This is a genomic window from Bacillus sp. JZ34 (genome assembly GCF_053903205.1).
In genome coordinates this window covers 461,371-518,291 of the sequence record NZ_CP096403.1, presented here as the reverse complement: position 1 = coordinate 518,291, position 56,921 = coordinate 461,371, and the positions used below count along the sequence as shown (strand labels likewise).

General features: G+C 46.8%; 58 protein-coding genes (2 of these 58 only partly in view). 18 read left to right on the top strand and 40 right to left on the bottom strand.

Annotated features, from left to right (window positions below):
* Both budA and alsS read right to left on the bottom strand, forming a co-directional pair.
* Window positions 1-227: the 5' portion of an acetolactate decarboxylase gene (gene budA, locus M1D90_RS02525; protein WP_023857150.1), read on the bottom strand. 535 nt of this gene lie to the left of the window's left edge; only the first 227 of its 762 coding nucleotides appear in the window; the start codon lies at window positions 225-227; its stop codon lies beyond the left edge, outside the window.
* A gap of 52 nt (window positions 228-279) precedes the next feature.
* Window positions 280-1,998, bottom strand: coding sequence for an acetolactate synthase AlsS (gene alsS, locus M1D90_RS02520; protein WP_456283115.1), 1,719 nt, complete (start codon window positions 1,996-1,998; stop codon window positions 280-282).
* A 160-nt stretch (window positions 1,999-2,158) separates the two neighbouring features.
* On the opposite strand from alsS, the gene alsR reads away from it, so the two are divergent.
* Window positions 2,159-3,037, top strand: a complete 879-nt coding sequence (gene alsR, locus M1D90_RS02515) for an acetoin biosynthesis transcriptional regulator AlsR (RefSeq protein ID WP_023857148.1) — start codon at window positions 2,159-2,161, stop codon at window positions 3,035-3,037.
* An 85-nt stretch (window positions 3,038-3,122) separates the two neighbouring features.
* On the opposite strand, the gene ggt is transcribed toward alsR, so the two are convergent.
* Complete coding sequence (ggt, locus tag M1D90_RS02510; protein WP_075212731.1) at window positions 3,123-4,700, bottom strand: gamma-glutamyltransferase; 1,578 nt, start codon at window positions 4,698-4,700, stop codon at window positions 3,123-3,125.
* 254 nt (window positions 4,701-4,954) lie between these two features.
* On the opposite strand from ggt, the gene M1D90_RS02505 reads away from it, so the two are divergent.
* Genes M1D90_RS02505 through M1D90_RS02495 form a run of 3 tightly spaced genes read left to right on the top strand, consistent with a single transcriptional unit; the run spans window position 4,955 to window position 6,552 of the window.
* Window positions 4,955-5,413: an Lrp/AsnC family transcriptional regulator gene (locus tag M1D90_RS02505; RefSeq protein WP_206761243.1), complete on the top strand. Its 459-nt coding sequence runs from the start codon at window positions 4,955-4,957 to the stop codon at window positions 5,411-5,413.
* A gap of 21 nt (window positions 5,414-5,434) precedes the next feature.
* Window positions 5,435-6,019 carry a chromate transporter gene (locus tag M1D90_RS02500; RefSeq protein WP_023857146.1) on the top strand — a complete coding sequence of 195 codons (585 nt, stop codon included), beginning with the start codon at window positions 5,435-5,437 and terminating at the stop codon, window positions 6,017-6,019.
* Window positions 6,016-6,552 carry a chromate transporter gene (locus M1D90_RS02495; protein WP_020453185.1) on the top strand — a complete coding sequence of 179 codons (537 nt, stop codon included), beginning with the start codon at window positions 6,016-6,018 and terminating at the stop codon, window positions 6,550-6,552. The genes M1D90_RS02500 and M1D90_RS02495 overlap by 4 nt, the downstream gene beginning before the upstream one ends.
* 98 nt (window positions 6,553-6,650) lie before the next feature.
* Here M1D90_RS02495 and M1D90_RS02490 read toward each other — a convergent pair whose 3' ends face one another.
* The 3 genes from M1D90_RS02490 to M1D90_RS02480 form a co-directional block, all read right to left on the bottom strand.
* Entirely contained in the window at window positions 6,651-7,403 is a 753-nt protein-coding gene (locus tag M1D90_RS02490; protein ID WP_023857145.1) for a tyrosine-protein phosphatase, read from the bottom strand.
* 26 nt (window positions 7,404-7,429) lie between these two features.
* Window positions 7,430-8,152 (bottom strand): YveK family protein, encoded by a 723-nt coding sequence (locus tag M1D90_RS02485; protein ID WP_020453187.1) that lies wholly within the window; start codon window positions 8,150-8,152, stop codon window positions 7,430-7,432.
* A 225-nt stretch (window positions 8,153-8,377) separates the two neighbouring features.
* Window positions 8,378-8,521: a hypothetical protein gene (locus M1D90_RS02480; protein ID WP_020453188.1), complete on the bottom strand. Its 144-nt coding sequence runs from the start codon at window positions 8,519-8,521 to the stop codon at window positions 8,378-8,380.
* Window positions 8,522-8,736: 215 nt separating this feature from the next.
* On the opposite strand from M1D90_RS02480, the gene M1D90_RS02475 reads away from it, so the two are divergent.
* Window positions 8,737-10,335 carry an SWIM zinc finger family protein gene (locus tag M1D90_RS02475; RefSeq protein ID WP_096748361.1) on the top strand — a complete coding sequence of 533 codons (1,599 nt, stop codon included), beginning with the start codon at window positions 8,737-8,739 and terminating at the stop codon, window positions 10,333-10,335.
* The gene (locus M1D90_RS02470) at window positions 10,322-13,087 is read left to right on the top strand and encodes a DEAD/DEAH box helicase (protein WP_456283114.1); all 2,766 of its coding nucleotides are present in this window, start codon (window positions 10,322-10,324) and stop codon (window positions 13,085-13,087) included. Before M1D90_RS02475 ends, M1D90_RS02470 begins: the two co-directional genes overlap by 14 nt.
* A gap of 38 nt (window positions 13,088-13,125) precedes the next feature.
* On the opposite strand, the gene M1D90_RS02465 is transcribed toward M1D90_RS02470, so the two are convergent.
* From M1D90_RS02465 to M1D90_RS02395, 15 genes are all read right to left on the bottom strand, one after another.
* Complete coding sequence (locus M1D90_RS02465; protein ID WP_096748362.1) at window positions 13,126-13,929, bottom strand: YwqG family protein; 804 nt, start codon at window positions 13,927-13,929, stop codon at window positions 13,126-13,128.
* A gap of 48 nt (window positions 13,930-13,977) precedes the next feature.
* Window positions 13,978-14,925 (bottom strand): ATP-binding protein, encoded by a 948-nt coding sequence (locus M1D90_RS02460; protein WP_025810669.1) that lies wholly within the window; start codon window positions 14,923-14,925, stop codon window positions 13,978-13,980.
* Between the two features lie 11 nt (window positions 14,926-14,936).
* Window positions 14,937-15,602, bottom strand: a complete 666-nt coding sequence (locus M1D90_RS02455) for a hypothetical protein (protein ID WP_035337847.1) — start codon at window positions 15,600-15,602, stop codon at window positions 14,937-14,939.
* Between the two features lie 21 nt (window positions 15,603-15,623).
* Window positions 15,624-16,613: a tetratricopeptide repeat protein gene (locus tag M1D90_RS02450; protein ID WP_142300497.1), complete on the bottom strand. Its 990-nt coding sequence runs from the start codon at window positions 16,611-16,613 to the stop codon at window positions 15,624-15,626.
* A gap of 321 nt (window positions 16,614-16,934) precedes the next feature.
* Window positions 16,935-17,813 (bottom strand): Cof-type HAD-IIB family hydrolase, encoded by an 879-nt coding sequence (locus M1D90_RS02445; RefSeq protein WP_095291475.1) that lies wholly within the window; start codon window positions 17,811-17,813, stop codon window positions 16,935-16,937.
* A 15-nt stretch (window positions 17,814-17,828) separates the two neighbouring features.
* The gene (locus M1D90_RS02440) at window positions 17,829-18,599 is read right to left on the bottom strand and encodes a DeoR/GlpR family DNA-binding transcription regulator (RefSeq protein ID WP_023857137.1); all 771 of its coding nucleotides are present in this window, start codon (window positions 18,597-18,599) and stop codon (window positions 17,829-17,831) included.
* Between the two features lie 142 nt (window positions 18,600-18,741).
* Window positions 18,742-19,407 (bottom strand): transaldolase family protein, encoded by a 666-nt coding sequence (locus M1D90_RS02435; protein WP_456283113.1) that lies wholly within the window; start codon window positions 19,405-19,407, stop codon window positions 18,742-18,744.
* Window positions 19,408-19,427: 20 nt separating this feature from the next.
* Window positions 19,428-20,213, bottom strand: a complete 786-nt coding sequence (gene srlD, locus M1D90_RS02430) for a sorbitol-6-phosphate dehydrogenase (RefSeq protein WP_020453198.1) — start codon at window positions 20,211-20,213, stop codon at window positions 19,428-19,430.
* A gap of 14 nt (window positions 20,214-20,227) precedes the next feature.
* Window positions 20,228-20,599: a PTS glucitol/sorbitol transporter subunit IIA gene (locus M1D90_RS02425; protein WP_020453199.1), complete on the bottom strand. Its 372-nt coding sequence runs from the start codon at window positions 20,597-20,599 to the stop codon at window positions 20,228-20,230.
* A 23-nt stretch (window positions 20,600-20,622) separates the two neighbouring features.
* Entirely contained in the window at window positions 20,623-21,630 is a 1,008-nt protein-coding gene (gene srlE, locus M1D90_RS02420) for a PTS glucitol/sorbitol transporter subunit IIB (RefSeq protein WP_020453200.1), read from the bottom strand.
* 16 nt (window positions 21,631-21,646) lie between these two features.
* A complete protein-coding gene (gene srlA, locus M1D90_RS02415; protein ID WP_020453201.1) occupies window positions 21,647-22,195 on the bottom strand; it encodes a PTS glucitol/sorbitol transporter subunit IIC in 549 nt (182 codons plus the stop codon).
* Window positions 22,192-22,635 carry a transcriptional regulator GutM gene (locus M1D90_RS02410; RefSeq protein ID WP_020453202.1) on the bottom strand — a complete coding sequence of 148 codons (444 nt, stop codon included), beginning with the start codon at window positions 22,633-22,635 and terminating at the stop codon, window positions 22,192-22,194. The genes srlA and M1D90_RS02410 overlap by 4 nt, the downstream gene beginning before the upstream one ends.
* Window positions 22,632-23,594 (bottom strand): sugar-binding transcriptional regulator, encoded by a 963-nt coding sequence (locus M1D90_RS02405; RefSeq protein ID WP_020453203.1) that lies wholly within the window; start codon window positions 23,592-23,594, stop codon window positions 22,632-22,634. Before M1D90_RS02405 ends, M1D90_RS02410 begins: the two co-directional genes overlap by 4 nt.
* A 219-nt stretch (window positions 23,595-23,813) precedes the next feature.
* Window positions 23,814-24,161, bottom strand: coding sequence for a single-stranded DNA-binding protein (gene ssb / locus M1D90_RS02400; protein WP_020453204.1), 348 nt, complete (start codon window positions 24,159-24,161; stop codon window positions 23,814-23,816).
* Between the two features lie 104 nt (window positions 24,162-24,265).
* Complete coding sequence (locus tag M1D90_RS02395; protein WP_023857133.1) at window positions 24,266-24,637, bottom strand: hypothetical protein; 372 nt, start codon at window positions 24,635-24,637, stop codon at window positions 24,266-24,268.
* 181 nt (window positions 24,638-24,818) lie between these two features.
* Between M1D90_RS02395 and M1D90_RS02390 the strand changes: the two genes are divergently transcribed.
* Window positions 24,819-25,232: a YwpF-like family protein gene (locus tag M1D90_RS02390; protein WP_020453206.1), complete on the top strand. Its 414-nt coding sequence runs from the start codon at window positions 24,819-24,821 to the stop codon at window positions 25,230-25,232.
* Between the two features lie 39 nt (window positions 25,233-25,271).
* Here the strand turns inward: M1D90_RS02390 and mscL are convergent, their stop codons facing one another.
* From mscL to spoIIID, 6 genes are all read right to left on the bottom strand, one after another.
* Window positions 25,272-25,652: a large conductance mechanosensitive channel protein MscL gene (mscL, locus tag M1D90_RS02385; RefSeq protein ID WP_023857132.1), complete on the bottom strand. Its 381-nt coding sequence runs from the start codon at window positions 25,650-25,652 to the stop codon at window positions 25,272-25,274.
* Between the two features lie 70 nt (window positions 25,653-25,722).
* Window positions 25,723-26,157, bottom strand: coding sequence for a 3-hydroxyacyl-ACP dehydratase FabZ (gene fabZ / locus M1D90_RS02380; protein ID WP_003185902.1), 435 nt, complete (start codon window positions 26,155-26,157; stop codon window positions 25,723-25,725).
* A 181-nt stretch (window positions 26,158-26,338) separates the two neighbouring features.
* The gene (locus M1D90_RS02375; RefSeq protein WP_023857130.1) at window positions 26,339-27,166 is read right to left on the bottom strand and encodes a flagellar hook-basal body protein; all 828 of its coding nucleotides are present in this window, start codon (window positions 27,164-27,166) and stop codon (window positions 26,339-26,341) included.
* Window positions 27,167-27,209: 43 nt separating this feature from the next.
* A complete protein-coding gene (locus M1D90_RS02370) occupies window positions 27,210-28,049 on the bottom strand; it encodes a flagellar hook-basal body protein (protein WP_095291470.1) in 840 nt (279 codons plus the stop codon).
* A 206-nt stretch (window positions 28,050-28,255) separates the two neighbouring features.
* Window positions 28,256-29,257 carry a cell shape-determining protein Mbl gene (gene mbl, locus M1D90_RS02365; RefSeq protein WP_003185909.1) on the bottom strand — a complete coding sequence of 334 codons (1,002 nt, stop codon included), beginning with the start codon at window positions 29,255-29,257 and terminating at the stop codon, window positions 28,256-28,258.
* A gap of 185 nt (window positions 29,258-29,442) precedes the next feature.
* On the bottom strand, window positions 29,443-29,718 hold the full coding sequence (gene spoIIID / locus M1D90_RS02360) for a sporulation transcriptional regulator SpoIIID (RefSeq protein WP_003185911.1): 276 nt from the start codon (window positions 29,716-29,718) through the stop codon (window positions 29,443-29,445).
* Between the two features lie 336 nt (window positions 29,719-30,054).
* Here spoIIID and M1D90_RS02355 point away from each other — a divergent pair, with 336 nt between their 5' ends.
* The 3 genes from M1D90_RS02355 to M1D90_RS02345 all read left to right on the top strand — a co-directional run bounded on the left by M1D90_RS02355 (window position 30,055) and on the right by M1D90_RS02345 (window position 32,408).
* Entirely contained in the window at window positions 30,055-30,483 is a 429-nt protein-coding gene (locus M1D90_RS02355; RefSeq protein ID WP_023857128.1) for a MarR family winged helix-turn-helix transcriptional regulator, read from the top strand.
* A gap of 3 nt (window positions 30,484-30,486) precedes the next feature.
* Window positions 30,487-31,680, top strand: coding sequence for an MFS transporter (locus tag M1D90_RS02350; protein ID WP_025810665.1), 1,194 nt, complete (start codon window positions 30,487-30,489; stop codon window positions 31,678-31,680).
* Window positions 31,681-31,829: 149 nt separating this feature from the next.
* Window positions 31,830-32,408 (top strand): undecaprenyl-diphosphatase, encoded by a 579-nt coding sequence (locus M1D90_RS02345; RefSeq protein WP_023857126.1) that lies wholly within the window; start codon window positions 31,830-31,832, stop codon window positions 32,406-32,408.
* Window positions 32,409-32,454: 46 nt separating this feature from the next.
* Here the strand turns inward: M1D90_RS02345 and M1D90_RS02340 are convergent, their stop codons facing one another.
* Window positions 32,455-33,384 (bottom strand): manganese-dependent inorganic pyrophosphatase, encoded by a 930-nt coding sequence (locus M1D90_RS02340; RefSeq protein ID WP_025810664.1) that lies wholly within the window; start codon window positions 33,382-33,384, stop codon window positions 32,455-32,457.
* 130 nt (window positions 33,385-33,514) lie between these two features.
* Complete coding sequence (locus tag M1D90_RS02335) at window positions 33,515-34,336, bottom strand: manganese catalase family protein (protein ID WP_212110846.1); 822 nt, start codon at window positions 34,334-34,336, stop codon at window positions 33,515-33,517.
* Window positions 34,337-34,465: 129 nt separating this feature from the next.
* On the opposite strand from M1D90_RS02335, the gene M1D90_RS02330 reads away from it, so the two are divergent.
* The 3 genes from M1D90_RS02330 to M1D90_RS02320 all read left to right on the top strand — a co-directional run bounded on the left by M1D90_RS02330 (window position 34,466) and on the right by M1D90_RS02320 (window position 36,854).
* Entirely contained in the window at window positions 34,466-35,194 is a 729-nt protein-coding gene (locus tag M1D90_RS02330) for a YqjF family protein (protein WP_145608058.1), read from the top strand.
* Window positions 35,195-35,312: 118 nt separating this feature from the next.
* Entirely contained in the window at window positions 35,313-35,828 is a 516-nt protein-coding gene (locus M1D90_RS02325; protein ID WP_035400336.1) for a TetR/AcrR family transcriptional regulator, read from the top strand.
* 78 nt (window positions 35,829-35,906) lie between these two features.
* A complete protein-coding gene (locus M1D90_RS02320; protein WP_328038127.1) occupies window positions 35,907-36,854 on the top strand; it encodes an NAD(P)H-binding protein in 948 nt (315 codons plus the stop codon).
* An 81-nt stretch (window positions 36,855-36,935) separates the two neighbouring features.
* On the opposite strand, the gene M1D90_RS02315 is transcribed toward M1D90_RS02320, so the two are convergent.
* Both M1D90_RS02315 and M1D90_RS02310 read right to left on the bottom strand, forming a co-directional pair.
* Window positions 36,936-37,343, bottom strand: coding sequence for a CBS domain-containing protein (locus tag M1D90_RS02315; protein WP_095323623.1), 408 nt, complete (start codon window positions 37,341-37,343; stop codon window positions 36,936-36,938).
* A 60-nt stretch (window positions 37,344-37,403) separates the two neighbouring features.
* Window positions 37,404-38,360, bottom strand: a complete 957-nt coding sequence (locus tag M1D90_RS02310; RefSeq protein ID WP_023857119.1) for a magnesium transporter CorA family protein — start codon at window positions 38,358-38,360, stop codon at window positions 37,404-37,406.
* Between the two features lie 160 nt (window positions 38,361-38,520).
* Here M1D90_RS02310 and M1D90_RS02305 point away from each other — a divergent pair, with 160 nt between their 5' ends.
* The 3 genes from M1D90_RS02305 to M1D90_RS02295 all read left to right on the top strand — a co-directional run bounded on the left by M1D90_RS02305 (window position 38,521) and on the right by M1D90_RS02295 (window position 41,548).
* Window positions 38,521-39,819 (top strand): hemolysin family protein, encoded by a 1,299-nt coding sequence (locus M1D90_RS02305; protein WP_456283112.1) that lies wholly within the window; start codon window positions 38,521-38,523, stop codon window positions 39,817-39,819.
* Between the two features lie 148 nt (window positions 39,820-39,967).
* On the top strand, window positions 39,968-41,179 hold the full coding sequence (locus M1D90_RS02300) for an ammonium transporter (RefSeq protein WP_023857117.1): 1,212 nt from the start codon (window positions 39,968-39,970) through the stop codon (window positions 41,177-41,179).
* Window positions 41,180-41,197: 18 nt separating this feature from the next.
* Window positions 41,198-41,548, top strand: coding sequence for a P-II family nitrogen regulator (locus M1D90_RS02295; RefSeq protein ID WP_003185936.1), 351 nt, complete (start codon window positions 41,198-41,200; stop codon window positions 41,546-41,548).
* Between the two features lie 47 nt (window positions 41,549-41,595).
* On the opposite strand, the gene M1D90_RS02290 is transcribed toward M1D90_RS02295, so the two are convergent.
* The 3 genes from M1D90_RS02290 to M1D90_RS02280 all read right to left on the bottom strand — a co-directional run bounded on the left by M1D90_RS02290 (window position 41,596) and on the right by M1D90_RS02280 (window position 43,798).
* Complete coding sequence (locus M1D90_RS02290; protein ID WP_025810658.1) at window positions 41,596-42,168, bottom strand: ATP-dependent Clp protease proteolytic subunit; 573 nt, start codon at window positions 42,166-42,168, stop codon at window positions 41,596-41,598.
* Between the two features lie 13 nt (window positions 42,169-42,181).
* Window positions 42,182-42,787: an RNA polymerase sigma factor gene (locus M1D90_RS02285; RefSeq protein WP_020453224.1), complete on the bottom strand. Its 606-nt coding sequence runs from the start codon at window positions 42,785-42,787 to the stop codon at window positions 42,182-42,184.
* Between the two features lie 135 nt (window positions 42,788-42,922).
* A complete protein-coding gene (locus tag M1D90_RS02280) occupies window positions 42,923-43,798 on the bottom strand; it encodes a M23 family metallopeptidase (RefSeq protein ID WP_023857113.1) in 876 nt (291 codons plus the stop codon).
* 193 nt (window positions 43,799-43,991) lie between these two features.
* On the opposite strand from M1D90_RS02280, the gene M1D90_RS02275 reads away from it, so the two are divergent.
* Complete coding sequence (locus M1D90_RS02275; protein WP_023857112.1) at window positions 43,992-44,489, top strand: GNAT family N-acetyltransferase; 498 nt, start codon at window positions 43,992-43,994, stop codon at window positions 44,487-44,489.
* A gap of 50 nt (window positions 44,490-44,539) precedes the next feature.
* Here the strand turns inward: M1D90_RS02275 and M1D90_RS02270 are convergent, their stop codons facing one another.
* Window positions 44,540-44,983 (bottom strand): YwnF family protein, encoded by a 444-nt coding sequence (locus tag M1D90_RS02270; protein WP_095291465.1) that lies wholly within the window; start codon window positions 44,981-44,983, stop codon window positions 44,540-44,542.
* Between the two features lie 247 nt (window positions 44,984-45,230).
* On the opposite strand from M1D90_RS02270, the gene cls reads away from it, so the two are divergent.
* A complete protein-coding gene (cls, locus tag M1D90_RS02265; protein WP_025810656.1) occupies window positions 45,231-46,679 on the top strand; it encodes a cardiolipin synthase in 1,449 nt (482 codons plus the stop codon).
* Between the two features lie 52 nt (window positions 46,680-46,731).
* Here cls and M1D90_RS02260 read toward each other — a convergent pair whose 3' ends face one another.
* The 5 genes in view from M1D90_RS02260 to M1D90_RS02240 are tightly spaced (at most 25 nt apart) and all read right to left on the bottom strand, a layout consistent with a single transcriptional unit that may run on beyond the window.
* Complete coding sequence (locus M1D90_RS02260; protein WP_105979568.1) at window positions 46,732-48,165, bottom strand: MDR family MFS transporter; 1,434 nt, start codon at window positions 48,163-48,165, stop codon at window positions 46,732-46,734.
* A complete protein-coding gene (locus tag M1D90_RS02255; protein ID WP_023857108.1) occupies window positions 48,162-48,386 on the bottom strand; it encodes an MbtH family protein in 225 nt (74 codons plus the stop codon). The genes M1D90_RS02260 and M1D90_RS02255 overlap by 4 nt, the downstream gene beginning before the upstream one ends.
* Before the next feature lie 2 nt (window positions 48,387-48,388).
* Window positions 48,389-55,555: an amino acid adenylation domain-containing protein gene (locus tag M1D90_RS02250; protein ID WP_456283111.1), complete on the bottom strand. Its 7,167-nt coding sequence runs from the start codon at window positions 55,553-55,555 to the stop codon at window positions 48,389-48,391.
* A 14-nt stretch (window positions 55,556-55,569) separates the two neighbouring features.
* On the bottom strand, window positions 55,570-56,496 hold the full coding sequence (locus M1D90_RS02245) for an isochorismatase family protein (RefSeq protein ID WP_023857106.1): 927 nt from the start codon (window positions 56,494-56,496) through the stop codon (window positions 55,570-55,572).
* 25 nt (window positions 56,497-56,521) lie between these two features.
* Window positions 56,522-56,921, bottom strand: the 3' end of a protein-coding gene (locus M1D90_RS02240) for a (2,3-dihydroxybenzoyl)adenylate synthase (RefSeq protein ID WP_456283110.1). It continues 1,223 nt past the right edge of the window; 400 of the gene's 1,623 nt are visible here — the last part of the coding sequence; its start codon lies beyond the right edge, outside the window; the stop codon is at window positions 56,522-56,524.

Below are 56,921 nucleotides of genomic sequence, written 5' to 3'. Positions count from 1 at the left end.
TTGCCATCGGAACGAAGACGGTAAAACTCACCGTCAAAACCGATCAGCTCACCGTCGAGCCGATTGAACGTTCCGATTCCGAAGTCTCCGTGATCCTTTGCTTCAGACATGTAAAAATCCCCGTCATAAATTCCGTCCAATAACGATATCATCGTTGAGACCTGAAAGACCTGGTCAAGGTTCTTGTCAACGGGCTGAACCACTTTTTGTTTGCTTGCACTTTTCATTTTCCTCGTTTCACTCCCTTGATTTTGTTTGTTATGACTGGACTTGCTGTGATCAAGATTGCTTAGAGGCTTGTTTACTAAAATGTTCCTCAAAGTTTTTTGGAAAACGCTGATCAGCCAAATGAACGTTGTCGCTGTAATCAACCGGAATATCAATGACAACCGGACCCTCTGCATCAAGACCAGCTTTAAGCACCTCTGCCAATTCGTCAGGCGAATTGACCCTTAAACCTTTTGCTCCAAAGCTTTCAGCATATTTTACAATATCGATTCCGCCGAAGTCGACTCCGGACGTCCGCTTGTATTTCATCTCCTGCTGGAACGCAACCATATCGTATGTGCTGTCATTCCAGACAATGTGAACGATCGGCGCTTTCAATCTGACCGCTGTCTCAAGCTCCATCGCGGAGAACAGGAAGCCTCCGTCCCCGGAAACAGACACGACTTTCTGTCCCGGATTGACCAGTGTTGCTGCGATCGCCCACGGCAAAGCAACGCCCAGCGTCTGCATGCCGTTTGAAGTCAGCAGTCCATACGGACGGTATGTGCGGAAATATCTCGACATCCAAATCGCATGGGAGCCGATGTCGCAAGTCACTGTTATGTCATCACTCAGCAAATCACGCAAATCGCGAACGATTTGCAACGGATGAACAAGATCCGTTTTTGTTTCTTTAGGGGGCTCGCTTTGCTCCTCCAGCGCTTTCTTCAAATAATCAAGCACAGGTGCAAATGATTCATCGATGGAAACCGGCAAAGAATCATGTTCAATATGGTTTAATGTCTCTGCGATATCACCGATCAGCTCAATTTCAGGCTGATAGTCATGATCGATATCGGCTTGTATTTCATCAAGATGAATCACACTGCGCACGCCTTTTCCGTTCCAAAAGACGGGGTCGTATTCAATCGGATCATAGCCGACTGTCAAAACGAGATCCGCTTTTTCCAACAAAATATCTCCGGGCTGATTGCGGAATAATCCGATCCGGCCGAAGTACTGGTCTTCCAAATCGTGAGACAGCGTACCCGCTGCTTGGTATGTTTCAACGAACGGCAGTTTCACTTTTCTCAGCAGACGGCGGACCGCTTCAATCGCTTCAGGTCTTCCGCCTTTCATCCCTACAAGCACGACGGGAAGGTTCGCATTGTGTATTTTGGCGATAGCCGCGCTGATTAGTTCATCCGGAGCCGCGCCGAGCTTCGGCGCCGGCATGGTTTTCACCGGCTTGGCAGTTGCCGGACCGGCCGTAACGTCCTGCGGAAAGCTGAGAAACGCTGCCCCGGCCTGTCCGGAAGCTGCCGCTCTGAATGCATTGGTTACCGCCTCAGGGATGTTGTTCGCATCTTCCACTTCTGCGCTATATTTTGTAATCGGCTGAAACAACGCCGCATTATCCATCGATTGATGAGTTCTTTTGAGACGATCCGCTCTTTTTACAGCACCCGCCAGGGCAACAACCGGATCTCCTTCTGTATTGGCTGTTACAAGACCGGTCGCTAAATTAGACGCTCCCGGACCCGAAGTCACCAGGCAAACACCGGGCTTTCCAGTCAATCGTCCGACTGCCGCCGCCATAAATGCTGCATTCTGCTCGTGACGACAAACAATCAGTTCAGGCCCCTTGTCTTTCAATACGTCATACACCGCATCGATTTTCGCTCCCGGAATACCGAAAACATGAGTGACACCTTGCTGAATGAGACTATCCACCACAAGCTCTGCTCCTCTTACAGTAAGAGTTTCATTTTTAGCGGCTACATTTTTCAAAGCCCTCACTCCTCCATTTTCATTCGTTTACAATGAATTTTTAATAAAATTATTGTATTATTAAATATACATCTTGTGGAAATTGTTTTCCAATACTTCTTTGTCTTACAATTAATATGTAAAACGACTGAAATCGCATTCAGAAAGGAATGAGTGAATAATGGAGCTGCGCCATCTTCGTTATTTTATGGTTGTTGCCGAAGAACTGCATTTCGGAAAAGCAGCTCTTCGGCTGAACATGACTCAGCCTCCGCTCAGCCAGCAGATTAAACAGCTAGAAAGTGAAATAGGCGTCACCTTGCTGAAGAGGTCAAAAAGAGCCGTCAGGCTGACGGCGGCAGGCGGGGTCTTTTTAAAACAAATCAAGGAAGGACTTTCCCAGATTGATCAAGCCGTCGACATGGCTCAGCGGACGGCCCGCGGGGAGCTGGGCAGACTCGTGATCGGCTTTGTCGGCTCCGCCACATACGAGATCATGCCTCCCATCATCAGGGAATACCGAAACCGGTACCCGTCCGTCCAGATTGATCTTCGGGAGCTTTCAACCCCCAATCAGGTCAATGCACTGCTAAACGGACACATTGACATCGGAGTGCTGCATCCTCCGTTGGGAAACGACGAGCTAAAGTCATACACAGTGAAGAAAAGCCACTGTGTCCTTGCACTTCCGAAACACCACCCGCTGTCAGAAAAACCCCGGGTACATTTGAAAGATCTTGAAGACGAATCGCTGATCGTCATTGCCAAAGAAGCGTGGCCCTCTTTATACACGGAATTTAATTTCTTGTGTGAAAAAGCCGGGTTTATCCCCAACATCGCCCAGGAAGCTACAGAATACCAAATGGTGATCGGCCTCGTGACAGCCGGAATGGGAATCGCCGTTGTGCCTACAGCGGCTAAACGATTATTTAACCTCGATGTTGTATACAAAGAAATCGAAGACTTTCCCCTTCGCGCAGAATGGATTACCGCACATCGAAAAGACAACCGCAATCCGGCGCTTAAGCATTTCATCGAAATCTCGGATCAATACTCATAGCCGGATAGAGAAAAACCCGCGGACAAATCCTCCTTGTTCACGGGTTTTTTTCTCATGTTGACGTTTGCGCGTTTTGAAAACGGAGTTAACTGCCGATTGCCGCTCCATCGCTTCTCGGATCGCTTCCTCCTCTCAGGAAACCTCGATCATCAATCTCGATAATGCCGGCATGACCCATCACACCGTCAAAGTCGCCGACAACGGTTACATGATGCCCATGCTTACGCAGTTTTTCAATCACTTCGGGCGCCACTCTGCTTTCTATTCTTACACCTTCCACCCGTTCTCCCCATGTTCTGCCCCACAGCCATCTCGGTTCATGAACGGCTGTTTGCGGATCCATCCCGTAATCTATCATTCTCGTGATAAGAGCCGTCTGTGTCTGCGGCTGTCCTTCTCCCCCCTGCGTTCCGTAAAGAAATTTCGGCTTGCCGCCTTTGAACGCCATGGCGGGCATCAGCGTATGAAAAGTTCTTTTTCCCGGCTCCAGTGTATTGACATGGTCAGGATCAAGCGAGAAAAACGACCCTCTGTTCTGCAAAATGACGCCGGTATCTCCAGCTGTCACACCTGAGCCGAATTCGAAATACAAACTTTGGATAAACGAAACAGCATTCCCGTCTTCATCTACTGCTGCAGCATAAGCCGTATCACTGCCGAGCGGCCGGCTCTCCGCCTGAAGAGCCGACAGTCCGATTTTTGCGGCCAGCTCCCGCGCATACCCTTTGTCAAGCAGGCGCTCCAGCGGTATTTGGGAAAATGCCGGGTCAGTCAATACTTTATTGCTGTCGGAAATACTTAATTTCAATGCTTCGATGAGCAGGTGATAATATTCGAAAGAGCCGTGCTCGATCATGCCAAAGTCGTAGTTTTCCAAAATATTCAATGCCATAAGACCGGTAAATCCTTGTGAATTCGGAGGCATTTGATAGATCGCATATCCTCTGTATGTAGAGGAAAGCGGAGATACCCATTCCCCTTGATGCCGCTCGAAATCTTCCAGGGTCAAGATGCCTCCGTTGTTTTGCAGATAGGCTGCTGAAGCTTGGGCAATTTCCCCTTTATAAAAGGCGTCTCTTCCTTTCTCAGCGATCATCTCCAAAGTGCGCGCGAGCTCTTTTTGCACAAAGCGCTCACCTGGAGTGGGCGGGTTTCCTCCCGGAAGATAAATATCTGCAGTGATCGGCATACCGGAAAGCCACTCAGCGTTTTTCACCGTGTTTTGACATTGATCCGGCGAGACCGGGAAACCCTTTTCTGCATACATGATCGCCGGCTTCAGCACCTCCCGAAGCGATAAACGGCCGTATGCCGCCAGTATTTCGGCCCAGCTGTCCGCCATCCCCGGCACGGTAATCGCACTGCTCATGCCCCTGACCGGAATGGCACGCTCTCCTTTATACTGATTCCGGTCCGCTTTCCGCCCCGACCGCCCGCTGCCATTGTATCCTTTGATCTCACCGCTTCCTTTGTGATACATCAGCCAAAAAGCATCCCCTCCGAGTCCTGTCATATGCGGATAGACAACAGCAAGGCACGCGCTTACTGCCACAGCCGCGTCAAACGCGTTTCCTCCCTTCTCCATGATGCTGTTCCCTGCAAGCGAAGCGAGATAATGAGGACTGACAACCATTTGTTTCGAACCGATCTTCAGTTTCTCCATAGCTCTCTTCCTTTCTTTCAAGCATCCATTTGTCTTTGAAGTATAGTGGCCCGTTTAAGGAGGCGCTACTTTCAGGGAAGAAAAACTAACAACCCTTTTTCAATAAGTATTAAAAAAACGTTAAAATGATTCATATCGAAATCCGTATTATGATACAATTTACAAAATGTTCATTTATAACGCGATTGACAAGCAATTTCGTATGATCATGACCAAACAGAAAGGAAGGGACATTTGTGAGCCTCGACTACCATATGCCAAATTTAATTCTTGATGAAACGGATAAAAAAATCCTTTCGATCTTGCATGAGGAAGGAAGAATCTCTTATACGGATTTAGGAAAGCGCGTGGGACTTTCAAGAGTTGCCGTACAAACGCGGATCAACAACTTGATTGAAGAAGGCATCATTGAAAAATTCACAGCCGTCATCAATCCAGTCAAAGTTGGAATTCATGTATCGGTGTTTTTCAATGTTGAAGTCGAACCCCAATATTTAGAGGCTGTTGCCGTTGCTTTAGAAAGAGAGCCCGCCGTGACAAGCCTCTATCATATGACAGGGCCGAGCAAACTGCATATGCACGGCATTTTCGCAAATGATCAGGAGATGGAGGAATTTTTGACAAAGCGCCTGTACCCTCTGAAAGGCGTCGTGAGTGTCGACTGCCAGATGCTGATTAAACGATATAAGAGCCGAATGGGAATGAAGCTTTAACGGAATAGGAGGAAACGCGAAATGAAGCACCCTTACCGGGAACTGATCATCGCAATGACAAGAACGGGGATATTGGGATTTGGCGGCGGACCGTCCGTTATCCCGCTGATCCGTCATGAAGCCGTTTCAAAGTTCAAATGGATCGATGATGATGAATTCGGGGAAATTTTGGCGATTGCCAATGCGCTGCCCGGACCGATCGCTACAAAAATGTCGGCATATTTAGGTCATAAAGTCAAAGGCGTTCCGGGCGCTGTCGTGGCTACAGCGGCCCATATCTTGCCGACGTGCGTTGCGATGGCCGCCTTGTTCGCAGCCGTTAATGTGCTCAGCCACTCCAAAATCGTAAGCGGCATGATCGGCGCTGTTACCCCTGTCATCGCCGTCATGCTCGGCATCATGGCTTACGAATTTGGGCAAAAAGCATTGAAAGGCTTCGGCTTGCTTGCCGGCGTGCTTTTCTTTATTCTTGCATTTTTGGGTCTTCAGGTGTTTTCCATCCATCCCGGCATCATTGTCATCCTGTTTTTAACGTATGGCGCGTTCCACTTTAAATTAAAAAGAAAAGCGGCCCGGGAAAAGGATAAGGGAGTGTCCGCTTCATGATCATCTTTTATTTATTTTGGGCTTTCTTTATTGCAAATTTATTGGGCTACGGGGGCGGTCCGGCTTCAATTCCGCTTAATTTTGAAGAAGTTGTTCAGCATTTTCACTGGCTGTCAAAAGAAGAATTTTCAAACATGCTTGCGCTCGCAAACGCACTGCCGGGTCCAATCGCGACAAAAATCGCCGCTTATGTCGGCTACAGCGTGCTCGGATGGCCCGGTGTCTTCATTGCTCTTATCGCAACTGTGCTGCCTTCGGCCATCGCGCTCGTTTTGCTGCTCAAGCTGATCGGCCGCTACCGCCAGTCGCCGGTCGTCAAAGGAATGACTTTGGCGGTTCAGCCGGTTATCGCCGTGATGATGCTTATTTTGACATGGGAAATCGGCGGAGACGCGATCCGGTCGATCGGCATGGTTCAATCACTTGTCATTGCGCTGATCTCTTTGGCGGCCTTGACGAAGTTCCGCGTCCATCCGGCTTTCCTGATCGTGGCCGCCTTCGCTTACGGCGGGCTTGTCATTCCGCTGTTGTAGAGAGGGATGTCCGGTCGCTTTCTAACGGATGATATAAAAAATCAGCGCCGCATAACCGGCGCTGATATTCTGGCTGACGGGCTTTTGTGAACAACCTTTCACAGCAGGCCCATCAGCTTTTTCTTTTTGACGGGACGGGGTGTTTCTTTATGAATCTCCCGGTTTTCCAGGAGAAGGCCCGCGTTTTTTGTAAACACGTATAAGAAATCGCTGCCGTAATCGCTTTCCACTGCATCAAAAAAGAAAGATCGGCTCGTGAGGTTGTGGGCGTCTGATGCGATAAAGTGGACGAGGTTCGCTTCAAGAAAGCGGCGGGCGAGCCGTTTCACGCTTCTGCCAAAGCGGCCTGTAAGACTTGAACATGTCAGCTGGGCGCACGCGCCGTTTTTGACGAGGCGGTACAGCAGATCAGGATTCTCCATCAATTCAAGGTTCCGCTCGGGGTGTGCGATAATCGGAATGTAACCATTTAACTGTAGATCGAACAACAGCTTTTCGGCATATCGCGGAACATGGTGGTAAGGAAGTTCAATCAGCAAATACTTTGTGCCGGCGAGGCTGAGCAGTCTGCCGCGCTCAAGATCACGCTTCAATTCGCCGTACAGGCGGATTTCCTGTCCGGGAGCAATAAGCACCGGGATGTTTTCCTTTTGCACCCGCGTCTTTAAACTCGAAACAGCTGCCAGAATGGCCTCTTTTTGGTGTTCGTATACACCGTTTCGGTGGTGAGGTGTGGCGATAATCGTATGAATCCCTTGACGGGCGGCTTGTTTAGCCATTTCTATACTGTCATACATACATGCTGCCCCATCATCAATGTCCGCTAGAATATGGCAATGAATATCGATCATAGGCGGCCTCCCCGTGTTTTCCCGTTTTAGATCGTATGGTCTTTACCGATAAAGCTTTCCAGCTTCCGGGCTTGTCCTTTTTTCGGTTTTACATACAGAATATTTCCCAACACGTGAACGTTCAGCTCTTTTTCGATGTCTTCTTCATTTCGAACGGTATTTTTCAAAAGCTCGAGTAAAAATGCAAGCCCTGCACCAAACAGCAGGCCGAATCCTGTAGAAACAGCGATGTTGAACTTCTTGTTCGGGCTGACGGGAGCAGGCGAATGTTCGGGGTTTGCTTTCGCAACAAGGCTGACTTCGGTATTTTCACCCATAATGCCGTCAATGTCCCTTTGGAATACGGCGACGACCGTGTTCGCGATGTCCGCCGCCTTGGAATAATCCTTGTCAGTCGCGGAGATACTGACAATCTGTGATTCATTTTCGCTGATAACCGTAATTTTTTGCTTCAGGTCTTCAGCCGTTTCCGGCAGGTTTAGTTCGTCTTTAACCTTATTTAAGATGAGCGGGCTTTTCATAATGACGTTATAAGTGTTGATTAGCTCAAGGTTGGTCTGAATATCGGTGAAGTTCGACGTTTGACGGCCGTTGATGAGGATTTGGGCGGATGCCTGGTAGACGGGTGTGAGCCAATAAAAGTTGACGGCAGCGCTGGACAGAGCGGCCGCAATGGTGATCAGTGCGATCAGAACGAATCTTTTTTTCAAAATGATGAACACATCTTTAAAGCCGATATGATCTCTCATAAAAGCCTCCCTCTAGGATTCGCGTATTTATTTAAATTTTCAGCAAATTAAACACCTCCCTTTGATTATACATGGTTCTTTCGTTTCCGAAAGAAATGAATCCTGACAAATAACGGGAGATACCGGGGAAATCGCGTCTTTATATGGTATTAAATATCGACTTTTGCAGGACCTGCGCGCTTTTTGCTGAACGAAAAAGTGTGCAAACCGAAGTTTGCACACCTTTTACGTCGTATATCCATTTTTGATATGAAGAATGAGATCTTCAAGAAGTTCTTTCGTCGTTATGTCTTTTGATTTTTCACCAATGTCATACGCATGCATAAGAATTCTCAAAAATTCTTCCTGATTCAATTCCTTGTCATCCATATCCTTTTCCTTTCAGATTCCATAAATTAAAACATTTCTGATTATATTTCAAATTATATGATGTAAAGAATCAATTTGCCATAGTCTATTACATTATTCGACAGCCATCCGTTTTTATGTCCTTTTCCTGAGAAAATCTTTTTTGGACGGATTGATTAAGCTATAATAGAGAGATTGGAAACTTTTTAAAAGCCATTCGGTTAGGAGCGATAGACATGCTTCAAGACATGATTTCAAAAACGGTTGTGATGGATGCAGCTGAACAGTTTAAGCATGTACTGCCGTGCACAGAAGCTAACATTCAGCTCATGAAAAAAGCCCTTATTTTATACAGACAGGATTCCGTCTATCGGGTCAAGCCGATGAGCGGGCATACGGTCAGTGCTTACGTTCAGGATGTGGTCCCGGTGAAGGTCTTCATCGACCTCGCCGACGTTAAAAAAAGCAGCTGTTCCTGCCCTGCTCAAAACATCTGCCGGCATGTGCTTGCCGTTTATTTATATCTGTATGCACAATATGATCGATTGGGAACGTTTACGGAGTTTTGGAAAGAAGCGCAAAAACGCCGCGAAAACAGGGATATTCTCGGACAGCTTCAGCGTGGAATGAAACCCCGCAGCCACACGCTCGATCAATGGACATCGTTTTTCAAAACGGAGTTCAGACGATGGGAAGAGCATACGCCTAAAAACCAGCAAACGATGCAATACCTTTACTACGGGTATTTTTCAGCTTTAAAAAAGCGGACGCCTGCGGAGCCGGAGCTGAAAAAAATGTACCAAATCCACGCGGCTCTTGCGACATGGCTTGCCATGCATTCGCTCGTCGAGAAAGGGCGCATTGATCCTGAAAAAGATTTTTACTCGCTGAATCCTTATATCGAACAGCTGATGGACACGATCTACAGCTCAATCGATGAACTGAAAACATATGCGCTATCGTTCTCCCTTGATCCGTTTTTAGAAAAAACCCCCGGCGCGATTCGGGAACTGCTGCTCAAGAAAGACATTTTTCAGTATGAAAGGCTGCGGATTTTCGGGGAAATCTGGAGTGCGCTTCTGTCCCGGCCAAACTGGCTGAAGCGGGAGCTCGATGTGCTGAACGATCTGGAGCCGTCGCCTGAAATACAATTCGGCAGGCTGCATCTTGAATTTCTGCTGAAAAACGACGATGTGATTCTTGATCAAGCCGGATCGTTTTCACCTGAGATTCTTCCTTATACATTTCAATGGCTCAGCGTCATGACCGCCAAAAAAGACTGGAAGCGCCTTAAAAAATGGTACGAACACCTTGAACAGCTTGCATCCGGCTTCTGCAGACTGGATAAACCGTACCGGGAAATACGCGATGTTTTAAGCGAATTCTTCCTGTTTCTGAGCGATTACAGCAAAAACGCAAAAGAAGAGCATGTATATGAACGGTACTGCAAAAAGTGCCTTCCTTATACGTTTACTGAATACAGCCATTTTTTATATAACAAAAACCGCTTTACGGAGTGGATGGAGATCCACAGCCTTGTCGGTTTTTCTATCTCTGAGATCGGACAGAACGCCTTGAAAGATATCGCAGCAGCAGCCCCTGAAGCTTTGATTCCTTCCTATCACAGAGAAATTTCCGGGCTGGTTGAACAAAAAAACCGCTCAAGCTACAAAGAAGCCGTCAAACAATTAAAAAAGCTGCGCACCCTCTATAAGAAATCGAAAAAACAGGATGTCTGGAACCGGTTTATGGAGCAGTTTTCAGCTCGCTATAAACGGCTGAGAGCCTTCCAGGAGGAACTTAAGAAAGGAAAGTTGATCGATGGCGAGTCTTAAGGAAATCGTGATACATGTCGAACAATCAGAAGACTATACATTCATTTTATCTTGTCATGACGAGGATCATCAGTTTCTTACGCGGAATGAAATGGAAAGGTATTTGTTTCAGTGGCACGAATCGTCTTTTTACGGAACGTTTCTCGAAGATGCCGGTTTAGAGACTCCAGCGGTTCTGCTGTCTCCGTGGATGGCGGTCGAATTTCTCGGCAAAAACTCATTTAATTCGTACAGCGACATCAATCTCACCGAGGAAACCGAACCTTTGATGAAAACGGCTTCCACCATTTATGAGTTTATCGCAGATGAAGATTTTCTTCCCGACTATGAAGCATGGAAGCAAGAGGTGCTGCGTTGGAAAGATAAAGAAGGGATTTTGGAAGGCTATACAGCTGAATGGTTTTCACACGCTGTCGAAGACTACATCAACTACAATGACGAGTTAAAAGCAAAATGGGAATCGATTGTCGCACATTCTCCCGCCGTCACCACATTTCAGGGCCACTTTCTTGATGAAGACGATTTTCTTGAAACGATCGGCTGGCATGAAAACCCTATGCCGTTTACTGTCGGACTCCGCTTAAATGAACCTGACTTTGACGGAGACGATTGGAAAATCGAACTGTTTTTGCGCGACAAAAAAAGCGGAGCCATTCAGTTCTTTGAAGGCTTGAACAGGCTGAAAAAATCGTGGCAGGCATACGCTGATAAAATCGCCCGGGAACAAGACAGATTCCGCCAAATCGTGCCGTGGCTAACGATCGACTCGGGAACGACGCTTTTAACGGAAGAGGAAGCATGGATCTTCCTATCCGAAGCAAGCGAAACTCTTGTCAGCATGGGGATTGAAATTTTGCTGCCGTCATGGTGGCAAATCGTCAGAGACAGCAACATGCTGCTGAAAGCGAAAGTGTCATCGGCTCCCCGCGGCGAGTCCTTTGTCGGAATGAATGCATTGATGGACTTCAACTGGCGTTTTGCTACGAACGGAATCGAACTCACAGAAGAAGAATTCGAGCAGCTTGTCGCCAATAAAAGACGGCTTGTCAACATACGCGGGCAGTGGATTAAAATCGATCCGAATTTTATCAAACAAATGAAAAAGCTGATGGAGCGAGCAGAAACAGAGGGGCTTCATATGTCTGACATCCTGGCGCGCGAGCTGACGGAGCGGAGCGAAACCCGCGAGGATGATGATCTGTTCGATGCTTCCGCATTCAGCGAGGTGCGGTTTGAACTGTCCTATCAGCTGAAAAACATGATCAGAAAGCTGAGCCAGCGCGATGATCTCCCGTCATACCCGGTCAGCAAATTTTTTGACGGAACGCTCAGGGCTTATCAGGAAGACGGTTTGAACTGGCTGATCTTTCTCAGAAACTGCGGCTTCGGCGCCTGCCTGGCAGACGATATGGGTCTTGGAAAAACAATCCAGATGATCGCCTATTTCGCCTATTTAAAAGAACAGGGACAACAAACGCCATCTCTCATCATTGCGCCGACTTCCGTCCTCGGGAACTGGCAGCGCGAACTTGAGACCTTCGCGCCCGACCTGACGGCGGCGCTCCATTACGGGCCAAAACGCCCTAAAGGTGAAGCGTTTCAGGAATGTTACAAAGATGCAGATATCGTCTTGACGTCATACGGCCTCGCCCAATCCGACTTTGACGATCTCAGCAGCGTCGCCTGGAACTGCATCTGCCTTGACGAAGCCCAGAATATTAAAAATGCGCACACGAAGCAATCCCGCTCAATCAGAAAGCTGAAAGGCATGCATCATATCGCGCTCAGCGGGACTCCGATGGAAAATCGCCTGACGGAGCTGTGGTCGATCTACGATTTCATGAACAAAGGCTATCTCGGAAGCCTTGGCAGCTTCCATAAGCGATTTGTCCTGCCGATTGAAAAAGACCGCGACGAAAAACGGATCGAACAGCTCCAGCAGCTGATCAAACCGTTTTTATTAAGGCGGACAAAGCAGGACAAGGAAGTCGCGCTCAACCTGCCTGAAAAACAGGAAGAAAAAGAGTTCATCCCGCTCTCGGCAGAACAGGCCTCACTATATGAACAGCTTGTCAAAGATACGTTTGAACATATGTCAAGCCTCGTCGGAATGCAGCGTAAAGCTCTCATCTTAAGCATGCTCGGCAAGCTCAAACAAATCTGCGGTCATCCTGCCCTTTACTTAAAAGAGACCGGGAGCGAGCTCCTTAACGGAAGGTCAGTCAAGCTCGAAAAACTGTTGGAACTGACGAAGACGATTCGCGAAAGCGATGAAAGCTGCCTGATTTTCACCCAATATCTCGGGATGGGAGATATGATGAAACGCCTGCTCGAGAAATCATTCGGCGAACCGGTCAAGTTTCTGAACGGCAGTTTATCCAAGCTAGAACGGGACAAAATGGTGGAGCAGTTTCAGAACAAGGAATTTCCGATTCTGATCTTATCATTAAAAGCTGGCGGCACAGGCCTCAATTTGACGGCCGCCAATCACGTCATCCATTATGACAGATGGTGGAATCCCGCGGTTGAAAATCAGGCGACAGACCGCGCCTACAGAATCGGACAGAAACGGTTCGTCCACGTTCATAAACTGATCACCACCGGCACAATTGAAGAAAAAATCGACCACATGCTCGAATCGAAGCAATCGCTGAACGATCAAATCATCCAAAGCGAAAATTGGATCACCGAGCTTTCCGAACATGAACTAGAGGAGTTATTTACCCTGAACGCTTCGGCTATTACAGGTTAAACAAAACAGCTGTCTGAAATAGACAGCTGTTTTTTGTGTTAATGACAGTCCCAATTATATAATACGTTTGAAAAGTCCTTATTCTTTAAATCATCAGGCCTTATAAAAAAATTGGCAATCCCGACATCTCCCCACATCGCGTCAATGTTCTCATCAGAATCAATTTGCAATAGCAGAACGGTATGATCCGGATAATCGCCTTCCCGCGGATCATCTTGCGTAAAGGCTGCGTAGCCCCCGATCTTATGGGAGAAGCCGCCGTACATTTCACTGTATTCTTCGAACACCGTTTCCTCTTGATCGCCGAATTGCTCAAAGAACGTCCAAGCACCCTTTCCCGCGTATCGCTCAAATTGAAAGTCGGACGCAGAGACAAGTTCAGACCCTGTGTCAGGTGTGAGTGAGGATTCGCATTCAATCGGAAAGGCCAGCTCATCCTCAAGCTTCACAAACGAAAAATCGTCGACAAGCTCGTCTTCATTTTCGATGACATTCTCAAAATACTTGATGCAAAAACTCGACTGTTCACACGGATCATCAAAATTCAATCCGTAAACATCATCACTGACAGAGATAAAAAAAAGCAGAATACCGGATTCCGGGAAATTCTCAAGGCGGGGCATGTCTGAAAAATTAATTTGCGCAAGCAGTTTCATCGGCTTTCCCTGTGAATCGACAGGATACTGTTCAGACTTTGGAAAATAAGGATCTCCGGCCAGTTTGCTTTCATATCGGCCTGTTTTTCCTTTTCTCGTGTCCAGCTTCAAAAAATCCCGCGCTGATTGTTCAAATTGCCCGCGGTATCGGGCCATTTTTTCGGGTAATTGAAACGGCTTTTTCATACTTATCATTCTCCTTGACCGGGTGACACTTTAAAATGCGGAGGTCACCTATTTGAGCTTATTTCTCTTCATATAATCAAGAACGGATTGATATGCTTTATTCGCATCACTAAACATGGCATAGTTTTTCGCTGTTGAAAACCATTCAAGCGTTGAAGGCACTCTCCCTTGAAGGCTGCTTTCAAGATCTGTCTGATGGACAGGCGACAGCTTTCCTTGCTGAAGCGACCGTTCGATCGCCTGATCTAAAGCATCGCTGACCAATTGTTCTAAATCAGCCCCCGAAAAATGGCAAGTCTTTTTGGCAATTTTCAGTACATCAATCTGATCATGCGGCTTGCCGGACAGCTTTAAATTTAAAATGTCGACACGTTCTTCTTCAGATGGAGGCGGCATAAATACCATCTTATTAAATCTGCCGGGACGGCGTAAGGCAGGATCTAAATACCACGGTGTATTCGTTGCACCGATCACATACACACCGTCATTAAACGTCCCTAAACCATCTAATTCTATCAGCAACTGATTGACCAGCACCCTGTCATGATGCTGGCTCATTCCCTGCCGATTCCCCCCGATCGAATCAAGCTCATCAATAAAAAGAACGCAAGGACTGTTATCACGCGCTTTTTCAAAAATATCATGCAGATTATGTTCACTCTGCCCAACATACATGGACAATATCGCTTGAAGCTCCAAGTGTATAAAGTTTGCTTTGATCTCGCCGGCAATCGCTTTCGCGATAAATGTTTTGCCGCATCCCGGCGGGCCAAACAGAAGAAGACTTCCCCCCGTCGCTTTTCCAAACGCTTTAAAATACTCAGGATTTTGCAAAGGCAAAATAAAGTCCATGTTGATTTTCTTTTTAATATCTTCTAATCCGCCGACATCAGCAAAAGTTTCACAGTGTTGTTCTAATTCGGTTAAAGCATGTTGATGTTGATCAAACTGAATGACTTTCACCTTTGCGCGTTTTTCCGTATCATCCCTCTTCATATTTATCCTTCCTATCTATGATTTGTACCGGTTAAGATCCTTTTCACCACTTTATAGTTCGCCTTGGAACCCGCATGTTTTTCTAGCTGGGCCTGATCTTTCTTTTTGATTCCGCTTCTTTCAATATGTATTCCTTGCCGCTGCAGGAGCTTATCAAGTTCATCAGCTTTATTGTAAAACTCGTCGGACAAGGCGGCATCGATTTTTTTTCCGTCATTTAACGTCAGATCATACTTCAGGTAAAGTGCCCCTTTAAACCCTTTTTGATAATAGGCATGGACAGAAGTGACATCTTCCATATCGTAATGTTTGGTGCTGGAAATTAGCCCTTCTCTCATGACAATGCTGTTTTTCCCGATATTTTGATATTGAAAAAAAGCATTGCATAGCAGCGTCAGCCCTACCACTAGAAGAATCAAGGATAAAGGCAGCTGCAAGCGCCCCTGATAGCCTTTGGAAGTTATCACTTTTCTAACGGTGTAAGGTATACAAATGAAGGTCAGCAACAGGCTGTAAAATATGCTTACATCAGAGCAAAAAAGCAAGTTGTCGGAAGCCGCCAGCATTTTCATTTGAAGATTCCCAAATCGGTCATACAAAGACATCGTGCCGACAAAACTGAGCAGTCCGAAAAAAACAAAAAATAGAGTTCCCGGTTTATCTTTATGTATTTCCATTATTTCCACTCTTTCACTCATTTAAAATATCAATCTGTATAAGAATGATATGATCCCTATCACAATAATCAGCAATACAAAAAGGATCCAAATCGGTGTGTACTTCAAAAATGTGAGGACCGAACTACCTCGCATTTGTTCGGGCAATTTTCGCTGCATGAAGGCTCCCGCCAGCCCGTTCATCATATAAGGTGTACTGTAGACGACAAACAGGTATGGAATCGTAAGCCACTTGAAGACCAATGTCACGATGACTAGAAGCGGCCAAAACAACACCGGTTTTTTAACACGCAGCTTCTCATGGAAGCGCCTGACTTTCAACGGGTATTTCATAAACCAAAAATTACACATGTTGTATAACGCTAAATTGGGTACAATCCCTGGATTGTTCGGATTGATTTGTAGAGCTGTTTTATTTAAAGTCAAGGCTTGTGCATAATCTCCTCTTCTATACGCCGCAGAAGCAGCCATTCCCGTGATCATGGCATCATCGGCATTTTGGGCAAGCGCTCTGTCTGAACACGCCCTTGATAATCCATCCTCAAAAAACACCGCCAAAATTTCACTGTATACGACAAGAGAAAAAGGATCGTCAGGTTCTAATTCCACTGCCTTTTCTATATAAAAACGCGATTTTTCATACTCATTTTTATCATGGAAAAGAAATTGAGCGTGCATTGCATAAGTGTAGTGATAATCAGGGTACTCTGAAATCATTAATTCATTTATTTCCTCATGCTCTTCGTACAATCCCAATTCATAGTATGCAAGAGTTAAGACAGCCAAAATTTCAAAGTTCATCGGATCTAAATTTAAAGCCTCTTTTGCAAACTGTACCGCTTTTTCATATTCTTTCGCATTAAAATATATATTTGAAAGCAATTGATAGCCTTCGTGTGAGTCGGGGTAGTTGGATAAAAACTGCTCTGCTTCCTTCAAGGCTTCCTTTGTTTTCCCCCACTTTGAAAGCCGCTCTGCTTTCTCATACATTATGCTCATTTGATTATCCAAATCGATCACCTGTTATTTACTCTTTTTCAATGAGTTCTAGTATCTTTTTCTAAATTCGAGGATTTAAACTAATGATAAAGTCACCTTCCATTCTTGGAATTTGAAATAATAGTTAAATAGTAACAAACATCACCATATCAAACAATGAATAAAAAGTAACGAAAATAATACTTCATAGTTCACGAGTCAGCGTTAAAATAAATAAAGGCCGCCGACATTGTCGGCGGCCCGCGGATCAATAACATCCGCTGCTTAACCGCACTCCTTCAATCGTTACGCTGCCATGTACCGGCATCACGCCGAATTGAAAGGATGTACGAATTAAACCGGTTTGACTTGTTGTTCAATCAGCTGATTCAGGATGTGAGCGACGCCATTTTCATCATTAGTGAGCGTCACCTCATCAGCCATCTCTTTAATGTCTTCGCGCGCATTGCCCATGGCAAAGCTTTTCCCCGCGATCTTCAGCATCGAAAAATCATTGAGACTGTCTCCGACGGCAGCTGTTTCCTGAAGGGAAATGCCGAGCTTGCGTGAAAGCTTTTCCAACGCCAGCCCTTTTGACGCCTGAAGATGCTCAATTTCAAAGTTATGCTCGGCTGAAGTGACAAGCGTAATATCTTGCGCATCGTTAAATCGCTGCCATCCCGTTTCCAGTTTTTCTTTATGAAAAGAAAAAGCTAATATGTTATATACATTGACATCTTTTCCCGCTAAAAACAGGTCGGTATAGGAGCTGATGTACGCGTATCCGTTTTGACTGAGCTGCTGTTCAGCAGCGAGTTCCAGTCTTGAAAGATCGGCCCCGGGATTTGCGCTTTTCAAGCGGTCCAGCTCAATGTCAAGCAGCTCGCGGCCGTTTTGCGGCGTGAAGATCGCTTCATCGCTGAATACCTCATAATAGTAATTCTTTTCTTCAAGCCATTGAAGAATTCCTTCCGCCCGTTTCCTGTCAAGCGGCACCGAGTGGTAAAGGCGGCCTTCAGGATCATGAATCACCGCTCCGTTGGCACTAATAATCCATGTTTTAATACTTGTCGGCTCAAAAATCGTTTGAACATCGAAGGATGCTCTCCCTGTGGCAACTACTACTTCAATCCCGTGTTCCCGCGCTTTTTTAATCGCATCGATGTTTTCTTTTGAGATCTTGCTTTCACTGTTTAACAGCGTCCCGTCTAAATCGACCGCAATCATTTTCATCTGCTGTTTTCCCCCTTAAATATCGTGATGTTCAGCCACGAGCAGCTCCACATCATGTTCATCAAGCAGTTTCTGAAACGGTTTCGGCGGCAGCCGGTCTGTAATGAGAAGGTCGATGTCACTGAGTTCAGCATACCGGTAAAAATCCGTTCTCCCAATTTTCGAATGGTCGGCAAGCGCTATGACTTGTTTCGCTTGGGAAATAATTTTCCGCTTCACCATTCCATCCTCCTCATGGGCAATTGTAAGCCCGTGTTCGGAAACCCCCACCACGCCGATCAGCGCTTTATCAACATGATAGCATGACAGCTTTTCAATGACGGAGGCGCCGTACAAAAAGCGGTGCTCTTTTTGAAGCTTCCCTCCAAGCAGGTGGATATCAGCACCTTTTCTTGAGGAAAGAACCTCCGCAAGGTTAATCGAATTGGTGATGATCGTGCAATTGACATCCGGCAAATGCTCGGCGCACGATTGGACTGTCGTGGAAGCATCCAAAATCATACGGTCGCCTTCTCTGATTAAAGAAGCGGCTGCTTTTCCGATCATGCTTTTCTCTTCGGAAACCATGCCCAGCCTGCCCGAATAGTCTTTGACCTCATCATGAACGGTAGGCAGAATCGCCCCTCCCCTTGTTCTGATAATAGCGCCTTGCTCCTGCAGTTTGACCAGATCCCGCCTTGCCGTATCTCTTGAAACTCCGAATAAAGAACAAATTTGTTCAACGGAAATCCGTTTACGCTCTTTTAAATAGTCGATGATGGAAATTAACCTTTCCTCTTGATACACTCGATCATTCCTTCTTTACACAAGTAAAATTCATTATTTATAAGTGATTATAAGTTATTACACAGAATAAATCAAGAACACATAAGTAATTATAAGTAAAAATAAAGCCTGAGTCCGGTTTCCCGGTCCTCAGGCTCGCATGCTAAAATGAAAATGATCCATATTGAGAGTGCCAAATTTCACGAAACGCATGGATATCACGGTCTACAGCCGGATGATCAGCCAAATGGCTTAAAAGCTCAGGGCTGATTGTCGCCTCGTGGCTCCCCGCTTCCATGACGGCAAGAATTTGACGGTTATGTTTAAAGCTTGCCGCAAGCACTTTGCAATTTAAATGGTATGTGTTAAATAAGTCGACAATTGTTTTGACAACGCCCGCCCCATGACCATACTCTTGATCAATACGATTGACATACGGCGCGACATAGGAGGCGCCGGCTTTTGCGGCCAGAACAGCCTGTGCAGCGGTATAAACCGTTGTCCCGGTGGTCTGGATGTTTTCAGCCGCGAGCTCTCTGATCGCGTAAAGTCCTTGAGCCGTCACCGGAATCTTCACCGACACGTTTCCATCCATCCAGTTATAGAGCGCCTTCGCCTGATCGGCTATATCCCGCCAATGGTCGGCGATCACTTGGGCATGGAGAGGCAGATGCTCGGGAAGGAGCCGCCGAATATCTTGAATCTGCTGTTTAAAGGGCTGCTTTTCCCTTGCGATCAGCGCCGAGTTTGTCGTGACGCCGCCAGCGGGAAATGAATCCAGCAATCTTTCAATCTCCGGTATATGCGCTGAATCAATCAGCATGTTCATCATCGCTTCCCCCTCGTGTTTTAATGCATGACCTGCCCTCCGGTTACATTAATCGACTGACCCGTCATATAGGATGCTTGATCAGAAGCGTAAAATAAGATGGCATTGGCGATGTCATCATACGTACAGCCCCGTCCGAGCGGCACTTTTTCGGTGTACACGCGCTCTACTTCGCTCTCTGGAATGCCGAGCTTTTTCGCGTATTGCGGAATCAAGCTTTGGAACATCGGCGATTTCAACAAATTTCCCGGCATAATGCTGTTCACGCGAATGTTGTGTTCGGCAAGATCGAGCGCGAGGCTTTGAGTGAGACCGACACCTCCAAATTTGGAAGCTGAATAAGCTGTATTATGTTTGCTGCCGACCTTTCCCGATTTGGAGTTAATTTGAATGATTGACCCGCTTCCCTGCTCAATCATGACCTTCGACGTTTCCCTCGCGCAAAGAAAATACCCGGTCAAATTGACTTCGATGGTCCGTTCCCAGTCTTCAAGCTCAAAATCTGTGATCTTATTGCTTTTGGCGATTCCCGCACTGTACACCATCACATCGATTTTATTGAATTCCTCCGTGATCCTGCCGATCATTTTTTCCACATCGGCTTCTTTTGTAAAATCTGCTTGAATCCACAGCGATTTGACCCCGTATTGACCGGCTGCATGTTCAGCCGTCCTTTCGGCGTTCTCGCCGTTGATGTCTGCGACCGCGATGTTATATCCCGCCTCTGCCATGCGGTAGGACAGCGCTTCTCCGAGACTTTGGCCGCCGCCGCATATCAATGCCACTTTTCCTTTATTCATCTCCATATTGCACCCGCTCCTTATGAGAATCTTTTAACTTGAATACAGTCTCCTGCTGAAACCTCCGGCAGTTGTTCCTTTCGTTCAAGGTACAGCGTTCCCGGCAGCTCGGCTGAAGCCGATCCGTCAAATTTCAGCGTAATATGCCCGAGATTCGCCAGGTTCTGGCGAACGGCTCCCCCAACGGCTGTGATTTTGTAGGACTCGCCGCCCAGTATGAGCTTATCGCCTTCATTGAAGTCGCCTTCTACAGGCTTTATATCAATTGATAAACAATAATCTTTCAATTCATCCGGAGCGCCTTCGCCGAATAATATAAGCATCTTTTCATCTGAAAATGCCGTTGCTTGATCTCCGATTCTGTTTATTTTTGTTTCATACAGCATGACCATAATTCTCCCTCCTTAAGAAAACCTCAGCTGTCATACATGCCAAAGCTGGCCAGCCAAGCAATGAAAACGGTTGGCGCCCCAGTCAAAAAACGCGAATACAGCACCGACGGCACCCCGACTTCAACCGTTTCGACTTCCGCTTCCGCAAGACCCAGGCCGACCGGAACAAAGTCGGCAGCTGCTTGCGAATTGATCGCAAATAACGCCGGCAGCGCCAAATTCGGCGGAATGTTTCCTTTGCCGATCTCAACGCCGATCAGCGAACCGACAACTTGTGCAATCACCGCCCCGGGTCCAAGAAACGGGGAAAGCAGCGGAAATGAACAAACAAGCGAGATTAATAGCAATCCGGGCAGTGACCCTGCAAATGGTGATAAATATTTGGCAAAAATGTCTCCGATGCCTGACTCTTTAATGATGCCGATCAATAGAGCCACAAAAGCCATGAACGGAAGAATTGTTTTGATAACGGTTTCAATCGCTTCCCGTCCAGCTTGATAAAACGTGCTGACGACCGATCCCATGGCCATCCCGATTGTCGCCATCATCCCTTTCGGCGACTGCTGTTCACTAATTTTTTTCTCTGTGCTATAATGGTTTTGTTTATTTTGCATTTGTTTTTCTTCTGGAATATTAGACTGTTCAGGCTCCTCCACAGCTCCCAGCAGTTTAATATTCTCTTTTTTTACTCCGGAAACATATATATCTTCTGTAATATGGGCGGCAAGCGGCCCGCTTTTTCCGGTCGCCATCACATTGATCGTCGGAATTCGCTTTTGCGGGTAAAGTCCGCAGCGCAGCGTCCCTCCGCAGTCGATGATCACAGCGGCCATTTCGTTTTCGGGTACTGTCGTTTTAAAGCCGTCGACCAGGGTGCACCCCGTCAGCTCAGCTAAATGATCCGCAAAATCGGGTTTGTTTCCGCCGGTGACGTACACGATTTTATTTCTCTCTTCATCAGGCGTGATCACCAGAGGCCCGCCAAACCCTCCCGGCCCTTTTGAAACTTCAACCGAACGATAGGAACTCATCTGTAAACCGCCTTTCTTATTTAAGATCAATCGAATCTTTCAAGGCAATGCCCTGCTGTTTCGCGACATAAGCCGTTGTCATATCCGTTACCCAGCCCCTGAGAAAGTTTGTTACAATCCCGACCAGAAGATAGCGGAGAGCGAGCTCGGTCGTTTCATGCCCCAGCGTCGTAATTCCTGCGGAAATCCCGAGGAAAACAAACAGCTCGCCCGGATTCACGTGCGGGAAAAGTCCGTTATGCGTGTGACAAGAATAGGATGCAGCCGCATAATAGCTCGGTTTGTATTTTTCAGGCAAGAACCTGCCAAGCGACAGCGTCATTGGATTTGCAAGCATGAACGTACCAATGACAGGCAAAACCATGTATCTCGTTAATGGATTTTTTCCCGACTTCCTCGCGAGCGCTTCGACGCGCTTTTCTCCTATCAGGCGTATCAGGGCATTCATGGCGACAAGAAGCATAATCAATAAAGGAACGATGTCTGTAAGCATACTGACAAACACTTCTCCGCCATGTCTGAATAAGTCCATAAACTTCTCCGCAAGCCATGTTACGTTTTTCATAATTCACCTCTTTTTTTGATTTGAAAGCTCATCAGTTTTTGAAGCCGCGTTTTCTTCTGCGGGACATCACCCCCTTTCGTGATGATGTCGAATGTTTTCAAGGCATCTTCAATTGCGAGCCGTGTGAGGCGGTCGTGCCGGACAAGCTCCGCTTGTCCGATCTTCAACAAATACTTTCCTTCAAACCCTTTTAAAGGCTTGATTCTTGAAAAGACAGTGACACCTTGCATTTTTGACGCCTTCAAAATTTTATTGCGCTTGTCAATGACAAACAGGACGACCGTTCCGGCTCTGAATAAGCCGGTCTTCCTTCCGACCGCGACTCTTCCCATACATCTGTATGCGGCGAATGTTCGGTTGAAATGCCTGATTTGCAAAAAACCAAAAATACTTTGGAGAAGCCATGCAGCTCCAAGGGCGATGATAAAGTAAATGATCATAATTGGTTTCTTACCTCCTCGGCAATTTCTCTGGCTGTTTCGGCAGTTGTCACCAAAATATTAATATAACGGCCTTTTGCAGCCCCGATAATAGAAGGGACTTTTTCATGGGATTCAGCAAGACCGATGGAATACTCCAAATTCTTTAACCTCTTGATGTCTATCGCGATGGTTCTGTCATGAATCTCTGTTTCTACCAACGCTCCCGACCGATCAAAGAAACGCGAGCATATATCTCCGACCGCCTGCTTTTCTTCAAGGCGCTCGATATCCTGATCGCCGTAAAATCCGGTCCAGATCATATTTGAAGAACTAAGCGGCGCTCCGATCCCGACGGCTGCCACGGTAAGGCCGTTCCACAGACTTTCTATTTTTTTAAAATAGTGGGACTTGACGATTTCCTCTTTCGTTTCTTTTTTTTCGACAACGGCTGCCGCGTCTATAAAGTAAGGCGTTCCTCCAAAGTCACCGGCAATGCTGTATACGATGCTGTTCACGTGATATTTCGTATCCATGGCGCCCGGACCGCCGACAAGCGGCACAAATGAAGCGCTCCGTTTTTTTACGCCGTGAAACTCCCCGATCATTCCCGCCATCGTCGTCCCCCATGCAAAGCCTACCGTATCTCCGTCTTTCACGACGCGTTTTAAGATTTCGGCACCGGCTTTGCCGACGAGTTTCTTCTTGTCTTCAGATGTTTGTTCCGGTTTTGCGTCGCATATGTACACTTCTTTAAGCCCAAGCAGCTGTTCGAGCTCCCGTTCCAAATCGTAGTGTGTCCCGACATGGTCATCGATCGTGATTTTAACGATTCCTTCCTCGCGCGCTTTTTTCAGCATACGTCCGACAGTTGTTCTGTATATCCCTGTTGCATTTGCAATCTGGCTCTGTGTCATATCCTCTTCGTAGTACATTTTGCAGACTTTGATCAGAAGGCGTTTATCATCCTTTATTTCCATAAGATCACCCTTCTTTTGCACATTTGTGCAAGCATTTGTCATTTGTCGTTGTATTCGCTTACATTATACATACGGAATTTTTGGGCGTCAATTTAAATTTGTCTATTTTTTGTCTAAAATAAAAAAACCGGTCATTAAAAACCGGTCATAAGGGGGATAAAATTGGGGATAGTAATTGATTTTTTTTAAGAAAGGCGTTTGCAGAAGGAATTTTACGGTTTAAGCTTCCGACGGCTCATGGGCTTTTCGGCTTTCTCCCAAAAATCTGACTGATCGGGCGACAACTTCTGTAATAAAGACGCGTTCGCCTTCTGAATTGACGTATTGGCGAGTCTGGATTCTTCCGCTCAGCCCGATGATGGAGCCTTTTTCGCAATATTCGGCTGTATTCACGGCAGTTTTGCGCCACAGGGTGCAATTGACAAAGTCCGCTTCAATTTCGCCTGCTGCATTTTTGAAAGGCCTGCTGACAGCCAGCGTCACATTTGCAACAGGGACACCGTCAGATGTGTACCGAAGTTCGGGATCTTTTGTCAAACGCCCGACCAGCATGATCTCATTAAACATTTCGTCCCTCCCTTCCTGTTCGGGTATCCCCAGTTTATAAGAGATCGGTATTTAAGGAAAATCATCATAAAAGAAAAATAACCCGGAAAAAACCCGGGTTCGCGTCATAATTTTTGTTTCTTTCTGCCATTAATTAAAAAAATCATCTCATTGTTATTTGAGAAATACGTATTTTTCAGAAACTGAAAAAAAACAGGAGATGCCAGCCACCGCTCTGAGTATACGCGGACATATGAGCCCCCGTCCCAAGCATACAAACGGAATGACAACTCTTTCTGTTTAATCGTTACTTGAAATTCGTATATTTCCATTCTGTCTTTTGTTTCATAGCGAAACACGATGCCTTCATTGGCATACGTGCTGATCTCGTGCTTTTTGTTTCCGGCTGAAAAGCAAATCATAGGCATATATTGACGGCAGTCAGCAGCTGGATTGCTTGCGATCACAAATACTTCTTTTAAGAAAAAATGGTTCATAAGTCACCTCCTGCTCAATATCACCTAAAGTATAAATAAAAATAAAGCATTATAAAATACTTTTTGCAAAATTTAAAATACGAATATGCTCCTATTGCATAAACAAACCAGGGTCAAGAGTTCTTCCAAGCGAATGTGCTATAATGGTTATACAACTATGGAAGCTTGTGAGGTGATACTAGTGAAAACCTTTAGGCTTATTGATTTAAAAATTGTCCGCCAGGATGAAACTTCAAAGCGGCTCGAGGAGTTCCCGCTGATCGACGGCCTTATCATTAATAAAGAAGACGGAGAAAACCACTGGATGGTTGAGGGGCTGGTTTCGAAAGAATACCGGTATTTTTTCGAATACCTCCTTCAGGAAGGCAAAGAAGTGAAAACATATGTAACGATCACGAAAAAAAGCAACCGCCCCGCACAGCTGTTAGCGAAGGTCAAAAAGATCACGGTACTAGGCGAGCATGTTTCCGTCTTATTGGACGGCAAAATGGTCAGCTCAAAGCTGAGGAAAGGCTCCGACAAGATCTTGGAAGATTTAATGAAAGAAGGATATTCCGGAGACCGGCTTCTTGAAGCATTTAAACAAAATATATAGAAAAGGCTGTCTTCGCCGGACAGCCTTTTCGCTATAGCTCTAAGAGCGTTTCGTCTGCTCTTTTAACAAATCCCGTATTTCCTTAAGCAATTCTTCCTGCGGATCAGGAGCAGCTTTTTCTTCTTCGGCATCCTTCTTCTTCAGCTTAGAGATATAACGGATAAATAGAAAAATGGAAAACGAAATAATAAAGAAATTGACGATCGACTGAATGAACAGCCCGTATTTAATGTCGGCATCAACAAATGTGAACGACAGCGCTGAAAAATCCAGGCCTCCTAGCAGAAGACCGAGGAGCGGCATCATTAAATCATTGACAAGCGAAGTTACGATTTTTCCAAAGGCGCCTCCTATGATAACCCCGATTGCAAGATCGATTACATTTCCACGAATCGCAAAGCTTTTAAATTCTTTCCACATGAATGATCACCTTTTCTCTTTTATGATAAAAAAACAAAATGGGCTTTTACGGAAACCCATTCTGTTTGCGTTATTCCTGTTTTTCGCCAAGAGAAAACATCAATTCGGCTTCACACACCACTTCTCCATCCACTTTCGCGACTCCTTTTCCTTTGCCGATGGAACCGCGGAAACGAAGCACTTCAAGCTCAAGATGGAGCTGATCGCCCGGTTTGACCTGCTTTTTGAAGCGGCAGCTGTCGATTCCCGCAAAAAACGCGAGCCTTCCGCGGTTTTCTTCCTTCATCAAAAGCGCCACGGCACCCACTTGCGCAAGCGCTTCAACAATCAAAACGCCAGGCATCACCGGATAATCCGGAAAGTGTCCGTTAAAGAATTCTTCATTTACTGTCACATTTTTATAACCCGCTGCCCGTTTTCCTTCCTCTACTTCTGTCACACGGTCTACCAGCAGAAAGGGATAGCGGTGGGGAATGATTTCTTTAATTTGCTGAGCATCAAGCATTGCCTTGACATCTCCTTTTTCGAAAAATATGTATAGAATGATATGTCAGTGCCTTATTCTGTACATCTGGAAGTATATTATGAAACGGAATCTTTTTCAACAAAAGATGAAAGACAACGCTGAAAATGAAAATAAAAAGAGCCTGAACCAAACGTCGTTTGGCCGGCTCCTATTTGCTTTGCTAGCGAACTGAATTGATCAGCCCCATCATTTGATCGCCCATCGTGATGGCGCGGGAATTCATTTGATAAGACCGCTGCGAAGAGATCAGGTCGGTCATTTCCTTCGATACATCGACATTTGATGATTCGAGGAATCCCTGTTTTAGAGAAATGTCCTGCCGCCCGGCTCCGTTCAGATTGATGAGAGCCGTTGCTCTCAATTCATCGCTGACAGAAAAAAGATTGCTTCCTTCTTCCGTAAGAGCCTGAGGTTTGACAGCCCGGACGATTCCCAGGTTAAAACGCAATGGCGCTTCACCTTGATTGTCTGACGAAACGGTGACACTACCCGAATCGTCAACTTTGATGTGTTTATAACGCTGGTTGAAACGGATGGGATTTCCGTTTTCGTCAAGAACAGCATGCCCTTCTTTCGTCACCAGCTGCATCTGGTTGGCGTTGCCAGCCGCAGGCGTCAGGTAAAATGCTCCGTCTCTTGTATATTGCACTTCCCCGTCGACATTGACCTGGAAGTACTGATAAGGAGAAGTCAGTGCGATATCAAGATCGCGGCCAGTTTCTTTAAGGCTTCCCTGTTTATGTGTCAGCCGATCGGTCATCACGGCTCCGACGCCGAGCCGAAGTCCGGGCGGCGTCTTTCTGCTTGCCGCTACTTCATTATTTTTCTCGTTTACCTGTTCAATCTGCTGCCTGATCAGCTCCGAAAAGCTCGTGTTTTTCGCCTTATATCCCGTTGTATCGGTATTTGCAAGATTATGGCTGATATTATCAATTTGTTTTTGCAGTTCAAACATTGTGTTTGAAGCCGTGATCATGGATCTAAGCATCGTTTTTCCACATCCTCCATTTACGCTGATCGCGATCGGTCATTTATCCGATCCTTCCAATCTCATTGGCCGCCTTTTCCATGCTTTTATCATAAGCTTGAAGAACTTTTTGGTTGGCTTCAAACGAGCGGTAGGCAGCGGTCATTTCCGTATAAGCTCTCGTCACGTCGACATTCGACCGTTCCGTCATCCCCTGCTTGACAGAATAAGCGACTGCGGGATTGCCGACTGCGCTTGGCAGCGCCTCACCGTTTTCAGTACGATACAGATCATCGCCTTCTCTTGCTAAATTTCTCGTATCGAGCGCGATTCTGACATCGATCCTTCCAAGGTTTTGGCCGTTTTCAGTCACCGTTCCGTCCTCAGCGACTTGAAAATTCTCGCTTCCCACCGTAATCGGCTGGTTTTCCGTTGAAAGGACGAGTCGGCCGTTTATTGTCAATTGATTATTTTCATTTAAAGAAAAACGGCTGCTTCTTGAATAGCGTACATCCCCATTTTCAAGCCGGACCGCGTAGAAAAGCGCTGCTTTATCGTTTGTTTCCCCATTGACCGGAACTTCGGTTTCGCTGATTGCAATATCCGTCGGCTCATTCGTGCTTTGCAGATCGCCTTGCGAGAATTGAGGCTTCAGTTCCTGCATGTAAACTCCTGTATTGATAGAACCGATCGGCGTCTGTGTTGAAAACGAACGCGAAGCGCTGCCGGCCTTGACAGAATCGGATTCAATCCGGCTCAAAAGCATTTCCGGGAAAGAACGGATTGACCCTTGGTCTTCTTTATATCCCGGCGTATTTGCATTCGCGATATTATTCGTCAGCATCTCTGTGCGGCGCTGCTGGGTGATCATTGCTGAAGTCGCTGTATAAAGTCCTTTTAACATCATTTCACCTCAAATAAGTGTCATGCTCCAGAGTTTCTCATCGAAAAACCTCTTTTGCGAAAGGCTTGCAATTTATATTTGCTAATACAGAACATTTGTTCTATAATGGTATTCAAACATACTACTCTTTTTATCGGCAGCCATTCGCTTCCTTTAAAGCATTTCACATAAAAAACCTCATTCTAAAAAAAGAATGAGGTTTCTGATCAGCTCAGTTTGCGCTTAGGAAGCTTGTCCATGTTATCAAGCATGACACCCGTACCAACTGCCACACAATCCATCGGATTTTCGGCAACGAGAACCGGCACTTTCAGTTCTTCGGCAAGAAGCTGGTCAAGACCGTTTAACAACGCGCCGCCTCCTGTAATGATAACGCCTCTGTCGATAATATCGGCTGACAGCTCAGGCGGCGTTCTTTCGAGCACCTGCTTGGCAGCCTGTACAATGACAGATACAGATTCGCGCAGCGCTTCTTCCACCTCTTTGCTCGTTACCGTAATGGTTCTCGGCAATCCTGTGACCATATCGCGGCCGCGGATGGAAATTTCCTCGTGACGTGCGTCTGGGAAAACAGTTGCGACTTTAATCTTAATGTCTTCGGCTGTCCGTTCGCCTATGAGCAGCTTGTACTCACGTTTGATGTAGTTCAAGATTTCAAGATCAAACTTGTCCCCAGCCATTTTAATAGAAGAGGCGGTGACAATATCGCCCATTGAGATGACTGCGATATCTGTCGTTCCACCGCCGATATCAACTACCATGTTTCCGCTTGGCTGGAAAATATCCATTCCCGCTCCGATTGCGGCCACCTTAGGTTCTTCCTCCAAATATACATGCTTTCCGCCGCTTTTCTCGGCAGCTTCTCTGATAGCCTTCTGCTCCACAGAAGTAATATTTGTAGGGCAGCAAATCAGCATGCGCGGCTTTGAAAAAAGACCTTTCACATTCAGCTTGTTAATGAAATGCTTCAGCATGGCTTCCGTTACTTCAAAATCGGCAATGACGCCGTCTTTTAATGGACGTATCGCAACAATATTCCCAGGTGTACGTCCTACCATTCTCCTTGCTTCTTCACCGACAGCGAGCACTTTCCCATTGTTTTTGTCAAGAGCAACGACTGATGGTTCATTTAAGACAATACCTTTTCCTTTGACATGGATCAGCACATTCGCTGTACCAAGGTCAATACCAATATCCCTTGCAAACATCTATCTATATCCTCCTCGAAATCTGTTTCACAGCAATGTCCACATTCTGCCCTAATTATATATTTTATCATAAATATTAGAAAAAAAAGAGAGCTTATTAAAGTTCTTCATAAAATTTTTGTGGCTTTTTACGGAGGATACCGGGAAATTCTGATAAACGCTGCTCGTTTCTGAGCCATTATTCCTTATTGCACGGGTTCTCTTTCAAAGATTTCCTCTTTCTTATATTTTAGTTTTGTCGCTTCTCCGCCCCGCAAATGTCTGATTGATTTATGATAATCAAGAATTTCTTTTACTTCATTGGCCAGGTCAGGATTAATTTCAGGCAGCCTTTCTGTCAAATCCTTGTGAACGGTACTTTTGGAAACACCAAACTCCTTCGCTATCACACGAACTGTTTTTTTCGTCTCCACGATGTACTTCCCTATCTTGATTGTTCGCTCTTTGATGTAATCGTGCACACCACTCGACCTCCCTAAAATGGATGTGAGAAGTGTGAAATGAGATCCGTCTTGTGAAAAAATTCGCTATTTGCGCAGCTTCTTCGTTTTATGCTTTTCCAAGTAGAATTTTGAAATACTCCCACGATCCCTCACCTCAAACACTCTCTTTGTTAGGTTTGTATCAGTGTATTAGCATTCAAATGGGATTATGCTAAAAACTCAAGGAGGACAAGGGGTTTCTCTGATAATTTTATTTCGGGTTTCAAAAATTTTAACTTTACACTAATCTTGGCTTCCGGTAAAATGAATAAAGTTTATTATTTACCTAGGTAACTATTTTGAAGGAGTCCGGGAATGGAACATATCAATCGAAAGATTATTCACCAGCTCAATCAAAGCACGCGGATGGTTGCTAAAAAAACGAATGAACAGCTCGAAGCATACGGCCTTTACGGTTCACAGTGGTCGATCCTATACTGTCTTCACACCTGCGGACCGATGACGCAAAAAGACATTTGGACTTACTTGCACGTTGAGGCGCCGACTGTGACGAGAACCGTCAGCCGCCTCGAAAAAAACGGCTGGGTAGAACGGATACAGGGCGATGACAAACGGGAAAAAGTCGTCAAAATGACAGAAGAAGCCAAAATTAAATATGATGACATTCAATTAAAAATGCAAGAATTTGAAGAGGAAATGCTTTCCGTATTTGAAGAACGGGATAAAAAAACATTTCAAAGGCTGTTAAATCAATTATTAGAAGGACATCAGGAGGAGTTGTAGCCTATGAAGCAAGCTGAACCCATTTGGACCAGGGATTTTATCATGGTCGTTTTGATTAATTTATTTATATTCGTCTATTTTTACGCACTGTTGACCGTGCTTCCGGTTTATGCAATGCAGGAGCTCGGCGGTTCCGAGTCAGAGGGCGGCCTTTTGATCAGCGGCTTTATGCTGTCCGCGATTTTTGCGAGGCCGTTTTCGGGAGCCGTTATTGAACGTTTTGGCAAAAAAAGAATGGCGCTCATCAGTGTCGTGCTGTTTACTTTGGCATCATTTCTTTATATCTATATTCACGATATCTACCTGCTGCTTGGCATTCGCTTTTTCCAAGGCATTTGGTTCAGCATCATCACGACAGTGACGAGTGCAATTGCAGCCGATTTAATTCCGCCGGCCCGCCGCGGGGAAGGTTTGGGCTACTTTGCCATGTCGATGAATTTGGCGGTGGTCATCGGTCCGTTTATCGCGTTGAACCTGCTGGATAAAATGAGTTTTTCCGATCTGTTTATTTTATTTTCAGGAATCGTCACTGTGGCCATCCTTTGCACGGCACTGGTCCGGATTCCTAAAGGAAGCGACATCCGTTCGGCTGTGTTCAGGTTGTCTTTTTCCAACATGTTTGAAAAGGGCGCGATTCGGATTGCCACGGTCGGATTGTTCGTGTCGTTTTGTTATTCAAGCGTCATTTCCTTCATCTCTGTTTATGCAAAATCTCTCGGCCTTATTGAAGCAAGCAGCTATTTCTTTATGGTGTTCGCAGTGACAATGATGATCACGCGGCCGTTTACGGGAAAACTGTATGATAAAGTCGGCCCCGGAGTCGTCATTTATCCGTCCATTATCATTTTTTGCGCCGGGCTTTTCCTGCTTGCTTTCACAAACAGCAGCGGGATGCTCTTGCTATCCGGAGCTGTCATCGGCATGGGCTACGGATCTATCACGCCGTGCCTTCAGACCTTGGCGATTCAAGCTTCGCCGCCTCACCGGAGCGGCTATGCAACGGCGACTTATTTTACGCTGTTTGATACCGGGATCGCAGTCGGATCCTATGTTTTCGGGTTGGTTGTGGCACAAGCCGGTTTTTCAAACATCTATTTATTCTCAGGCGTTTTTGTGCTCATCAATCTGTTTCTGTATACATGGAGCCAAAAACCCGCACTCGCAAAGGAAAAGCGGGATATATCAATGGCTGAATAAGCCGTTCAACCTCGCCGGGCCGGGATTACCCGGCTTTTTTCATGCCGGCTGATACAGTCCGATCTGTCATTTAATGAAACTTTTGCAAAATCAAATACGTCTCCTAACTGTCTGACCAAAAACTACTACTCTATTAAAAAGGTGATTTTTTGAACTATTGGCTTTTTACACGTATTCATCAATTATCAAACCACAACCACATCCTGGACAGCGCTATGATTTTGATTACAGAAAAAGCAATTTACATGTATGCGCTCATTTTGCTTTTGATCTGGATCTTCGGAAACCGTTCTTATAAAATAAGCGTTCTTCAGGCAGGTGTGACGGGTATTCTCGGATTGGCGGCAAATTATTTGCTGTCATTGGTTTACTATGAGCCGAGACCGTTTGTCGCTCACCATGTGGACGTATTAATTCATCATGCGGCCGACGCCTCGTTTCCCAGCGATCATACAACCGGGGCGTTAGCCATTTCGATCGCTTTTTGGCTTTATCATCGGAAAATTGGAACCTGCCTGATTGCTTTCGGGTTGTTGACGGGCTTTTCCCGTATTTGGGTCGGACACCACTACCCTGTTGACGTTTTAGGCAGCATTTTGGTCGCTTTATTTGTATCACTCGTTATATTTAGATTCTCAGCGTATGTGCAGCCGCTTTTTGAACGGATCATCTCACTCTACGAATCGATCTTGCGGAAATTGCGGAAAGCCGTATCCAGAACGGCATAAGAAAACACCCGAATCTCATGATTCGGGTGTTTTTCATTTCCTTTCCTTAACCTTTTAAGGCTTCGGTTAACGGCGGAACAATTTGTTTTTTGCGGGATACAACGCCTTTCAGTGTTGCTGTGTTGTCTGACAATGTGACATTGAACGCTTTTTCCACTGCTTGTGCAGCTTGTCCTGAAGCGACGACAACCGAGTCGTTTGTTAAAATGTCGGTTACGACAAACACAAATAAATCCAATCCTTTTTCAGACACCACTTTTGCAAGTTCTGCTTCAACTTCTGCTTTGCGGGAGAGAACGTCGTTTGTATCAACAGTGTTAACTTGCGCGATCTCCACTTTATGGCTTCCCATCGTAAACTCTTTTGCGTCAAGAGAGAGAAGCTGAGGAATCGTTTTTGCGCTCAAATCTGCTCCAGCCTTTAGCATATCGAGTCCATAGCTGTCGGCATCAACGCCGGCAATCGCAGCCAATTCTTTTGCAGCTTTGACATCTTCGTCCGTGCAAGTCGGAGATTTGAATAAGAGGGAATCTGAGATGATCGCCGACAGCATCAATCCTGCGATATCTTTTTTAATTTCGACGCCGTTTTCTTTATAGAGCTTGTTTAAGATCGTTGCCGTGCAGCCTACAGGCTCTGCGCGATAATACAGAGGGTCACTCGTTTCAAAATTGGCGATCCGGTGGTGATCGATGACTTCAAGCACGCGAACTTGATCAAGGTCATCGACGCTCTGCTGGCGCTCATTATGGTCAACCAGAATCACGCTGTCAGTTTCATTCGCAACAGTGTTCACAAGGCGGGGTACTTCTGCATTGAATTTCTCAAGCGCGAATTCGGTTTCGCCGTTGATTTCGCCGAGGCGGACGGGTTCTGCGTCCATGCCGAGCTCCTTTTTTAATTCGGCATATGCAATCGCTGAACAAATCGTATCCGTATCCGGATTTTTGTGGCCAAAAATAAGTACTTTACTCATGATATAACTCCTTACTGTTGTTTTTATAGTAAGCTTACCTGACAATAAAAAAATCTGCAAATCTGTCACTTATTTTAATATTTACGGAGTGTTTTGTCATTTTAAAAAATAAAAAAAGAGCCGTTCGGCTCTATTCTCCATAGTCAGGTGTATTGTGGCTTCGTTTTGGAGAGGGCTTCAAGACCGGTTTTTCTCCATATGCGACAGGGCCGCTCTCGTAGTGGAACTCCGCTCCGTCCGGCGCCTTCCCTTTCAGCCAATCAAACTGCGCGCTTTCTTCTCCATCCGAGAAATTGTATAAAGTATGCGCAATGTCTTCTTTTTCTTTTTCATCCGAAACCGTGCCGGGCACGATGACGCCTTCTTTTTCTTCCAACTCTTTGATTGCGGCGATCCACTGGTTTTGGTGCATCGTGTCTCTCGCTAAAAGAAAACCGAGCATATCTTGTACACCATTGTCATCCGTCATTTCGCGCAGCCGCGCGACTTGCAGTCTGCCTTGCGATTCAGCGTTGACATTTGCGCGCAGATCGGCCAGAAGGTTGCCGCTCGCTACAATATAGCCTGCATTCCACGGAACGCCGGTGCTGTTTTCAGGCATGGCTCCCAGTCCCGAAACGATCGCATGGTGAGGGTTCATTCCGCCCATAATTGCACCGATGACAGGATCGTCTGCGGCTTTTTCCTGCTCGTAAACCGGTGCGTCTTCAAGCAGGCGCGCGATCATCGTCGCAATCATTTCGACGTGTCCGATTTCTTCTGCCGCCGTATCCATGAGCAAATCTTTATACTTTTCATTTCCCCTTGTATTCCACCCTTGAAAAAGGTATTGCATGGCCACAGATATTTCTCCGTACTGACCGCCGAGTATTTCCTGCATTTTCTTGGCGAAGACAGGATCGGGTCTTTCAGGTTTTGCAGGGTACTGCAGCACTTTCGTATGCTTGAACAAATCACATCACTCCTCCGTTTTTTGTATCCTCGTTTTTGAATTAACCGTAAAGGGAAATGATAAAACCGTACAACAGGCTCGGGATGTGTTGCAGACGGGTCAACATTCGAATCGAAGGAGTGCTGTTCTATGATTAAAAATACTTCACACCGCCCTTTTCCGCCGCCTGAAGGACCGTGGGTGATGACGCAAACATGGAATCATGTATTATTTGCCCATTGGGCTGTTGATTCTGAAGCCATTCGCGGACGAATACCGGCGGCCTTGGAACTGGAGACATTCAATGGAAAAGCATGGATCGGCATTTTGCCTTTCCTGCTGACAAATATGCGCCTCCGTTTTTTGCCCCCCTTTCCTTTCGTCAGCAGATTTCCCGAGCTGAACGTCCGGACATATGTATCATATAAAGGCATACCGGGCATTTATTTTTTCAGTCTTGACGCCGCTTCGCGCTTAGCCGTCGCCGGCGCGCGCGCAATGTTCCACTTGCCTTATTTTCACGCCGGGATAAACTTTGTAAAAGAAAAAAACCATATTGAATTTTCCAGCAGAAGGGATGATTCAAAAGCGGCCTTCCGCGCCAGCTACCGCCCGCTGTCAGATTCCTTTACCGCCCAAAAAGGGTCCATCGAATACTGGCTGACTGAAAGATACCGCCTGTACACCACGTACAACAACCGGGTCTACTATGAAGACATTCATCATTCTCCATGGACGCTGCAGCGGGCCGAAGCCGAAATCCGACAAAACACGGTGCCCGGAGCAAGCGGTCTCATATTGCCTGATACCGCTCCGCTTCTCCATTACGCCAAACGGCAGCACGTCTTATTTTGGCCTTTGCAGCGGGACCGGGGATGAAAACTGTTGCACCAATAGATACATGTTTTAAAAATTACGTGCTTGAATCTTGAATCGAAATCTGTTACGATCTAAGTAAGTAATCAATCAATAACAAAATGAAGGGAGGCGGCATATCATAAGACAGAGTAAGGAAAACCGAAAGGAGCAAATACTTGAAGCTGGATTAGAGGTGTTTGCAGAAAAGGGATATTATAATACCACGACAGCACTCATTGCTGAAAAAGCCGGTATTTCCCAGCCCTATATATTTAGGTTTTATAAGACGAAGGAAGAGTTGTTCGTTGCCGCGCTCGATCGGGCCTTTGAAAGAATCCTCCAAACGTTTCAAAATGTCGAATCCAGCTCCGAACAGATCGTAGCAAACATGATCAAAGCATATGAAGAGTTGTCTGTATCACACCCTAATGAAATAGCCTTACAGGTCATCGGACTATCCGTTACGGAGGAATCGATCAGAAATTGTTCAAAAACGGGCTTATCACGTATTAGAAACTATACGCTGGAAAGGTTCCAGGAAGCGAATGTTCCGAATGCAGAGAGGGAAGTTACGACTTTCCTGGCAAGAGGGATACTTTGCAACATTTCCTATTTCTTGGATTTGCCGGAGATCATGCACGGCCAAACAGAATAAAATAACCGATTTGTTTCGGTTTTTTATTTAAGCATTAGTTATTGATTGATTAATAACTTACCCAAGGGGGAATTTTCAATGGAAAAAGCAATTGTTTTAGGCGCAACAGGTGGAACAGGTCAAGTGATAGTTTCAGAATTGCTGTCAAGAAATATTCCGGTTATCGCTTTCGGCCGTTCTGAAAATAAACTAAAGAATCTCATAAAAGAACATCATTCAACACCGCTATTAACATATCAGCTTGGCGATGTCTTTGATGCACAGACCATCAGTGAAGCAGCGAAGGATGCAGATGTGATATTTCAATGCGCCAATGTTCAATATCATGAAATGGCAGATAAACTCCTGCTTCTCGGTGAAAGTGTAATGAAGGCTGCAAATATTTCAGGCAAGAAAATCGTGATTGTGGATGGAATATATGTTTACGGCCGACAAATTGCCAAAGGAGACGAAAATCATCCGAAACTGCCCCATACAAAAAAAGGAAAGCTAAGAGTAGACTTTGAAAACTTAATATTCGATAAGAAATGGAAAAATGCCAAACCATTAATCGTCAGACTGCCCGACTATTATGGAAAAACTTCGCAAAATTCTTATTTACAGCCTACATTAACCGGAATGGCAGCAAATAAAATAGCTGTTTTTATCGGCAATCTAAAAACCCCCCGGGAGTACGTATATTTGCCTGATGCCGCAAAAATGATTGTGGAAATCGCAAGTAAAGACGATTCTTACGGTGAAAACTGGAACATTCCCGGCGCCGGACTGATTTCAGGTAAAGAAATCATAAAAATCGCACGCCAAATTACCGGAAATAATAAATTAGTAATACCATTAAATAAACTTGCCATTCTTATAAGCGGATTATTTGATCCAGTCATGAAAGAAGTAGTAGAAATCATGTACTTAACTGAAGAAACATTCATTCTAAACGGGGAAAAATATGAAAAGAGGATAGGAAAAATTCCCGCGACACCTTATCAAGAAGGGCTGAAAGAAACATTGAGATGCTTAATGAAAACTTAAGCTGAATTTTAGTTATTGATCAATCACTAAATATTACACTATAAAAAAGGAAGAGCTAAAAACGCTCTTCCTTCACCCTGTTTAAGCCGGTTTTGAAATTTCGCTTAATGCTTCTCCCGCTTTCTCATCCGCATGTGAGACGGAGAGATCCCCCAAAGCAACGATTCCGACAAGACGGCCATCTTCAACAATCGGCAGCCTGCGAATTTGGTGTTCCGCCATCAGATCACCAGCCTCTTCAGCAGACATATCCGGGCGCCCTGTCACCATCTGTGTGCTCATGATATCCCGAGCAGCCGCATCTGTTTCATTTTCAGCTACACATCTGATAACAATATCCCGGTCTGAAACGATCCCCGTCAAATTTCCGTTCTCGCAGACCGGAATTGAACCTACATTGTAATCACGCATCTTCCCGGCAATTTCCGCAATCGGAGCAGAAGGTTCGCAGCATTCGGCATTGGTTGTCATGATGTCCTTTAGTTTCATTCGGAATTCCTCCTTTACTGGGGTTATTATGTGCTTTTCCGATATCCCACGGGCTTAAACCTATTTAAAAGAGCCCTTCCTTTTCATATATCGTTTTTTATCCTTCAATAAATCGCCGGTCCACCCTTTCTTCCTCAAATACCAGTACACAAGAACGGTAGAAACGGCAATTAAAATAAGCGAAAATAAATAGCCGTACTTCAATGAGAGTTCAGGCATGACTTCGAAGTTCATTCCCCACAGGGCGCCGAAAGCCGTCATCGGCGTAAAGATCGTCGTGAAAATCGTCAGCGCTTTAAAGATTTCATTGCCTCTGTGGGATGTCACCACTTCTTCGGAATGGAGCAAATAATTGATTTCATTCGCGTACTCTTTGATCAATGACATGCCTCTGTCGATTTCGTAAAACGTCCTGCGCTGTTCGATTTCATCAAACGATTTGCTTAAAAAAGTTTCTTTAAGGCCCATTGCTACCTTTTTCATCGATAAAATTAAACTTCTTATGACGAGCAGTTCGTGACGCCGTTTATGAATCAGTTCAATGATGCTTTTATTGTTGTCATGGTGAAATCCCCATCTTACTTTTCCAAGGTGAACTTCAAAGTGCTCAAGTTCCTTTAAATACATTCTCATTAGTTCGCCCAGCAGAATCAGAAACACTTCTGGGGCGTCTTTGCATCGCTTTAAGTGTTGATCGATCGGCCTTCTGTTTGTCTCTTCAAATTGCGAGATATCTAAATTCATTGTGAAAAAATAGTCTTTCGTTAAGTAAAAATGAAATGCTGTCCGATTTTGTTGAACTTCCGCTTCCTGATCGTAAATATATGAACCGTAGATCGCTTCCTTGCCTTGAACGGCAGCATTGATATCAATGCAATTGATATTGGCCGATGGAACGCCTTGAAACCAGTTTCGGCATTCCGGCCAATGATCGGGCTGGATCAGCCCTTGTGCTGTCGCTTTTTCGTGAGGGCCGAGCTGATACCATGTCCAGCCCTCTCCCTGAAAAACTCTCATATTTCGTCTCCTCCTCTTCCGGCCCATTCGTTTTATATTTCTTTGCCCGCCCTCCGCGTAAATAAACATCATGTTTGCCGCGCTGCGGCACGTGGTATGAAGCCAGTATGAGTTTTTCATAGAAAAGGAGGTGGCGCCTTCTTTTTGAGAAGGCGGGGCATTGGAATTACTGAAGCTGATTGCAGTGGCAGGATTAATCGCATTAACGGGCTTTTTCGTCGCGGTCGAATTCGCCATCGTCAAAGTAAGGCGGACAAAGATCGACCAATTGATCATTCAGAAAAAAAAGGGCGCGCTTGCCGCAAAAGAAGTGACCTCACACCTTGACGAATACTTGTCAGCCTGCCAGCTTGGAATCACCGTGACGGCATTGGGCCTCGGCTGGCTTGGTGAACCGACGATGCAGACCTTGCTGCATCCCCTTTTTTCCAAAATCGGCTTGAACGAGTCGATGACACATATTCTTTCATTTTTGGCCGCTTTTTTATCGGTCACTTATCTCAATGTTGTGATCGGAGAGCTGGCGCCAAAAACGATCGCCATTCAAAAAGCGGAAACCGTTACTCTGCTTTTTGCACAGCCGATGATCTGGTTTTACAGAATCATGTTTCCTTTTATATGGCTGCTTAATCATTCAGCCCGCATGATCACAAGTCTGTTCGGCCTGAAGCCGACCGGTGAACACGAATTGGCGTATTCGGAGGAAGAGCTGCGAACACTTTTATCTGAAAGCTATCAAAGCGGGGAAATCAACCAGAATGAATTGAGATATGTAAACAACATTTTTAAATTCGACGAACGTACGGCAAAAGAAATTATGGTGCCCCGCAATGAAATGACCGTCCTGTCTCTTGACGACAGTGTAAAAAAAGTGAAGCAGCTCATCAAAGAAACAAAGCACACCCGCTTCCCCGTCATGGAGGAAGACAAGGATCACATCACCGGAATGATCAATATAAAAGAACTGCTGCTGGCTGAGCTTGCAGGCGGGTTTTCTTTAGAAACAAAACCGTTAAAGCCATATATCCATCCGGTTATCCATGTGATTGAAACGATTCCCGTCTACCAGCTGTTCGTCAAAATGCAAAAAGAGCATACACATATGGCGATTCTCGTAGATGAGTACGGCGGAACATCCGGTCTTGTGACGGTTGAGGATATCGTCGAGGAAATCGTCGGCGATATTCGCGATGAATTCGATACTGAAGAAGTATCGGCTGTTCAGAAACTGGAAGATGACCATTACATCCTCAGCGGTAAAGTACTAGTCAGCGATGTAAACGACCTGCTCGGAATTCATTTATCAGATGAGGAGATTGATACAATCGGCGGCTGGATGCTGACGAAGAATATTGAGAGCAAGCCCGGAACGGCGATCGAAAGTGAAGGATACCGTTTCAAAGTAAAAGATATGGACGGACATCGAATCGTTACAGTTGAGGTTGAAAAAACCGATTAATCCCCCTTTCAGCCTCTCCCTGTCCGCTTTTCTTCCTAAAAACCATGTGAGGAAATCTGACATGTTCATCATGATATCTCCCTTTTGTCACTATAATGAAAGAAAAAGAGATCTGCTCTCAATCTAAATGACTACGGAGGAATGAAACATGCAGATGGGGGATACAGTATTTATGTTCTTTTGCGCTTTGCTCGTATGGCTGATGACGCCGGGCATCGCTTTATTTTACGGAGGACTTGTCAGGAGCAAAAATGTGCTCAGCACCGTTATGCACAGCTTATCTTCAATCGCCATCGTTTCCATCATATGGATTTTGTTCGGCTATTCGCTCGCTTTCGCTCCCGGAAACCCATTGATCGGGGGTTTGGATTGGATCGGACTGCAAGGTATCGGATTTGAACCCAATGCCGATTATTCGGAGACGATCCCGCATACGCTTTATATGATGTTCCAATTGACATTTGCTGTACTGACGACTGCGATTATTTCCGGAAGCTTTGCGGAGCGAATGCGCTTTCCGGCCTTTATTCTTTTTTCGGTGCTCTGGGCGGTTTTCGTTTACTCGCCGGTCGCCCACTGGGTATGGGGTGGAGGCTGGCTTGACGAGCTGGGAGCGATCGATTTTGCCGGCGGCAACGTCGTTCACATCTCTTCCGGTGTAGCCGGCCTGGTTGTTGCGATTGTTCTCGGCAAGCGGAAAAATATCAGCGATACCGCCCCTCACAACCTCCTTCTGACTTTGCTCGGGGCGACTTTGATCTGGTTCGGATGGTTCGGGTTCAACGTCGGAAGCGCCCTGACGATCGATGAAGTCGCCATGACCGCTTTTATCAACACGAATACGGCTGCGGCTGCGGGGCTGATCGGCTGGATTTTGGCAGAATGGCTGATCAATAAAAAGCCGACGATGCTCGGCGCCGTCTCGGGAGCGATCGCGGGACTTGTCGCGATTACACCGGGCGCAGGCTTTGTTACGCCTTTCTCATCCGTATGGATCGGGCTCATCGGTGGAATCGTCTGTTTCTGGGGTGTGTTTTCGCTGAAGAAAAAATTCGGCTACGATGATGCGCTCGATGCCTTCGGCCTTCACGGGCTCGGCGGAACATGGGGCGGAATCGCAACGGGCTTGTTCGCGACGACATCAGTCAACGCAGACGGAGCAAACGGGCTTTTTTACGGAGACATCAGTCTCCTTTGGAAACAGCTGATTGCGATTGCCGCAACATATTTGTTTGTCGCAATCGTCACATACGCTATTATTAAGATAGTCAGTATTTTCTTTAAACTCCGTGCCTCAGAGGATGAAGAATCATTGGGCCTCGATCTGACGCTGCACGGCGAAAAAGCGTATCAAGATTAATTTGTCAGGAGTGATGGTATGAGCGGTCAAATGTATAAGGTGGAAATTGTAACTCGTCCTACAAACTTTGAAAAGCTGAAAACGGAGCTGGCCAAAATCGGGGTAACGTCCATTACGTTTTACAATGTACACGGATGCGGCCTGCAAAAAGGGCATACAGAGCTTTACCGCGGGGTCAAACGCGAAAGCAATGTATATGAAAGGTTAAAAGTCGAAATCGTCGTCAGCAAAGTGCCTGTCGAAAAGGTGGCCGAGACGGCGCAAAACGTCCTGAAAACCGGGGAACCCGGTGACGGCAAGATCTTCATATACGAAATTAAAAACACCATCAACATCCGCACAGGCGAGGAAGGTCCTGACGCTTTATAAAAAGATCGAAGCTCCCGGCTGAAGTTAAGCCGGGAGCTTTTCTGATGTTATAAAACGGCGTCAATCACACCGTATGCCTTCGCTTCGTCCGCATCCATAAAGTAATCGCGTTCCATGTCGGCTTTTAGTCTTTCAATGGGCTGGCCCGTTCGTTCGTGAAAGAAGTGCTCGATTTTTTCCCTCAGTTTGATGATCCGCTTCGCTGAAATCTCCATGTCTGTCGCCTGTCCTTTGACGCCGCCGAGCGGCTGATGGATCATGATTTCGCTGTTTTTGAGCGCATACCGTTTGCCTTTTGTTCCGCCGGCGAGGAGAATCGCTCCCATGGAAGCTGCCATTCCGACACAGATCGTGCGGACATCCGGCTTCACATAGTCCATCGTATCTAAAATCGCATATCCCGCGGAAGTTGATCCGCCCGGGCTGTTGATATAGATCGAAATGTCTTTTTCATTGTCTTCGGCTGACAAAAACAGCAACTGGGCGGTGACCCGATTGGCGAGGTCATCGTTGAATTCAGAGCCGATCATAATGATCCGGTCTTTTAAAAGTCTGGAAAAAATATCGTACGATCTTTCACCGGCAGCCGTTTTCTCAATGACGTAAGGTATGGTGTTCATAGCCTTTTTCCTCCTAGGCAGCACACCTCATCATGCTGATGCAGGACGGCTGTGAAGCGCCGAAAAGCCATGTCTGTTTGGCAAATTCGAGCAGAGCATCGGGGTTGTGATACAATATCGCCCGAACAAGCAGGTCAATGTGTTCGTCATCCCGGTCCGCCGCTTCCCTTTGCAGAACATCCGGAGAAAGCCTTTTTAATCGCTGACGCGATCTGAATAAAAGCGATTTGACGGATGATTCGGGCTTACCGAGCGACTCGGCGATTTCGTGCAGCTGAAAGGAAAACACATCTTTGAGCAGAAAAATCGTTAATTGCTTCGGCGTTAAAATACCGGAAAGCTGTTTCAGCAGGTGCTCGAAGTCATCGGCCGCCTTCATGCGCTCTGCCCTCCCGTCTTCCAGATTGTCTTCAGACAGAAAGATTTCGCGTTTCCTTTTTCTGAGCAGGTCAATCCATTTATGCTTTGCCACCGTCTTTTGATAAGCATGTGAGGCGTCTGTTCGATTGATTTCGATTAACTTCAGGATGGTATCCTGGACTAAATCCTCGGCATCCCATTTATCACCTGTCATTCTCATGCAATACTTCATCAGCGCTTGCTGTTCTAGCTCATTCATGAATGCATTCACACTCCTTAAAAGAGGCCTCTTACTTAATAAACGGCTGGCTCTGCAAATTTGATACGGGTTTTTTATGATTGTAACAAAAAAGGCGCCTATCGTATTTGATAGGCGCTCTGAGGGAAGCGTGCCTTATGACTGGCTTGAATCGTCAGACTGGGTTCCGTCTTGATTTTCTGACCCTTCAGACGAATCTTCCCGTTTGGTTTTGTCGTCTTTTCCACCTGTTTGATCTTTCGCTTTGTCTTCTGTTTTTGACTTTTCTTCAACAGAAGGCTGAGCAGGTTCCTTCATTTCAGCCGCTTGTTCCTCCACCGCTTTTTCGATGCTGGAGACCGGCTTGTCCATGAAGTTCAACGGGTTTAGCGCAACACCGTCTTTGCGGATTTCAAAATGCACATGGTTTCCGCCTTCTTCATTGTAAAGGTTTTTGCCTGCTTTTCCGATGACTTGATTTTGTTCAATCTTGTCACCTTGTTTGACGCTTACTTCAGAAAGAGACTGATACACAGTTGATAAACCATTTTCATGTTCAACTTCAACAACGTAGCCCAGTACAGGGTCTTTTGCAGCTTTGATGACCGTACCGCTGAGAGATGCGGAAACATCGAATGTTTTTCCGTCTTTCTCAGCCAAGTCGATACCTTTGCTCATGCTGTACGTGTTATTATAGTTTACAAGTGCTGCTTCTTTCTCTTCTTTAGTTGCGTCAGTTTCAAAGAACTTTTTAACGACAGAAACATTTTCAGAATCAGCAACCGGCATTGCGACATTTTCGACTGGTTTGCCTACTTCTACCGCGTCATCCCGGTTATCATAGGCTGATTTCTTACCATCGTCAGCAAGCTGATCTTTTACATCGTTGTTAGAAGCCGATTGATACCAAAGAACGGCGGTTAATACAACGACGGCACTTGTCAAATAGATGGCCGGAAATACCCAGCGTTTACGAAAAAACTGTTGCAGCTTTGTGATTTTGGAAGTACGATTCTTTTCTTCCTCTTTCATTACTCATCACCTCAGCAACATTCTGAACACTTTTCAGAAAATATATACATTTACAAAAAACTTTTTTTCAAGTTAGTCTGCACCGGCTGCTTCGTTTTTATGTAAAAACCGCCCTAAAACCTGAAATTTCACCAATGTGCATGATAACGGAAAAAACGCCGAAGATATAACATATGAAGAAAGGACAGAGAGAATGAAACTACGGATCGCCAATCGGGAAGACCTTCCCGCAGTAGTCGATATTTACAACTCCACCATTGCGTCGCGAATGGTTACGGCAGATACAGAACCCGTCACACCTGAAGAAAGGCTGAACTGGTTTTTGAACCATACCGAGGCAAGGCCTCTTTATATTGTGGAAAATGAACAAGGGGATATCGCCGGCTGGATCAGCTTCGAATCATTTTACGGTAGGCCCGCCTATAACAAAACCGCCGAAGTCAGCATTTACCTTCATGAAGACCACCGCGGCAAAGGGGCGGGTTCAGCGGTGCTTGAAAAAGCGCTTGAAGTCGCGCCAAAGCTTGGAATCCGTTCTTTAATGGCGTTTATTTTCGCCCACAACGAACCGAGCATCAAGCTTTTCAAAAAATACGGCTTTACCGAGTGGGGACACTTTCCCGGAATCGCCGAGATGGATCGAATACGGTACGATTTAAAAATATTAGGAAAAGAATTGAATGAAGCCTGATCATCATGGCACGAAAAAAAGAGCTGTCATGCAGCTCTTTTTTTCTTTCATCATTCAGCCAGCCTGCGCCTTCTGATCTCTTCTTCATTTAAAAATTCCAAAAAGCTTCTTATCACAGTAAACGGCTCTTCTTTGACCGCCTGAACGTACCGGCTTTTCCGTTCATCGGAAAGCACTTCGCTTGTTTGCATCCGTTCCAATATATATTTCATCACCGATTGCTGAACATTTCTTTTTTGGTAAGACGACTCTCTGAACAGCGCCATGCCGAAAGCTGCTGCTGCGGCAGCGCAGCCGATTTTTATCATTGAATCGGTTCCATAGGATGCCTGCCCCCAAAAAGAAGAAAGATAAACCAATGAAGCAACAAGCAGCGGAATCGCGATAAAAAGAAATATCAGCCTTTTCTTTAAGAACGGCGCCGCCACATGCTTGAGGTTATCCATTTCTTCTTTCATAAAAGCCGGCATTTGATGGAAACGTTCCATATCCATAATCAATCCCTCCCGATTTGGTTAAAGAGGCGTTGTTTCGCTGATTAAATCACGCTTTTTATATGTATATCGTAACTTAGATCCAACATGTTTTACAGTTTTTTGCCTTTCCCCTTTTTATTAGGAACTTTCCGTCCCCCGTCCCGTATAACATGAGATAGTTGCTTGAAAGGGGAGTAACTGTTATAAATGGAATGTATAAAAACAAATCCGTCTTGTGAGGTTCAATATGGATATTATTAAAAATATCAGCATCACATCGATATTTCTCGGCTTTATATTAGTTTTAAACACGCTATTGGCAATCGTTGTGATCTTTAGGGAACGCCGGGATGCAAGCTCCTCCTGGGCCTGGCTCTTGGTACTCTTCTTTATTCCCGTTCTTGGCTTTATCCTCTATTTGCTCTTCGGCCACAATTTGAGCAGGAATCACCTTTTTCAATGGGAAGACCGAAAGAGGATCGGGATGGAAAAAATATTGGAACAGCAGCTGACCAAGCTGAAAAACCGCGAGTTTGAATTTCGCAATAAAGCGACGGCGGACAGCAAAGACTTGATTTATATGCACATTCTGAATAACCACGCCGTTTTCACGGAAGACAATGCGGTCGAGCTGTTAACGGACGGACGCCAGAAATTCGACAGACTGCTTCGCGACATTGAAAACGCCAAAGACCATATACATCTTCAATATTATATTTATAAAGGCGATGAGATCGGAAAAAAGCTGCGGGACGCGCTGATCAAAAAAGCAAAAGAAGGCGTTGAAGTCCGCGTTTTGTATGATGAATTGGGATCAAGAAGCCTCAGGAAAAGCTTTTTCAAAGAGCTGAAAAAGGCGGGAGGATTTGTCGAAGTTTTTTTCCCGTCACGTTTTAAATTTATCAATTTGCGCATGAATTACCGCAACCACCGCAAGCTCGTCATCATCGACGGCGTCATCGGCTATGTCGGAGGATTTAATGTCGGGGACGAATACCTCGGTCTAAATCCGGCTTTTGGCTATTGGCGGGACACGCATCTCAGAATCAAAGGAACGGCAGTCCATTCGATTCAAACGCGTTTTATCCTGGATTGGAATCAGGCCTCTCACCATCACGATATTACATATATGCCAAACCACTTTCCTGACATCGATTCCAACGGAAACATCGGCATGCAAATCGTCACCAGCGGCCCCGATTCAGAATGGGAGCAGATTAAAAACGGCTATATTAAAATGATATCAACGGCAAAGCGGTCGATTCTTATACAGACGCCTTATTTTATTCCGGACGCAAGCCTGCTCGATGCCCTCAGAATTGCTTGTCTGTCCGGCGTTGACGTGAGAATCATGATTCCTAACAAACCCGACCATCCTTTTGTGTACTGGGCTACCTATTCTTACATCGGCGAACTTTTAAAAGCCGGCGCTTCCGTATTTATTTACGACAACGGATTTATCCATGCGAAAACAATCGTTGTAGATGAAGAAATTTCATCAGTCGGCACGGCAAATATTGATATGCGCAGCTTCAAGCTCAATTTTGAAGTGAATGCTTTTTTATACGATGAGGAAATTTCGAGAAGCCTTGTCCTATCATTTGAAAAAGATCTGCAAGTCTCAAGGGAGCTGACCTATGAGGAATATTTAAACAGAAGCAAATCGATCCGCTTCAAAGAAGCCATTTCGATCCTGCTTTCGCCGATTTTATAGCGCGTCATTCATGCGGTAAAAAAATCCTCCCGGAAACGGGAGGATTTTTGTTTTACTTACCGGAAGCCGCCGCACCCTTGGAAACTGAAGCATGCTTGTCCATTTGACGTTCAGTGTCAGCGTCCTTGAGCTTGAGTGCGATGAAAAATGCTGCCATGAGGAAGCCGGCTGCACCGAGCAAAGCGGTCCGGTAAGCTGATAAATCGGGCTCTATCCCTGCGCCAGGCTGACTGAGCACAGCAAGGACGCACGACATGACGGCAACTCCAAAAGCAGATCCGAGTCGGTTTTGCACATTAAACAGCGTCGTTGCCCGACCCATTGATGAGGATGAAATGTTGGCAAAACAAACAACCTGCGCAGCGCCAACCGCATGCCCCAGAAAAAAGCCCGCCGAAAACAGCAGCAGCCTGAGAAGCCACAGATTTGACCCGTATCCGGTCAGGCTCAGCAGCCCAAACAATACAGCGGCGCCTAAAAGCGCAACGGAAATGACCCGCCTCGGCCCGAGCTTATCTAACGACCTCGGCATCAGCTGGGAGGCCAGCATCAAGCCTAATGCTTCGGGAAACGTGATCAAAGCGGTATCGGTCGCAGAATAGCCGAGTGCTTCCTGGCACAACAGCGGAAATATATAGAGCATGCCAAGGAGTCCGCCTGCTGTCAAAAGCGAAATGACGCTCATCATTCCAAAAACCCGGTCCTTCAATAAGCGCAGTTCAATCAGCGGATGCTCAGCCTTCAGCTCGACAAAAACGAGAATGGCGAGGAGAATCACTCCCCCGGTTCCTGAAACAAGCACATTCGGAGAGCCGAAGCCCTGCACAGGCCCCTGGCTGAGTGCAAAAACTGCCAACGCCATTCCCGGCCCAGCCAAAAGAAATCCTAGCCAATCAAATCTCCCCGCTTTCGGCTCCATATGTTCATGAAGATATAACAGGCCAAACAGCAGAATGATCATACCGATCGGAATATTAATGTAAAAAATCCAGCGCCATGACAGCTGATCCGTCAGAAACCCGCTGATGATCGGCCCAACCGCAGGCGCGACCGCAATCGGAAGGACGAGAACTCTCGAAATTTTAGCCCGTTCCTGCGGAGGAAACGTCCTGAACAAGATTGCCATTCCCACTGGTGTGATCAATCCGCCGCCGGCTCCCTGGATCACGCGAAATACGTTTAATGCCGCCAGATTGTCAGCGATTCCGCATAATGCGGATGCAGCCGTAAATATGGAAAGCGCGGCAAGGAAAACACGCTTTGTCCCAAAGCGGTCTCCAAACCAGCCGGCTGCGGGAAGAAAGACCGCCAAGCTGACTAAGTATCCGATGTTAATTGTGCCTGCAGCAGACGGCAAAGTTTGAAATTCGTTCATGATGGCGGGCAATGCCATGTTAATGACACTCGCATCCATTGCAGCCATAAACATGGCCGTTACATATACAATGCTGACAACCGTCCTTTGATTGAACGGCCTTCTCTTCATTGCTGACCGCCGTGAACTTCTGCAGCCGGCTTCAAGCTGTTCGGCGAGAGATCGGTCCAATTCGAGCTGATATAGTCGATGCAGGCGCTGCGGCTCGTTTCCCCGCAGACAATCTCCCACCCTGCCGGAATATGAACAAAGGCGGGCCAGAGTGAATACTGGCCTTCCTCATTCATTAAAACAACATATGTGCCCTGTTCATTTTCAAAAGGATTTGTCATCGTTATCTCTCCCTACTTGTCCGTATCTTTTTCAAGCCGTCCAGTTTTTCCGCAACATGACGTCCGATTTCGGCCAGCGGCTCCGGCTGGCACAAATCTTTATGCCGGCAATCCATATCATGAATATCAATGTTTCCGTTCAGATAAGGAAGCCATGACTCCGGATCGATCGGATCAAACCATTCCGGTATCACGGTAGATTTGAAGAACAGGATATCACCATGAAAGACGCGGGGCTTATATTCGCTTAAAATCCGGACGGAATTCACATAAGTCTCCTTTAAATTCAAGATCGCAGCCTCATCCAGGCTGGCAAGCGCACTGCCGTCTCGGCGCAGTATATCGATCGCACTGGAAAGTTTCAGCGGTTCCCCGTTAAGGCTGTCCGGATCGTATCCTCCCAATGCCAAGAGTGCAATCAATGCTTCCTGCTCATCAGGTGCATCTTTAATTGGAAGGAAGTGATTCGGGTATGCATCAAGCATGACAAGAAGCGAAATGTCTTCCCCTTGTTCCTGCAGCTGAGTTGCGATCGCATGTACAACATTGCCTCCGAGAGACCAGCCGAGAAGACGATAAGGCCCTGTTGGCTGAATCGTACGAATGTGCCTGATATAATCCGCGGCCATGTCGTCGAGCGTATCAGGAAGCTCTTCCTGCCTTGCGATCCCGCGAGCTTGAAGGCCGTATATCGGATATTCCTTCCCGAGTGCCGTCATTAAACCGGCATAACACCAGCTGAGGCCCCCGGCCGGATGCACACAAAACAGGGGATCCTGACTGCCTCCGGTTCTCAGCGGAAGCAGTACATCCAGCGCACTTTGCCCGCCGCCGGATTCAAGCCGTTCAGCGAGTCCGCTGACAGTAGGCGCTTCAAGCAGGTCGCCGATGCCGAGCTCGACGCCGAGCGCTTCACGAATGCGGCTCATCAGCTGTACGGCGAGCAGAGAATGACCGCCAAGTTCGAAGAATCCGTCATCAATACCAATCCGCGGCACATTGAGGATTTCTGAAAAAAGATCGCATAAGATTTCTTCCTGCGGTGTTCTTGGCCCCCGCCCTTTAACAGCCGCGGCAAAATCAGGCTCAGGCAGCGCTTTTCGATCAAGTTTGCCATTTGGAGTCAATGGCAGGTCTGCAATTTTTACAAATGCAGAAGGCACCATGTACTCCGGCAGAGTGCCTGCGGCAAACCGGCGCAGCTCAGCCGGATCAGTTTCTTCTTCAGACGTCGGGACAACATAGGCGATCAGGCGCTTGTCCCCGGGCTGGTCTTCCCTTACAACTACAGCAGCTTGATTCACCTTGTGATGGCGGACAAGCACCGCTTCTATCTCGCCGAGTTCGATTCTAAAGCCGCGGATCTTGATCTGCTGATCGGCCCTGCCCATATAATCAAGAGAGCCGTCTTGGCGCCTGCGGGCAAGATCGCCGGTTCGGTACATCCGGGTTCCGGGCGGACCAAACGGATCAGCGACAAAACGGTCTGCCGTCAAATCGGGTCTGCCCAAGTAACCCCGTGCGAGGCCGCCCCCCGACACATACATCTCTCCGGTGACGCCCGGGGGTACCGGTTCAAGGTATTCATCAAGCACATATACACCTAAATCGGGAATCCCTTGACCGATCAGGCTGTTCGCTTGAAGTGCTGCAGTCTGCTGATCGAGGGAAATATAGCTGACATGTACCGTCGTTTCTGTAATTCCGTACATATTAATCAGCCGCGGGAAATGCTCCGGATGGCGTTCATACCAATCTTCAAGCCTCTTCAGTTCGAGCGCTTCCCCTCCAAAAATGATAAAGCGCAAGGAAAGGCACTTTCCTGTCTCAGCATTGTCCCGGTCAGCCTGCATCAATTGATAAAATGCGGAAGGGGTCTGATTGAGCACAGTCACTCCCTCGCGTACGAGAAGATTGAGAAAGTCGGCCGGCGAGCGGCTGATTGTATGAGGCACCACGACAAGCCGTCCCCCATTGAGCAGCGCTCCCCAAATTTCCCATACCGAAAAGTCAAATGCGTAAGAATGAAACATCGTCCAAACATCGTCAGAGCCAAAATGAAACCATTGGTCAGTCGCTCCGAACAGCCGCACGACATTTTGATGTGGAACGATCACTCCTTTCGGCTTGCCGGTCGAACCGGATGTGTAAATGACATACGCCGGGTGAAGAGGCAGCAAAGGCTTCGTACGGTCGGCATCAACCGGATTCGCAGAAGCGCATCCGTTCAGTTCCTCTTGTATGCAAGGGTCATCAAGGACAATCCGTTCAACAGATGCGGGAACAGAAAGGCATGATTCGACCGCTGAACTCGTAACGATGCAGGCAGGATGTGCATCATTCAACATAAACGCTATCCTTTCTGCCGGGTAGTCCGGATCCAGAGGCACATATGCCGCGCCAGCTTTCAGCACTGCAAGCAGTCCGACAACCATATCCAAAGATCTTGGCAGCGCCAGGGCAGCAAATTGTTCGGGACCGACCCCTTTGGCGATCAGGAGATGGGCAAGCCGGTTAGCGCGTCTATTGAGCTCGCCGTATGTGAGCGAGTCATTTTCATATATAACCGCAACGGCTTCCGGGTCCTTCGCAGCCTGCTTTTCAAATAAAACAGGCAAAGATGAACAAGGTATGTTGTTGGACGATTTGCTCCAGTCAGCCAGCATGTTTTCACGTTCGGCCGGAAGGAGAATATCAAGTCTTCCAATCGGCTGATCAGGGTCGGATACTGCTGAATCCAGCAGTCTGACAAGCCGTTCGGCCAATGTTTGAACCGTATTTCGCTCAAATAAATCTGTGCTGTATTCCACAAATCCGCCGATACCTGCGGGTGTTCCATCCGCTTTTCGATGTTCCCGAAGCTCAATCGTCAAATCAAACTTGGCTGCGCCGACACTGCGAATGTCAATGTCTGATTTAAGGCCGGAAAGTTCAAGCTCAGGTTCAGGCGTATTTTGATAGGCGAGCATGATTTGGAACAGCGGATGTCTCGCTCTTGACCTGGCAGGATTGAGCACTTCAACAAGGCGCTCGAACGGAAGGTCCTGATGCTCATATGCTGCAAGATTTACTTTTCTAACTCTGTTCAGAAGTTCCCGAAAACTTGGATTACCCGATGTATCTGTTCGGAGCACAAGCGTATTAACGAACAATCCGACAATTCCGCCTAAAGCATCATCGTTTCTTCCCGCTATCGGGCTCCCGAGCGGAATGTCGTGGCCTGCTCCGAGCCGTGTCAGCAGTGAGGCAAGGGCCGACTGCAAAATCATGAACATGCTGACTCCGGTGCTGCGGGACAAACCGAGCAAACGGCCGTGTAGCTGTTCGTCAATGCTGAGATCAATCGTACCGCCTCTGTAGCTTGATTCCGACGGACGCGGGTGATCAGTCGGAAGCTCCAGCTGATCAGGCAGATGTTCCAATGCCTTTGACCAATACCCGAGCTGCTTGGCAATCAGACTGTCCGGATTGCTCTCATGTCCAAGCAGATGTTCCTGCCATACGGCATAGTCGGCATATTGTATAGAAAGCGGCTCCCAAGCAGGTGCCTCACCATTCAGACGCGCATTGTAGGCGGTTTCCAAATCGCGGGTCAGCGGCGTTAAAGACCAGCCGTCGCCAATCATATGGTGCAAAAGCAGAAGAAGAACAAATTTGTCCGGTCCGAGTACGAATAGCTGGGCGCGAAACGGAGGTTCCTTTTCTAAATGAAAACGGTGCCGAACAGCCTCAGCCATGACTTTTTCCAAATCATGTTCGCTGACATGGGATACAGCGAGTTCGGGACGCGCTTGATCCGCTTCCAATATCAGCTGGTGTGTTGTCCCCTGCTGATACGGAAAAATTGTTCGAAGCGGCTCATGTCTTGCTGCTACATCGCTCAGAGCGGTTGTCAGCGCCTCTCGGTCCAAACGTCCGGTTAAATGAACGACAACCGGAATATTATAGGTCGGGCTCGGTCCTTCCAAACAGTGCAAAAACCATAGGCGCCGCTGCGCGAAGGACAGCGGAATTTCTTCCCGGCGCTCTCTTTTACGCAATGCCGGACGGGCGCTCTGCGCCTGATCAAGCTGTTTGGCAAGCCCGGCGGCTGTGGGCTCATCGAATAAACGGCCGATTCCGAGTTCGACGCCAAGCGTTTCCCGAATCCGGCCGACAAGCCTGCCTGCCAGAAGCGAATGTCCGCCGAGATCAAAAAAGCTGTCATCAATACTGACTCGCGGCACCCCCAGCACTTCAGCGAATAAATCACACAATATTTCCTCTTGAGGTGTCCTTGGCTCACGTCCGCCTGTATGCATACTCAATGCCGGAGCCGGCAGGGATTTGCGGTCAAGCTTTCCGTTCGGCGTAAGCGGCAGTTCATCAAGAATGACAAATGCAGACGGAATCATATAGTCGGGCAGTGTTTCACCAACGTAGCCGCGAAGCTCGACAGGATGAAGGCTTTCTCCCGAAGCGGGAACGACATACGCAAATATACGCGGATCACCGGGCTGGTCTTCACGAACAATAGCAGCAGCTTGTTTAACAACCGGATGATTTGCAAGCACCGCTTCTATTTCTCCCATTTCAATGCGGAATCCGCGAATTTTGACTTGATGGTCCGCACGGCCGATATAATCAAGCGACCCGTCTTCGCGCCAGCGCACGAGGTCGCCCGTCCGGTACATCCTCGATCCAGGCGGCCCGTATGGATTCGCAATAAAGCGTTCAGCCGTGAGAGCATGACGGTTCAAGTAGCCGCGCGCCAATCCTGTTCCTGCCACATAAAGTTCTCCAGCCGCTCCCGGAGGCACGGGCTGCAATCCGGCGTCTAGAACATACAGCTGCGTATTCCAAATCGCACGGCCGATCCCCGGAGATTTCGTGCAGTTGCCTCCCAGCGCGGCGGCTGTAGACCAAATCGTTGTTTCCGTCGGTCCATAAAGGTTCGTTAATGTGCATCCAAGCTGCTGCAATTGCCGGGCCAAGCTGGCTTGCAGAGCTTCCCCTCCGACAAGCGCACGAAGACCTTTAAGCTTCTCCGGAGCGCTCGAGGCCAATGCATACCAAAGGGTCGGTGTGGCCTGCATCATTGTGATTCCGTATGTTTCAATCATTTTAGCCAATGCGGAGGGGTCTTGTACCGTCTCCTTCTCGGCAAGAACGACTGCCGACCTGCTGATCAGTGGCAAATAAATTTCGAGTGCTGAGATGTCGAATGCAATCGTTGTGACGGCCAGCAGCCGGTCGTCTTGATTAAGCGGGAACATATCCTGCATTGAAAGCAAAAAATTGAATAAGCTTTCAGCTTGTACAACTACGCCTTTAGGTCTGCCGGTTGATCCGGATGTATAAATCATATATGCCGGCTGAGCGCCGGAATGCTGTCTGCCGGGATTTCCTTCAGAACATCCGGAGATTTTTTCCATAACAGTTTGTTCATCAAGGATGAACTTCGGCGTTTGCGAACTGATCATGTCTTGTGCTTTTTTGCTGGTGATGACAAACAGCGGCTGTGCATCATTGAGCATATACTCGATCCTGTCAGCCGGATAATCGGGATCTATAGGTAAATAAGCCGCTCCAGCCTTGAGAACGGCGAGCATGCTGACAATCATTTCCGCTGAGCGCGGCAGGGCCAAAGCAACGAATGTCTCGGGTTTCGCCCCCTTATTGATCAGCAGATGAGCCAGTTGATTTGCCCTTTTATTTAATTCGGAATAGGTGAGAACCTCATCATCGGAAACGACTGCCGGAGATTCAGGGTACTCCTTCGCCATCATTTCAAATCGTTGCGTAAGACTCTCATTTGGAAGACCGCGGTCTGTTTGATTCCATTCGATTAAAATTTGAGCGCGTTCTTCCGGGAGAAGAATATCCAACGTCCCCACCGGCTGAGTTTGCTCGCAATCGGCAATCGTTTTCAGAAGAGTAAGAAAACGATGAATATGATGTTCAAGTTCATCCGCATGATAAACAGCGGGGTTTGCATCCATGTTTATTTTCAACCCGCCTCCGTCCGGGCGGCCGTAAATGTTGATTGACAGATCGTCCACAGGTCCTGTGGCAAGATTATGCACGATGCCTTGACAGCCGGCAAAATTCAAGCGTTGCTCAAAAGGCATCAAATTAAGCTGCGGACCGAACAGCCGCTGATTTTCGCCAAGCAGCTTGAGTTCCCGGCGCAGTTCTTCGTGGCGGTAATGCTGATGACGCCTCAGCTTCATCATCTCTGCTGAGATTTGCTTGACCAGCTCTCCTACGCTCATGTCCGGCTGCATGCCAATCCGAAGCGGAAGGAGATTCATGACCATACCCGGAATATGGAGAGCGGCTGACCCAAGGCGGCACATCATCGGCATCCCGAGAACGACGTCATTTGCCCCTGTCAGCCGATGAACATATATTGCAGCTGCTGCCATCACGGTTTCGTGCCAAGTTGCCCCCATTCTGCTTGCGGCAGACAGAAGACGCTCAGCATGTTCACTCGGCAGATAGTCAGACCTGCGAAGAAAGCTTGAAGAGGTGCGCGGCGCCCTTTCGGCAAGACTGACTACCTCCGGTTCATCGCTGAATCGCTCAAGCCAAAATTGCCGATCTTCCTGATACTTCTCTGATGCGCGGTAAGCCGTTTCCTCCGCGAGAATCAAATCGAGGGAGCCAAAGGCTCCGCTCTGATCGATCGATTTGTTCTGCATCAATGCGGTATATATTTTTGACAGCCGCTCGGCGATCAATGTAAAGCTGAACCCGTCCGTTGCGATATGGTGAGTTCGCTGATACCAGAAGTAATGATCCGGCGCCGTTTTGAAAAGCGCTTCTGTAAAAAGCGGACCGCGAGTCAGATCAACCGGACGGGCAAGGTCATCCTTCATCCAGCTTTTCGCCGCCTGTTCCGGATCGGTTTCTGAGCTGACATCAACATAATGAATCGGAAAATCTGCCGACGGAACGATCACTTGCCACGGTCCGTCTTGATCTTCTCCAAATCTGGCATGGAATGATTCAGCTTCTTTCATGACATGGCGCAGCGCTTTCTCGAAAAGCTCTTGATCAAGCGGGCCTTTAATTTCAACGTATTCAGCTGTATTGTAGATCGGATTTTCCGGATCAAGCTGCTGAGCAAACCAAATGCCGGCTTGCGCTCCTGATAATGGCTTTCGGTTATGTTGACATTCAAGCATTAAGGCGACCTCCTTCATTGATAGTCTGCATTTGGCAAGGGTGCTTCTTTAGAGGAGGACAACAGTCTCCACCAGTTTTCAATCGAAGGGTCCTCCGCAAGCTCCACAAATGACACCTCCCGCCCCGCTCGGCGCCAGCGCTCCGCGAGACTCATGATTCTCACGGAATCAAGTCCCCTGTAAATCAAATTTTCGCTGTCGCTTATCTTTTCCGGTGATTCAAGAAGAAGCGATGCGACCTGTTCGCGAATGATCTGTTTTGTCAGTGCATGAGAGCTTTCTTTTGCGTGTTCATGGCTTGCGTCATCTTTCAGCTGGCTCAAAAGCTGTTCCGCAGTGATTGTGACGCTGCAGCGGTCAGCTGCGTATGTGATAGCCATTTCATGATGCTTTAATGAGAAATCCGCCACCGCATCGGCGACAAAAAACGTTTCAATATCTTGCATAAACGCATCACATGCCGTCATCAAGCAGCCGATATGGGCATAGATGCCGGTGATGATGAGCTGATCCCGACCTTGCTCCTCCAGCACACCTAAAAGGTTGGTTTTTCTGAACGCATTGTACCTCCACTTGGTCAGAACGATGTCGCCTTTATTCGGTTTCAGCTCATCTACGATCTTCTGCTCATCGGGATCAGGACCGATTCCGGGTCCCCAAAAATCTTGGAGAAGCCCCCGTTCTTCCGGTGTCTGAGCGCCTGGCTGAGCCGTGAAAATAACCGGAATGCCAAGCTCGGCACATCGCTTCCGAAGCTTCTTAATATTAGCCAGCAGATCTGTTACCGGAGACTCGCCGCAACGGTAAGCGTTGAGAAAATATTGCTGCATATCATGGATGAGAAGTGCAGCGCGCTTCGGATGAGGAGTCCATGACACCTTGTTTTTCGGCATATTTGATGCTTCTGGCATTTGGTACGGTAAGATGGCAGGAATGGCCATCAAATCACATCCTCTCATTTTTTTATCACGTGATATTCTTAGCTGCAGACATTTTTTCAGCAATCGCTGTACGCAGTTCTTTTTTGCTGACTTTTCCTACGCCTGTCTGCGGGAATGCTTCAACCATTTCCACCCGGTCGGGTATTTTGTAGGCTGCAAGGCCCCTTTCTCTCAAAAACGATTGCAATTCAGCCTGAGCAGGTGCAGCGCCGCGTGGGATAACATACGCACACGTTCTTTCGCCGAGAAATTGATCCGGCATCGAGACAACCGCCGCATCGAGTACGGCGGGATGTGCGAGCAGGTGGTTTTCCACTTCTTCCGCGGCAACCTTCTCCCCGCCTCTGTTGATCTGGTCTTTGGCTCGTCCTTCAACAATCAAATAGCCTGATGAATTGACTTTGACCAAGTCGCCCGTACGGTAA

Excerpts from the sequence above, each read along its gene's own strand:
- mscL (WP_023857132.1), bottom strand. The coding sequence starts at position 25,652 with ATGTGGAAAGAATTTAAAAGCTTTGCGATTCGTGGAAATGTAATCGAT.
- M1D90_RS02470 (WP_456283114.1), top strand. The coding sequence starts at position 10,322 with ATGGCGAGTCTTAAGGAAATCGTGATACATGTCGAACAATCAGAAGAC.
- alsR (WP_023857148.1), top strand. The coding sequence starts at position 2,159 with ATGGAGCTGCGCCATCTTCGTTATTTTATGGTTGTTGCCGAAGAACTG.
- M1D90_RS02250 (WP_456283111.1), bottom strand. The coding sequence starts at position 55,555 with ATGCTTGAATGTCAACATAACCGAAAGCCATTATCAGGAGCGCAAGCC.
- srlA (WP_020453201.1), bottom strand. The coding sequence starts at position 22,195 with ATGAAAAACGTAACATGGCTTGCGGAGAAGTTTATGGACTTATTCAGA.
- M1D90_RS02455 (WP_035337847.1), bottom strand. The coding sequence starts at position 15,602 with ATGGAAATACATAAAGATAAACCGGGAACTCTATTTTTTGTTTTTTTC.
- M1D90_RS02330 (WP_145608058.1), top strand. The coding sequence starts at position 34,466 with ATGATTAAAAATACTTCACACCGCCCTTTTCCGCCGCCTGAAGGACCG.
- M1D90_RS02410 (WP_020453202.1), bottom strand. The coding sequence starts at position 22,635 with ATGATCATTTACTTTATCATCGCCCTTGGAGCTGCATGGCTTCTCCAA.
- M1D90_RS02500 (WP_023857146.1), top strand. The coding sequence starts at position 5,435 with ATGAAGCACCCTTACCGGGAACTGATCATCGCAATGACAAGAACGGGG.
- M1D90_RS02355 (WP_023857128.1), top strand. The coding sequence starts at position 30,055 with ATGGAACATATCAATCGAAAGATTATTCACCAGCTCAATCAAAGCACG.
- M1D90_RS02295 (WP_003185936.1), top strand. The coding sequence starts at position 41,198 with ATGAGCGGTCAAATGTATAAGGTGGAAATTGTAACTCGTCCTACAAAC.
- M1D90_RS02490 (WP_023857145.1), bottom strand. The coding sequence starts at position 7,403 with ATGATCGATATTCATTGCCATATTCTAGCGGACATTGATGATGGGGCA.
- M1D90_RS02340 (WP_025810664.1), bottom strand. The coding sequence starts at position 33,384 with ATGAGTAAAGTACTTATTTTTGGCCACAAAAATCCGGATACGGATACG.
- ssb (WP_020453204.1), bottom strand. The coding sequence starts at position 24,161 with ATGTTTAATGAGATCATGCTGGTCGGGCGTTTGACAAAAGATCCCGAA.
- M1D90_RS02475 (WP_096748361.1), top strand. The coding sequence starts at position 8,737 with ATGCTTCAAGACATGATTTCAAAAACGGTTGTGATGGATGCAGCTGAA.
- M1D90_RS02310 (WP_023857119.1), bottom strand. The coding sequence starts at position 38,360 with ATGAGAGTTTTTCAGGGAGAGGGCTGGACATGGTATCAGCTCGGCCCT.
- M1D90_RS02370 (WP_095291470.1), bottom strand. The coding sequence starts at position 28,049 with ATGTTAAAAGGACTTTATACAGCGACTTCAGCAATGATCACCCAGCAG.
- M1D90_RS02280 (WP_023857113.1), bottom strand. The coding sequence starts at position 43,798 with ATGAAAGAGGAAGAAAAGAATCGTACTTCCAAAATCACAAAGCTGCAA.
- M1D90_RS02285 (WP_020453224.1), bottom strand. The coding sequence starts at position 42,787 with ATGAATGAGCTAGAACAGCAAGCGCTGATGAAGTATTGCATGAGAATG.
- M1D90_RS02460 (WP_025810669.1), bottom strand. The coding sequence starts at position 14,925 with ATGAAGAGGGATGATACGGAAAAACGCGCAAAGGTGAAAGTCATTCAG.
- M1D90_RS02465 (WP_096748362.1), bottom strand. The coding sequence starts at position 13,929 with ATGAAAAAGCCGTTTCAATTACCCGAAAAAATGGCCCGATACCGCGGG.
- M1D90_RS02300 (WP_023857117.1), top strand. The coding sequence starts at position 39,968 with ATGCAGATGGGGGATACAGTATTTATGTTCTTTTGCGCTTTGCTCGTA.
- M1D90_RS02245 (WP_023857106.1), bottom strand. The coding sequence starts at position 56,496 with ATGGCCATTCCTGCCATCTTACCGTACCAAATGCCAGAAGCATCAAAT.
- M1D90_RS02375 (WP_023857130.1), bottom strand. The coding sequence starts at position 27,166 with ATGCTTAGATCCATGATCACGGCTTCAAACACAATGTTTGAACTGCAA.
- M1D90_RS02395 (WP_023857133.1), bottom strand. The coding sequence starts at position 24,637 with ATGAACCATTTTTTCTTAAAAGAAGTATTTGTGATCGCAAGCAATCCA.
- M1D90_RS02425 (WP_020453199.1), bottom strand. The coding sequence starts at position 20,599 with ATGGTCATGCTGTATGAAACAAAAATAAACAGAATCGGAGATCAAGCA.
- fabZ (WP_003185902.1), bottom strand. The coding sequence starts at position 26,157 with ATGCTTGATGCTCAGCAAATTAAAGAAATCATTCCCCACCGCTATCCC.
- M1D90_RS02350 (WP_025810665.1), top strand. The coding sequence starts at position 30,487 with ATGAAGCAAGCTGAACCCATTTGGACCAGGGATTTTATCATGGTCGTT.
- M1D90_RS02260 (WP_105979568.1), bottom strand. The coding sequence starts at position 48,165 with ATGAAGAGAAGGCCGTTCAATCAAAGGACGGTTGTCAGCATTGTATAT.
- M1D90_RS02495 (WP_020453185.1), top strand. The coding sequence starts at position 6,016 with ATGATCATCTTTTATTTATTTTGGGCTTTCTTTATTGCAAATTTATTG.
- M1D90_RS02435 (WP_456283113.1), bottom strand. The coding sequence starts at position 19,407 with ATGAACATGCTGATTGATTCAGCGCATATACCGGAGATTGAAAGATTG.
- M1D90_RS02320 (WP_328038127.1), top strand. The coding sequence starts at position 35,907 with ATGGAAAAAGCAATTGTTTTAGGCGCAACAGGTGGAACAGGTCAAGTG.
- ggt (WP_075212731.1), bottom strand. The coding sequence starts at position 4,700 with ATGGAGAAACTGAAGATCGGTTCGAAACAAATGGTTGTCAGTCCTCAT.
- srlE (WP_020453200.1), bottom strand. The coding sequence starts at position 21,630 with ATGAGTTCCTATCGTTCGGTTGAAGTTTCAAAAGGGCCGGGAGGGTTT.
- M1D90_RS02275 (WP_023857112.1), top strand. The coding sequence starts at position 43,992 with ATGAAACTACGGATCGCCAATCGGGAAGACCTTCCCGCAGTAGTCGAT.
- mbl (WP_003185909.1), bottom strand. The coding sequence starts at position 29,257 with ATGTTTGCAAGGGATATTGGTATTGACCTTGGTACAGCGAATGTGCTG.
- M1D90_RS02445 (WP_095291475.1), bottom strand. The coding sequence starts at position 17,813 with ATGAAAATGATTGCGGTCGATTTAGACGGGACGCTGTTAAACAGTGAA.
- M1D90_RS02290 (WP_025810658.1), bottom strand. The coding sequence starts at position 42,168 with ATGAACACCATACCTTACGTCATTGAGAAAACGGCTGCCGGTGAAAGA.
- M1D90_RS02405 (WP_020453203.1), bottom strand. The coding sequence starts at position 23,594 with ATGGAAATAAAGGATGATAAACGCCTTCTGATCAAAGTCTGCAAAATG.
- M1D90_RS02485 (WP_020453187.1), bottom strand. The coding sequence starts at position 8,152 with ATGAGAGATCATATCGGCTTTAAAGATGTGTTCATCATTTTGAAAAAA.
- M1D90_RS02480 (WP_020453188.1), bottom strand. The coding sequence starts at position 8,521 with ATGGATGACAAGGAATTGAATCAGGAAGAATTTTTGAGAATTCTTATG.
- M1D90_RS02505 (WP_206761243.1), top strand. The coding sequence starts at position 4,955 with ATGCCAAATTTAATTCTTGATGAAACGGATAAAAAAATCCTTTCGATC.
- M1D90_RS02270 (WP_095291465.1), bottom strand. The coding sequence starts at position 44,983 with ATGGATATGGAACGTTTCCATCAAATGCCGGCTTTTATGAAAGAAGAA.
- M1D90_RS02255 (WP_023857108.1), bottom strand. The coding sequence starts at position 48,386 with ATGACAAATCCTTTTGAAAATGAACAGGGCACATATGTTGTTTTAATG.
- srlD (WP_020453198.1), bottom strand. The coding sequence starts at position 20,213 with ATGGAGATGAATAAAGGAAAAGTGGCATTGATATGCGGCGGCGGCCAA.
- M1D90_RS02315 (WP_095323623.1), bottom strand. The coding sequence starts at position 37,343 with ATGAAACTAAAGGACATCATGACAACCAATGCCGAATGCTGCGAACCT.